The organism is Acaryochloris thomasi RCC1774 (genome assembly GCF_003231495.1).
Lineage (GTDB): Bacteria > Cyanobacteriota > Cyanobacteriia > Thermosynechococcales > Thermosynechococcaceae > RCC1774.
This window is the reverse complement of the sequence record NZ_PQWO01000001.1, coordinates 1-54,693: the sequence shown is the minus strand read 5'-3', so window position 1 is coordinate 54,693 and position 54,693 is coordinate 1. Positions and strand designations below refer to the sequence as shown.

The following is a 54,693-nucleotide window of genomic DNA, read 5'->3' as shown; positions in this document are numbered from 1 at the left end:
CTTTGGAATGCGGGGTCAGAAATCTAGATCAGGCCGCCCCACTCGCCCTGGTTTTGAGGGTGGTCAAAATCCTCTCTATCGTCGCGTACCCAAGCTTAAGCATTTTACGTTAGTTAACCGTAAAGAGTATACGGTCGTTAACGTTGGTAAGCTTTGTGATCTCAAAAAAGGCTCTGACGTCACTCTGGAGTCTTTGATGGAAGCAGGGATTGTGACCTCAAATGATGGTCCGCTCAAGCTTTTAGGTGATGGTGAACTTTCTGTAGCACTCAGCGTTAAGGCGGCAGCGGCTACAAAAGGTGCGATCGCAAAAATTGAGTCCGCAGGCGGGAGTTTTGAGGCCATCTAGACGCATGTTTTTCCGTTTATCATCAGTCGTCAGATTAGCGAGATTTTTCGATCATGGTTGTTAGTCGCGGGAAAGCCCCCACTGCTCAAGAAACCTTTATGCAAATGGCCCAGGCCGCAGGTCTGCGGGGCCGAGTCTTTATTACATTGGGCCTTTTGATTTTGGTCCGCATGGGCATCTATTTGCCTGTTCCTGGTATCAACCGAGAGGTTTTTAAGACAGCCTTTGCAGGTAATCCAATCTTGGGGTTTCTTGACTATTTCTCTGGCGGTGGTCTTTCTGCTGTCGGTATTTTTGCATTGGGCATTATTCCTTTTATTAATGCTTCGATCATCTTGCAGCTTTTAACCGCAGCTTTACCTTCTCTTGAGCGACTGCAGAAAGACGAGGGAGAAGCTGGGCGACGCAAAATTTCTCAAATTACCCGCTATGTTGCCTTAGGGTGGGCTGTTGCGCAAAGTATTGGATTTTCTCTTTTAGTGAACAATACTGAGGGTGTTGTGATTAACCCAGGCCCTGCTTTCATCGTTCAGATGGTGTTGGCATTGACTGCCGGTTCAATGTTTGTAATGTGGGCCGGTGAGATTATCACAGAGAAAGGGATTGGTAACGGTGCTTCACTCTTGATCTTCTTGAGTATTGTCTCGGTGCTACCCCGCTCCATCAGTCAGACGATTGATTTTGCTCAAGGCGGCGGCAGCGTGGGTGGTGTGATCGCCCTGATCGTTGTATTTCTGGTCATGATCATTGGCATCGTTTTTGTTCAAGAAGGCACCCGCAGAATTCCAATTGTCTACGCCCGAAGGCAGGTAGGACGCCGCCTCTATCGTGAACAAAAGAGTTATCTGCCCCTACGACTCAATTCAGGGGGTGTGATGCCGATTATTTTTGCATCGGCCATGCTGGTCTTACCCAGTACTTTAGCTCAGTTTTCAGGCAATACAACCATTCAGACCTTCGCAAGTTATTTATCTCCAAGCAGCTCCCTACCTTGGGTTTACGTCATCTTCTATATGTCGATGATTATTTTCTTTAGCTATTTTTATGCCTCTTTGATCATCAACCCCGTTGATTTGTCGCAGAATTTAAAGAAGATGGGAGCGAGCATTCCTGGAATCCGCCCAGGTCGAGCTACTACTGAGTATATCGAGCGGGTTCTGAATCGCTTGACTCTCTTGGGAGCGCTCTTCCTAGGGGCCGTTGCTATTGTTCCCTTGGCAGTTGAAAATGCAACTAAGGTAACCACTTTTCAAGGGCTAGGGGCTACGTCACTATTGATTTTGGTGGGTGTTGCGATCGATACCGCAAAGCAAATTCAGACCTACGTAATCTCCCAACGTTATGAAGGCATGGTGAAAGACTAGTGGCTCGTCTGATTCTATTTGGCCCTCCTGGTGCAGGTAAGGGAACACAAGCAGCTGCTTTATCAAGACAGTTGAAGGTTCCTCATATTTCGACGGGTGACATCTTCCGTTCTGCTATTGCCGCTCGGTCAGACTTAGGACTCAAGGTCCAGAATTATTTAGACGAGGGCAAGTTAGTCCCAGATGTTGTTGTAATTGACATGGTTAGGGACCGGCTGTCTCAACCTGACATTGCTGAAGGATGGATATTGGACGGGTTCCCTAGGACTGTACCTCAAGCTCAGGCTCTCGATCAGCTTCTCTCAGAGATAAACCAAGACTATAGCCGAGTTCTCAATCTTCAGGTTTCTGAAGCGCTTCTAATTGAACGTTTACTGGGTCGTCAGCGCAAGGATGACACTGAAGATGTTATTCAAGAGCGGCTGAGGGTCTATCGGAACGATACTGCTCCTGTGCTGGCGTTTTATGAGCAGGGAACGCGCTTAGTCAATATTGACGGTGCGGCAGACGTTGAGATTGTTACCTCGAGAATCCAGAGCGCGGTCTCAGGAGTGGAATAAATTTTAGATACAAGACTTTAACTTTCCTTGCTAGTCGATAGGAAGGTAATTGGAACAGTAGAAACGGAGGAATTAGCCATTGGCTAAGCAAGATGCAATTGAAATGGAGGGCACTGTTACGGAGTCATTGCCGAACGCAATGTTTCGAGTTGATCTCGATAATGGGATGAATGTGCTAACCCATATCTCTGGCAAGATCCGGCGTAACTATATCAAGATTTTGCCCGGTGATCGCGTGAAAGTAGAACTAAGTCCATACGATCTGACTAAGGGGCGTATTACCTATCGGTTACGAAAAAAATAAAATGGTAACTGGCCCATAAAAATGTTTATAAGTATACACAAAAACGCTATAATTACTGTTTTGTAGAAATAAGAGTCAAATATGAAAGTTCGTTCATCGGTGCGCAAAATGTGTGACAAGTGCCGAGTTATTCGTCGCCGAGGGCGGGTAATGGTTATTTGTTCCAATCCGAAGCACAAGCAGCGCCAGGGTTGATTCTGAGTCGTTAGCCAGTAAAAGAGAGAAGAGCGTTCTTTTGGTTGGTTGTTAGTTAAATTGACGCTCACCCCAGGGAGATAGAGAAGAGTGGCTAGAATTTCCGGTGTTGACCTTCCTCGCGACAAGCGTATTGAGATCGGTCTGACCTATATTTATGGAATTGGTCTTAAGCGAGCACAAGATATTTTGGCAGCGACAGGTGTCAATCCAGATACGCGAGTTAAAGACCTTGCTGATACGGACGTAACAGTTCTGCGAAATGCGATTTCAACCTATCAGGTTGAAGGAGATTTGCGGCGATGGGAATCTATGAATGTCAAGCGATTAATGGATATTGGTGCCTATCGGGGTCGAAGACATCGCTTAGGTTTGCCTGTTCGAGGGCAGAGGACCCGAACCAATAGTCGCACTCGACGCGGTGGTCGTCGTACCGTTGCTGGCAAGAAGAAAGCACCTGCTAAGAAGTAGTGTTTATTGCTGGTCTGAGTCGCTAAGCTTTGATGTCTGCGCTCCCAATCTGTTTAATTATTTCAATTATTTGTAATCAACATGGCAAAGCAACCAACAAAACGAGCAGGGGGACGTAAGCAAAAGCGTCACGTTCCTAATGGCGTTGCTCATATTCAGTCAACCTTCAACAATACTATTGTCACGATTAGTGACGTGGGCGGAGAGGTCGTTTCTTGGGCTTCGGCCGGCTCTAGTGGCTTCAAGGGGGCCAAGAAAGGCACCCCCTTTGCGGCTCAGACTGCTTCTGAAAGCGCAGCTCGTAGGGCTATTGACCAGGGGATGCGGCAGATTGAAGTGATGGTTAGTGGCCCAGGCGCAGGTCGAGAAACTGCGATTCGTGCTCTTCAAGGTGCCGGTTTAGAAATCACTCTGATTCGGGATGTCACGCCCATTCCACATAATGGCTGTCGCCCCCCGAAGCGTCGGCGCGTTTAGTGATGGGGTTGACCCACTATTAGCGGAGTCAACCTTTTGCATTTATTCAGAGCATTAATGATTATTTTGCATCAGATGGGAAGTGAACCCATCTTGAGTTAAGCAGAGCAACAAGGGAGAATTCTTCGTGGCGCAATTTCAGGTTGAGTGTGTCGAATCAAGCACTGAAGCGGATTACAGTCAGTATAGCAGATTTATTCTAGAACCCCTCGACCGAGGGCAGGGAACCACTATTGGGAATGCTCTGAGACGAGTCTTGCTCTCAAATCTCCAGGGTGCAGCTGTGACAGCTGTACGTATTGCAGGCGTTAATCATGAGTTTGCAACTATTCCAGGGGTGCGTGAAGATGTTCTTGACATTCTTTTGAATATGAAGCAAATGGTGCTTCGCAGTTATAGCGGTGATCCTCAAATTGGCCGACTGTTTGTTCAAGGGCCTGCAACAGTGACGTCACAGAACTTTGAGCTGTCGACAGATGTTGAGGTAATTAACCCTGATCAATATGTCGCGACCCTATCGACGGATGCGACGCTAGAGATGGAGTTCAAGGTTGAGCTTGGCAAAGGCTACAAGTCGATTAGCAAGAGTCAGGATGATTCCGCTGCTCTTGACTTCCTGCAGCTTGACGCTATCTTCATGCCAGTGCGTAAAGTCAACTATACAGTTGAGGATGCTCGTGTTGGTGGTGCGCTTGAAAAGGATCGCTTAATCTTAGATGTTTGGACAAACGGTAGCCTTACGCCTCAGGAGTCGCTGAGCCAAGCTGCAACCATCTTAGTTGATTTATTCTCGCCTCTTAAAGACGCTAGCTTTAGGGCTGCAGAAGAGTCTGAGGTGGAAGAAGAGGATGAGACTAATCAGATTCCTATTGAAGGTTTGAATCTCTCTGTCCGTGCTTATAACTGTCTCAAGCGAGCCCAAATCAATAGCGTGGCTGATTTGCTTGATTATACCCAGGAGGATCTTCTGGAAATTAAAAACTTCGGTGCCAAGTCGGCAGAAGAGGTGATTGAAGCGCTCCAGGTTCATCTGGGAATTACGCTTCCCTACGAAAAGTCTTCGAAGAGTAGTTAAGGATTAAAATTATGCGTCACGGTTGTCGTATTCCAAAACTGGGTAAGCCTGCAGATCAGCGAAAAGCCTTGCTGCGTGCTTTGACTACCCAATTGATTCGTCATGGCCGAGTGACCACCACCAAGGCTCGTGCTAAAGCGGTTCGGTCTCAGGCTGATAAAATGATTACCCTTGCGAAGGATGGTTCTTTGGCCTCTCGTCGTAAGGTGTTGGGTTACGTCTATGACAAGCAGCTTGTCCATGCTTTATTTGATCAGGTAAAGGATCGGTATAGCGATCGCAACGGTGGCTATACTCGCATCATTCGCACGACTCGTCGTCGGGGCGATAATGCTGAATTAGCTATTATTGAGCTGACCTAGCGTATCTTATGACTGTTTGACTCAGACTTATGACGGCCTGCTCCACTGACACTTCAAAACGAATTGCCTTGGTCATTCAATACCTGGGCACTAATTTTCATGGCTGGCAGCGACAGCCAAATCATCGCAGCGTTCAGGCTGAAATTGAGCAGGCTTTGAAGGCGATTACAGGCTGTCGTATCAAATTGTATGGTGCTGGACGGACGGATTCGGGGGTTCATGCGGCGGCGCAGGTGGCCCATTTTGAGACAGAATCCCCCATCCCTGCCCATCGCTGGTCGAATGTGCTTAACAAGTATTTGCCGGTTGACATTGCGATTCGGGGTTCTGCAGAGGTTCCTAAGACCTGGCATGCTCGCTTCTCGGCGCAGTGGCGGCGCTATCGCTATTCTCTTTACACTGACCCAAGGCCTAACCTTTTCCTCCGCCCGTTTACTTGGCATTACTATTACAAGCCTTTAGATGTTGAACGTATGCAGGCGGCCTTGGCGCCGATGGTGGGACATCATCACCTAGCGGCGTTTCATCGTGCGGGCTCCAGTCGTCCTCACTCTTGGGTTGATGTTCAGGCTGCTGAATGTCGGCAAGCTGGACAAAAGGATGGTTACTCAGATGCTTTAGTTGAGATTGAGCTACAGGCCAGCGGCTTCTTATACGGGATGATGCGGCTGCTGGTGGGTATGCTGGTGCAGGTGGGGCGAGGAGTGCGTTCTCCTGAAAGTTTTACGCAGATCTGGCAAACTGAGCAGCGAGAGCAGGTGAGGTATGCCGCACCACCTCAAGGCCTGTGTCTTTTGAGGGTGGGATATCCCCTCTTTCCTTTCCCGCCGGAGGTTTGGTTCGATACCTTTCCTCAGTTTCATCTACCTGCCGCTGCCTCCGTTTAGTTTTTGTCCCGCTAGCTTTGCCAAGTTGAGAAATTCCATGCAAAAAACCTATCTCCCCTCTCCTGCCACTCTCGAAAAGAAATGGTACGTTGTGGATGCTGAGAACCAGCGTTTAGGACGCCTTGCCACTCAAATCGCCATGATTTTGCGGGGGAAGACGAAGCCTGATTACACTCCATTTATGGATACCGGCGATTTCGTAGTTGTTATCAACGCTGAGAAAGTTGATGTCACGGGCCGTAAGCGTGAACAGAAGCTGTACCGTCGCCACTCAGGGCGACCGGGTGGGATGAAGACTGAAACCTTTGATCATCTCCAAAATCGGATTCCTGAGAGGATTGTGGAGAAAGCCGTCAAGGGGATGCTGCCTAAAAATGCTTTGGGGCGTCAGCTATTTACGAAGCTGAAGGTCTATGCTGGCCCTGATCATCCCCACCAATCTCAGCAGCCCGAAACCTTAACGATTCAGACCATTCCAGGAGCGAATAGCTAATGCAAGCCACTGAACAAAAATCTAACCGTGTCAGCTATGCTGGTACGGGTCGCCGCAAATCTTCTGTGGTGCGGGTTCGGCTAGTCCCAGGTTCGGGGCAGCTAACGATTAATCGTAAGGCAGGAGACCTATACCTGCAGTTTAATCCTACCTATTTAGCGCTGGTTAAAGCTCCGTTGGAGGCGCTGGGGCTAGAGGGAGATTACGATATTATTGCCAACGCCCGTGGTGGTGGTTTGACGGGGCAGGCTGATGCCATCCGTTTAGGGGTTGCCCGTGCGCTTTGTCAGCTTGATCCTGATAACCGCAAGCCATTGAAGCTTGAAGGATATCTCACCCGCGATCCGCGCGCGAAGGAGCGAAAGAAGTATGGCTTACGCAAGGCTCGTAAAGCGCCTCAGTACTCCAAACGATAATTTTTCACTCATTATTCTCCATCTTTAGCACACCTTTTTACTCATAGACCCATGCCTAAATCAGAGATTCATCCCGAGTGGTACCCCGAGGCCAAAGTGTACTGCGATGGCGAGGTTGTAATGACCGTTGGCTCTACTAAGCCTGAGCTGAACGTCGATATTTGGTCGGGTAATCATCCTTTTTACACTGGAACTCAGAAAATTATTGATACTGAGGGACGAGTGGAGCGCTTTATGCGGAAGTACGGTATGGCTGAGGATCAGCAGGCTGGTGCTTCAGATAAGAAGGCGAAAGAGGAACCTGTATCTGAAGAAAAAGATACGTAGGGAACTCAGCTAAACTGCTGTACAGTTTTAGAACCTTTTTTGTTTCCTTGATGTCGGTGGCATCAAGGAAACTTGCTTTAAGATTTTAAAGAGTCATGCCCGTATGGGCAGCTGCTGTTGTAGCCTTTGCCTCATCCTTAATTTTTTTAGCTGTTATGAGTCTTAGAGGCTGCTCTAAGATCAAACGCGTAAGCGTTTAGGGCCTTATTAATGGAGAGAATAGCTCATGTTGCCGAAGGCGGATCTGCTGAAGCGGGTCGAGGCCAAAGAACAAATTTCACACGTCATCGATCAAGCTGAGCAAGCCCTTAAAAACTGGGAGGTGGTGTTGACTGACTTCCTCTCTCCGCCGGAGCTGGCTGAGGCACAGGAGGTTTTTGGTTTGCTGGCTGAGGTCCAAACGATGAGCTGGGGGGGGTATCCGCAGGCGGAACGGCAGCGGCTGGCTTTGGCACGCCCAGAGTTGCCCCTTGAAATTGCTCAGGTAGAGTTGGTTGCTCTGAATGTTGCAGGCAATTTTCTATTTGACCCGGCAACCCATCGTGATTTTTTGGGTGCCCTTCTCGGTACGGGGATTGTTCGAGAGAAGGTCGGTGATATTCTTGTCTTAGGGGAGCGGGGTGCCCAAGCCATCGTGGTACCTGAGATGGCAGTGTTTCTTTCTGATTCTTTGACGCAGGTGCGGACTGTTTCGGTAAAGACTGAGACGATTCCGCTAGAGGAACTCAGAGTGCGCGAACCGCGCAAGAGGGAGATGACGACGGTGGAGGCTTCGCTGCGATTAGATGCGATCGCATCTGCAGGCTTTGGTCTTTCTCGCAGTAAGATGGTGGGCTTTATCTCTGCTGGAGACGTGCGCGTCAACTGGAAAGCCGTTACCCAGGCAAGTCATGCGTTGCAAGCCGGAGATTTGGTCACCATTCGGGGCAAAGGCCGTCTCGAAATTGGAGACATTAGCATCACTAAAAAGCAGCGTTATCGAGTGGAACTGAAGCGCTACAGCTAACCTTGAGGAAATGGGCTAAAGCTATGAAACTCGATCAGTTCTTGAAGTTTAAGTGTCTCGTGGCCACAGGTGGACAAGCCAAATACTTCATCCAAAATGGCGAGGTAGAAGTTAACGGCCATCCTGAAACCCGCCGTGGAAGACAGCTTAGTGACGGAGACATTGTTACCTTTCAGGGCCAGTCTTTTGACGTTGGGGGAACTGACGGTTGACAGCTCTCAACTGGCTCGGTAAGGGGCAACCTGCTGGAACCACGGTACGAGTGGTGTTTCCTGGGCAGAGTAATAGGCTGTGACATAGAGGGGGGTCACTAGCGTCAGAGATGCAATCACTGTGCCGAGCACATTGGCAACACTGACATTACTCGGTTGAGGAGGGTCCTCAAACTGACTATTCGCTTGCATGGATTTGGTTGATAAACCGTAAGATTTTTCTAGAGTATAAGTCTAGCATTCCCACCTCTACGATTGCTGTGAACTTGGCAATTTTAAGGTTTTTAAATACTCCATGGTGACGGGGTATTCAAGCTCAATTGGCCTTCACTATGGACAAGCCATACAATGGAGGAGTCGAGACGCTGACGCGGCCAGAGGGGTTAGGGTCGCACTCGTAGTCGATATAGCCTGAGGATCAGCGGCATCAACCGCATGAGTAAAGACCTTTCACCCAGTCCAGCTATCCCCCCCCACCTCGCCTCGCTCTCTCGGACTCATTTAATTGAGATTATTCTGCAGCAGCAGCAAAGAATTGATCAACTAACCTCTAGCGTTCAGTCTGCGACTGATGCGGCGGTCTCGTCCCCATTGACTTCTCCCTTTGCTCAAGAGTCTCTGCAGCAGCCAAATCTAAGGCTTCAAACAAAGACGGGGGAATCCTTTCTGCCGCTGGAAGGGAGTAGCTTCTGGACAATTGGTCGGGGGAGCGACAATTCTATCGTGCTCAATGATCAGTGGATGTCTCGTAACCATGCCATGCTGCAGCAAATGGGAATGGGAGAGACCTATTTAATTGATCTGGGCAGCCATAATGGTTCCTTCGTGAATGGACGGCGTGTCAGCGTTCCGATTGCTTTGCAGCACCAAGATCTGCTGACCTTTGGTCAAACTAATGTTGAGTTTTTAGCCCCTGTTAACCTGAGCGAGGTTTCCGGTTATGAGACGCTAACGGCAGAAGAACCCGCTACGGCTTTGCTGCATCTACGGCGGTTGATTTCGGTCTTGGTTGTTGATATTCGCAATTTTACGGGCCTTACCCACAGCCTAGATGAGCGTCTGCTCTCTGAAGTTGTGGGCACTTGGTTTCGGTGCGCGGGAGAAATTATCCGTGATCACGGCAGCTGGGTCGATAAATATATTGGTGATGCGGTGATGGCGGTCTGGATTCACGGGGCGCAGGAAGTTGGCATTGAAGAAATTCAGCGGCCTTTCTTGGCGCTCCAGGCGCTGCATAAAATGACCAGCGAACTCCACCATACATATCCTCTCCCCTTCCCCTTGCGGATTGGAGCGGGGGTCAATACAGGGCACGCGATGGTGGGCAACACGGGCAGTAGCGAACGCCCAGACTATACGGCGTTAGGAGACACCGTCAATGCGGCGTTCCGGCTGGAGACCAGTACGAAGCAGTTGGGGTTAGATATTGCTGTGGGGCTGGAGACCTATCAGGGGCTAAAGCAGTGGCAAGGAGACTGTCTACCCTTTCGCCGCTATTCTGTACGCTGGAAGGGCTATGAAGAGACAACCCCTGCCTACGGCTGTTCCTTTGCAGACTTGACTCTATTTTTGCAGATGCCCTCCTGAAGAACGGGCAGAGATCTAGAAGTTTTGTCCTGGAAGTCGGTCGTAAATGATACGCTCTATTAAGTGCTGTGTTGAAATTTCATACTGATAGGGAGGTCCTTAGGGATATGCAATCGTTCTTCCGACGCCTTGGTTTATTGAGTCTCGTATTCGCTAGCTGCCTGACTTTTTTCGGCTGGTCACACCCCGTTAATGCAGTGGGGCTGAACTTGCAGTCTGTTCCTGCTCTGGCCGTTACCTACCGAAATCCTGTTGATGCCAAGCTGGGCACTGACTATGGACAGAAATTAGATCTAAACAATGCCAGCGTGAGAGTCTTTACTCAATACAAGGGAATGTATCCCACGTTAGCGGGCAAAATTGTTCAGAATGCGCCCTATTCCAATGTTAAGGATATTCTAGATATTCCGGGTTTATCTGAAGCTGAAAAGAATGCTATTAACAGCAATATCAATAGCTTTACCGTCACTGAGCCTGATGTGGCGCTGACTAGCGGTGGCGATCGCTACAACGACGGTAGCTATAATGCCGCTAACAACAAGACTACTTCAGATCCCAATGTGGGGATTAATAAGGATGCCTATACTGGCGGCAGCTAGAACGCTACTGGCGATTAAAAATTAGCTGCGCCACCGCATTGGTGCAGCATTACTTCTTTAGCTTTCTACGCTAGTTTCAAGCTACTGCTCTCTGTCAATTTTCGAGGTGAACGTTCGTTCATTTTGGGCAGGGGGCATTACTTTTGCCTTCTTGTGATTGACTGGGTTGAACCTTGGCCTATTCTTGTGACCATCGCTCTCATTCGCGCTACGACGTCTTGATCATTGGCGGTGGAGCGGCGGGCTTGTACACGGCACTGTCGCTACCGCCGTCGCTTCGGGTTGCTTTGGTAACGAAAGATAATTTAACCTTCTCTGCGAGTGACTGGGCGCAGGGGGGAATTGCAGCGGCGTTCCAATCTGATGATTCTCCGCAGCTTCATGCGCAGGATACGTTGCTGGCGGGGGCGGGACTGTGTGATCGAGCGGCGGTGGACTTCTTGGTGGAGGAGGCTCCGGCACAGGTAGAGGCGCTGCTGGAGATGGGGATTGCCTTTGATCGTCGTCAGGATAATCAATTGGCGGCGACGCTGGAGGCGGCGCATTCTCGGGCTCGGGTTCTTCATGCGGCGGATACAACGGGACGAGCTCTGATTAAAACGCTGACGGCTCAGGTGTGGGCACGGGACAATATTCGGGTGCTGACGGAGACGTTTACGCTCAGCCTGTGGCTTCATCCTCTGACTCAGGTTTGCCAGGGGTGCTGTTTGCTGGCCCAGGGACGGATTGACTGGGTGAGGGCCGATGCGGTGGTGTTGGCAACCGGTGGCGGCGGTCAGGTGTTTTCCCAAACGACAAATCCGGTGCTGAGTACAGGGGATGGACTTGCGATCGCATCTCGCTCCGGCGCTCAGATAAGAGACCTAGAGTTTTTTCAATTCCATCCCACTGCGTTGACGGTGCCCGGAGCCCCTCGATTTTTGATTAGCGAAGCGGTACGGGGAGAGGGTGCCTACCTAACGGATGCTGAGAATCGGCGGTTTATGTTTGATTATGATCCGCGCGGAGAGCTGGCTCCCCGTGACATTGTCAGCCGCTCCATCTTCATGCATCTCAAGGAACGGCCCGAAGAATCGGTCTCGTTGGATCTGAGAGACATTCCCTCGGAAAAAATTCAACGGCGATTTCCTAAAATCATTGAGGTTTGCCAGCAGTGGGGCATTAATGTTTTTGAGCAGCCGATTCCGGTGTCTCCGGCAGCCCACTATTGGATGGGGGGCATCACGACCAAGCTGGATGCACAAACGACGATTCCGGGGCTTTATTCTGTGGGTGAAGTAGCCAGTACGGGGGTGCATGGTGCAAACCGCCTAGCGAGTAATTCCCTATTGGAATGTTTGGTCTTTGGCGCGCAATTCTCTTGCCTAAATGTTTCCCCAACAGGATCAGAGAGTCCTTTGCCCCAGGTGACCGAAAGCTTGGAGACCGATTGGGAGGCTCAGGCCCCCTTGATCATGGACTTACGGCAGCAGCTCCCGACGCTGGTGTGGGATAGCGCTGGGATTTGTCGGACTGAAGCGGTGATGAAAGATGCGATCGCAAAGATCAAAACCTGGCGACAGCCGTTTGAGCGGCTTCCCCTGAGTCAAGCCATCCATGATCTGCCGCCAGGACAATCAGTTTCAGTTTCTTTGGCAGACGCCGAGCTACGTCTCTGGGCTGAAACAGAGAACCTGTTAGATATTGCCGATCTGATTCTCAGAAGTGCCCTATTCCGCACCGAAAGTCGAGGGGGACACTATCGGCTGGACTACCCGGAGACGGTAGATAAATGGCAGGTCCATACTCTCGTACAAAATGGCGATTGGAAACACTCTGAGAAAATCAAAATCTGACGGCTGAATCCTGAACCATGACAGCCAGCGCGGCTAAGGCTAGGCTAGGAGCTGGGGAATCTTAGTCTATCGACTTCAACTAGGGGCATCATGATTTTGAAATCGAGGGGGAACCGCCACCTCAGAACTCTGATGGGTTCTGTTCTAGGGGCGTCATTGCTGTTAACCAGTGGCTTAAGTCTTCCAGTCTTAGCCCAGCCCACTTTGATCGCACGCGGCTCGAAAGGCTCTATCCGCAAGGCTGAGCGATCCTATCGCCGAGGCGAATACTCTACGGCTCTGATGGCTCTGACGCAGATAATTCAGCAAGATCCTCAGGACGCTGACGCCTATTTTTTGCGGGGCATTGTTCATGTGACCCAGCGTCAGACTGAAGCTGGATTTGCTGACTTTGCTCAAGCGATTCAGTTACGACCGAGGCTGGTGTCACGCTACTATCTCAGTGGGTTAGACTGCGTTGGCTTTGAGCCTCAAAAGTCAGTCTGGGCCTACACTCAGGATCTAAAACAGAACCCAAAAGATGCTGCGGCATATGCCGGTCGAGGACGTTTCTACGTTGCGTTAGACAAATCTGCGGATGCCATTGAAGATCTTTTGCAGGCAACGACGCTGAATGTGAAAGATCATGAAAGCTATTGGTTATTGGGGCAAATGTATCGATCGCAAGGAGACTATTCGGCTGCGATCTCAAACTATACAAAAGCCCTAGAACTCGATCCTCAGAATGTATCTGTGTATATTGAACGCGGCACGGCCCACGACTATGCGGGGAATTCGCGACTTTCTCTGGCTGACTATACAAAGGCCCTAGATTTAGATTCAACCCAAGCGCGTGCTTACTATAACCGAGGTGTTACGCAGGACGATCCGGCAAAGAAAATTGCGGACTATACCTATGCGATTGAGCGCAGCACAGAGAGAAACTTGTTCACTCACTTGGCCTACAACAATCGTGGCGGTGTCCTCAGGCGGCTAGGGAAAGAACAGGATGCAATTGCAAGCTTTACCCAGGCCATTGCTCTCAGCCCTAACTATGCGGCTGCCTACCGCAGTCGCGGGCTAGTCCACAGCACCTTAGGTCAATATCAAAAGGCGATTGAAGACTACACGCAGGCTATTGCTCTCAACTCCAATGATGCCCTGGCTCATGCGGCTCGTGGCTTAGCCTACGCTAACTTAGATAAGGCAACGCAGGCCCGCCGAGATTATGATCGGGCCGTCAAGCTTTATCCTCAAGCCTCCCGTGAATCTGACTATGCACTGGTTTACTACAATCGGGCTTTGCTTAGGGCTGCAGAAAATCCTAAGGGTGCGCTGAGAGACTATAGCCGCGCCATTCAAGTTTCTGCTGAAGACGCAGACTTCTTCATCGATCGGGGGGATGTGCTTGACCGGCTGGGCAAACATCAGCAGGCCATTGAGGACTATACCCAGGCTATTAAGCTAGATGCGAATCAGTCTCGGGCTTACAACAATCGTGGGGTCGCTCGGGAACAACAAGAAGATCTTGAAGGAGCACTGAGGGATTATGGAGATGCGATCGCAACGGCCCCGAATGATGCCCTTGCCTACCGAAACCGAGGGTCGCTGCGCCTGCGGCAAAGCAATTATGAGGGAGCAGCCCAAGACTATACTCGCGTGATTCAGCTTTCTCCCGAAGACGCAGAGGCCTACTATCAGCGTGGGTTGGCCCATACAGCGCTAAAGGAAAAACAGGCTGCGCTTGACGACCTTCAGGAGGCGGCAATGTTGGCACAACAGCAGAAAGATCCGGAACTCTATCAGCAGATCCGTGATCAAATGACCAAAGTGAAGATGCTAACCCCCTGATCTCTCCGTGGTCCTGCCTGAAACTATTTTTAACGAGATCGCGTCCTCGTCTACGTGGATATCTTTTGACCAAGGGGAATCGCAATGACACTTCATACCAGCGCTCCTTAACCCCAACAATCCCAATCATGGTCATACTGGGATAGGGTCTTGGGATTAAATCATGCGCACCGTCTTATTTCTCTGCACTGGAAACTATTATCGCAGCCGCTTCTCAGAATACCTGTTCAATCACTGGGCTGAGAAGCGGTCGAGTGACTGGCGGGCTGATTCTCGAGGCCTAGCCGTCAGGCCCGACAGCAATAATGTAGGACCGATTTCCAAATATGCGAGGGCGAGGCTACTCAAATACGGAATCTCTTTACCCACCGATCTCCGCTATCCCCAGTCTGTGAATGAGGCTGATTTTGTTGCTGCGCAAAAGGTGATTGCGATTGATGCCTCTGAGCATCGTCCTTTGATGCAGCAACAGTTCCCAGCTTGGGAAACAAGTATTGAGTACTGGATGATTCACGATATTGACCGAGTTGTGCCAGATGCTGCTCTAGATCAATTAGAACAGCATCTTCAGAAACTCCTGACTCAGCTTGTCTAGAAATAGTCGATGAGCTGCTTAGCTCTCTCGTCTGATGGAGCGATTCAAAACTAATTGACAAGGGTGGCTAGGACTTGATCAAGACTGGTGGTTGAAAGCAGGGAAACTGGATAATGTCGGCTGGGACCTGTTCTGCAGCATTGATGTGTGATTCCACAACGCCTGCAATTTGGAGTGCGCGGGTCACTAATTCCGAGCAAAATAGAGCCTTGTCATCCGGGGTGTTTTCTAAACCCATTGTGTCCCCCATATCTAGAGCTGCTCCAGCCACCTGACCAAAGTCATAGGGAACCTGCTGAGCCTCGATCTCCTGGAGCCAATGTTGCAGCCGCAGTCGCTGATCATTGACCAAGGGTACCTTGAGCGGTAGCCACCAAACCTTCCCTTTAGCCTTCAGCCGATGTTCAAGCCATTGGTGTTGGGCACCCATAATTTTTTCCCCGGTGCCCAGACTAGGGCGATTGGCATCAACATGGGATTCAGCAATGACGACGGAACCCGCTGAGGTTTGCTCTTGATGGGTGAACAGAACAATTGCAGTATGAACGTATTCTGAACGGGTGGCGACTTTAACCACCGTTGAGGGCAAATCATCGGTAGAGAAAACGATAACGTCACCCGTTTTCATCCTGTGATGGCAGGTGTGGTAGGGAACAACGGATTCAAGCTTCACGAAATATTTAAACGTCAGTATTGTCTCTAGCTTATAGCAGTACCCGGCTGAGTTAGGGCAGCCCTTCTCTGGCACAGATGGATTCCAGTCATTTTAATGTTCTAATCAATACGTATACCGCCATACCGTCAGATTTTGTCCTACGCTGTATCGAGAACGCCAAGGGATCTATGCTGCATGTCTAATCGAGGAGCGGGGGGGACAAGGGGAGGAGTGGGGCGCTTCTTTCTCGGACTGGCAATGATGATTGCCGGTGGCTACCTATTCCTTAGCTCAATTAAAATTGTGAATAATTTTTCGATGGGCTATAGCCTCTATCGGATTGGGGATTTGAGTCTAACCAGTGGCATGGTTTTGGTCCCATTTATTTTTGGCATTGGTTTGATTTTCTACAACTCGAAAAATTTTTTGGGCTGGTTATTGGCAACGGCTTCTCTGTTGATGTTGTTGTTTGGGGTGATTGCTAGCATTAATTTTCGATTGGCTCCCATGTCTGCCTTCGAGCTGATCACTATTTTGGTTCTTGCTGTTGGGGGGGGAGGGATCTTCCTGAGTTCCTTGCAGGATCTTCAGTAAGGCTTTCTGTTTGAGGGGCTACAGTGAATTTGCTCCCCACTGTAGACTTGCCCAACCATTCTCCCTATGTCTTAGATGAGTCAAGGTGATTTGAAAAATCTTCTTCCACAGTAGAGGCAGCGATAGGGTTTTAAGCCAAAGCGTGAAAGGATCCAACGCAGGATTCCTCTGGTTCGTGACGGTCGGACCATCCTACTCTTACAGCCCGTGCAGCGGATGAGTGGCTTAGTGGTCGTACGGATCTGGGTTTTAATCATGACTCAGTGCAGGGATGCCCAGCCGCTTACGCTTCTTTTCCTAAGGGCGTCAAGAGCCGTGAAGTACTGCGACTAACTTGTTTCAAAGCTGATCAGGAAGAACATCAATCAAAAAAGTGATGCTTCATTGCTCCATAAGCTCTAATTATAGAGCGAGGATCGTTAAAGCCTTGTATCAACAAGATAGTTTTTAGCCATATCTTGTGCACGAGTATCAGAATATAACTCTCACTAGCTCATATTCTTTGCTTGTAAATAATAACGAGCATCTTTGATGGGAAACAGTTCAAAAGGCGCAACAGCCTAGAGGTTGAATTGAGAGATTCGGCTAACCGTATACGGTCTATTCGGTGTATTACTACGACTAAAGGATAGGGGATCAACACCTGACGATTTCAGATAAAACTGAGATTATGAGGTTGTTGATGAGCTGGAACTGAGATGAAGAACCAATCCCTTTGGCAGAGTTTTCAAGAAGGTTATCGGAATGCAATTCGGCATACGAAGTACCGCTGGGTAGTTATTCTAGGGACGCTATTTTATCTCGTCAGTCCCCTTGATATTTCGCCTGACTTCTTGCCGGGTCTAGGATGGATTGATGATGGTTTACTAGCTTCACTTCTGATTGCAGAGGTCTCTCAAATGATGATGGAGAGGGTGAAAGATAAGAAGGGAAGCAAGACGAGCGTGGCCGCGACCGAAAGCGTTATAGACGTTGAAGCTGTATCCGTTGGCTAGAAAAAATTTGAGTGACGAGTGTTCAGGAGAATGGTTATGTAGTGTGTGCAAATTATATCGTCTGGCATTAAGGACAAAGTAAAATTCGACTCTTTCTTTGGAGAACTAATCTAATGATGGCTACTGATAGCACCCCACAAATGACTGATTCTCAAGCTCAAGCTCAAACTCAAACCATGAATAATACTGTCCCGACAACTGATAATTGGACCCAGTTCAGAACAGAAGGCAGCACGAGATTAAACCGTATTGGCACCATTTTTAAAACAGCTTTTGTTGAAACTAAAACAGAGCTTCAGTCTGGCACGGAAGTGATGAAGCCTCTCGCACAGGAGCTGTCGTCAACGGTGGTTGATAACCTTAAAGATACCGGGACCAAAATTAACGATGCCTGGACGGATAAGCCTGGTAGCCCTGACTTACCCACGACGCTACGGTCTTTGCTCCTCTCCTTTGCCGGCACCGTTAAAGCTAGGTTATTCCCTTGGCTCAAGTCTGAGGCGGCGACGATAGATGCCACTTTGACGAAGAACTATGGCGATCGCTACGGTGCGGCAAAACATAAGGTGAAGGTTGCTAAAGCTTGGTATGCCCAAGCGACTGCCCCCGTCGAAGTGCCGATGGAGCCTTCCGTCACGGTTGAGGTTGTCGCGACTGAAGCCGAGTCATCTCAATCAGTTGCTCACTAGTAGCCATAATGCAGACTAGATTGAGGGCCGGGGGGTAAATCTTCCGGCCTTTTTGCAGGTTCCTTTCTGCATGATTGCTATTCTGTCTCCCGCTTACCCTCTATAAGGAGCGGTAATAGATAAGATGGGAACTATGATGACATCTACAGAAAGCACAAGCCACACATCTACTCCAGAGCATCTACCTTTTTTGGAAGCTATCTGCTGGCAAACCGGCAATGTGTATCGGCTGACGCCTGAGCAAATGTTGAGTCGCTATGAAAGAGGTTGGCGATACCGAACCCTCTTCAACAATTTGGAGGGTGATGAGCTAGCGTTTTTGAAAAGACTTGCTCAGCAGTATAAATCTTGGCTGCAGCCTGAGCTATGACTTTCAAACTGGATCATCATAATAAGATCCTGACAATTCTTGACAGCTTAGATGCTGATGTACTGAGAGACAATACAGCTTATTTTGGGGGCGGGACGCTTTTAACTCTTGATCTGGGAGAATATCGCTGGAGTAAAGATGTTGATTTTCTCTGCCCAATCTCTTCTGTCGGCTATAAGTACCTTCGCAGCCTTATCTTTGAGAGTGGTTATCGGGCGCTATTTCGAGACCAGAATCGAGTGCAGATTGGACGCGGAACCGCCGATCAGTACGGGATTCGCATGGTCATTAACGTCGATAGTGAGTCAATCAGAACTGAAATTATTGTAGAAGGCCGCTTTGAGCTTGATCCGCCTAGATATCTAGATTGGTCCCCTGTTGCTTGTTTGAGTTTGAGCGATTGTTTCACCTCTAAATTACTGGCGAATTCTGATCGTTATCTGGACAGTAGTGTTGAATCTAGAGATCTCATTGACCTAGCTATTTTGAGGCTACAGTCTTCAATCCCAGCCGCTGCGATTAATAAAGCGGAGAATGCCTATGAGGTTATACGTCCTCTAAAAGCATCAATTCAACATTTCCAAGAAAGAGAGACTTACCGAGAGCGGTGTTTTAAAGGGCTTCAGGTCGAGGCTGATCAAATTCCTGAGATTATTGATGGCATTGATCTGCTGGCTGGGGATCTAAGTCTCGGACAGACGAAAAGAACCTATCGGGAAAGGTACGATGATGTTTACTGATATGACGCTGCATTCTGTTCAATCGTGATGGGTTGGACGACTCTCAATCGAAAAATCTTGTTCTCAAATTCTTGGAAGATCTCAACCTAAAACTAGAACATCTGAAAAACTCGCTGCGGCCTGGTCAGAGATCGCTCGCAGACTGGCAAAGCGGTCCTCTTGCTGTGTCCGCCGTACCGGGTGCAGGGAAATCTTATGGAATGGCGGCGGCGGCGGCTATTGCACTGTCTCAAAATCGCCTCAATCGCTCTCGTCAACTGGTGTTAGTTACCTTTACGCGTTCTGCTGCTGCGAACCTCAAGCACCAAATTCGTAGGCATCTGCGCGATCTAAACCAGCCGCTAGGTGGGTTCATTGTTCACACTCTGCACGGGCTAGCCCTCAACATTGCTAGCCGTCATCCTCAGCTTTCGGGGCTGCGTTTGGACCAAATTACGCTGGTTTCCCCCAGCCGTCGCCATGAGCTGATTCGCCGCTGTGTGGATCAGTGGGTGATCGATCATCGGCCCCTCTACCAGCTTTTGATGGAGCAAGGTTCCTTTGATGGTGAAGAAACTGAGCGTTTACGCCGTCAGTCTGTTTTACGTACCGACGTGCTGCCTGCTTTAGCCGAGATTGCCGTGCGTGAGGCCAAAAGCTCCGGACTTTCGCCTCAGGCTCTTTATGCTGTGGCTCAGGATATTCGAGATGATTTGCCGGTGGTTGCTATAGCATCCGGTCTCTACGAACGCTACCAAGATCTGCTCCAGGCTCAGCAGCGGATTGACTACGACGACATGATTTTAGCGGCGCTGCGGGTGCTTAACGATCCGCAGGCCAAAGCCTTTTGGCATCAACAGGTCTTTGCTGTCTTTGAAGATGAAGCTCAAGACTCTACCCCGCTCCAAACTCAACTGCTAGAAATCCTTTCAGAAACGCCGAATGGCCTGAACCTCGTCCGCGTTGGCGATCCAAATCAGGCGATTAACTCCACCTTTACGCCTGCTGATCCGATCTTTTTCCGGGAGTTCTGCCGCCATAACCCTCAACACACGATGGATCAGGCGGGCCGGAGTGCCCCGATCATTATGGAAGCGGCAAATCATATGCTGCGGTGGGTGAATGAGTCGGGGCTAGCGGGGACTGAGCTTCCCTTCACAGAGCAGGCTATTCATCCGGTTCCTCTTGATGATCCACAGCCGAATGCTAATCCTGAGCCTGAGGGGCAAGGTTTAGAAATTGTGCGCCCTAACGATGTATATAAAACGGTGGATTTGCTCGGTCAGCGGGTGATCGAGTTGTTTATACAAGGTTCAGATCGCAATGCGGCAGTCTTAGTACGAGAGAACAAGCAAGGGCGCTTTATTGCAGAGCTTTTGAGCGATCCAGAACGGTATGGGCTGTCCTGTGATTTAGCCGCCCACGAGATTGAAGTGTTTGATGTAGGGAGTCGCGATCGCAGATCCCATATCCCAGCTGAGATGTTAACGCTGCTGAAGTTTTTAGCTCGCCCCCATTCACCGGCCTATCTCAAAGCAGCCCTAACGCTATTTCTCGATCGCCAACTGATTCCAGCCCAAGAAATCAACCGCCTTGCCAGCCGACCCGAGCAGTTTCTCTATCCCGGCCCCCTCGAACCAGCCCAGGCTGAAACCGTGCGGCAGGCTCGCAACCTGTGTGCGAAATTACTCCGCGCTCGCTGGGAACTGCCCCACTATCAACTGATCTCGTTTTCGGCCTTGGCCCTGCACTATGATCCCGCAGAATTAGCAACCGCTGATAAGCTATCGAGCCGACTGTTTTCGCTGACGGAGGGTGCAGCCACGATGGCAACCACGCTGCCTGCCCTTCAGGAACTTGTGAGTACCGAACGCTTTGAACCGGTGGAGGTTGAAGAGACCTCTGAGAGCGGCAAGACTCGAGAGGAGACCAACCCCTACCTTAAAAAAGGTCGGCTGACCATCATCACCATGCATAAAGCCAAGGGCTTAGATTGGGATTACGTTTTCCTGCCGTTTCTTCATGAGCGGGTGATTCCGGGGGAGCTGTGGGTGCCGGAAACCAGCAAGTTTTTGGGGGGCTTTACGTTGGCAGAGGTCGCGCGGGCTCAGATTCGAGCGCTGGTTCATGGGCAGCCCATCCCTGACATTGATCAGGCTTGGCAGCAGGCCAGTGACCTCAAGATTGCCGAGGAGTTCCGGCTCCTTTATGTGGCCATGACCCGAGCCAAACGGCTGCTGTGGATGTCAGCTGCTCAGAAGGCCCCCTTTATATGGCATACCTTTGATTGGCAGCGTCAGGATTCGCTCCAAGTCCTTCCACCTTGTCCCGTCATCAAGCCTCTTCAAGAGGCTTTGACCAATGACTCAATGCAACAGCTTCCGCAACTTTGATGCCGTCTATTCCCGCAGACAAAATCCCTCCTGCATATCCGGCTCCTTCTCCGGCAGGATAGAGTCCCACTGTATTGAGGCTCTGATAGTTCTGATTGCGCTTAATGCGGATAGGGGATGAGGTCCGGGTTTCGATGCCGGTCAAAACAGCGTCGTTCATGGCGAACCCGTGGATCTTTTTGTCGAAGGCCAAGATGGCCTCTTTGAGGGATGCGATCGCAAACCTAGGCAAACTCCCCTCTAAATCTCCCAGCTTCACCCCCGGCTTATAGGACGGGTACACCGCACCAAAATCAGCAGAAGGCCGACCGGCCAGAAAATCGCCCACTAACTGTCCTGGTGCTTCGTAGGTGCCGCCACCCAATTCAAAGGCCCGCTTTTCTAAAGATCGCTGCAGCTCAATACCCGCTAGCGGTCCATCAGGATAATCTTCGGGAGTAATGCCTACCACAATGGCGCTGTTGGCGTTGGATTCATCCCGAGCATATTCGCTCATGCCGTTGGTCACCAACCGTCCCGGTTCAGAGGCCGCTGCCACGACTTTCCCGCCGGGACACATGCAAAAGCTATAGACCGACCGCCCATTTTGACAGTGATGGACTAGCTTATAATCCGCAGAGCCAAGCCGCTCATGTCCGGCCTGTTCACCAAAGCGACAGCGATCGATTAACGATTGCGGATGCTCAATCCGAAAGCCAATCGAGAAGGGCTTCGCTTCGATGTATACGCCCCGTTTGTGCAGCATCTCAAAGGTATCTCGGGCACTGTGGCCAACCGCGAGGACAACATGGCGGCAAGCAATAACCTCCCCATTCTCTAGCATCACTCCCCGCACCTGCCCCTGTTCGATCTCAATATCTTTGACCCGACACTGGAAGCGAATCTCACCCCCCAACGCCTCAATTTTGGCGCGCAGATTTTGCACAATCTTGACCAGACGATAGGTACCGATATGGGGCTTGTTAATGTATAAAATTTCTGGCGAAGCGCCTGCCTTGACCAGCTCGGTTAGTACCTTGCGCCCGTAGTGCTTCCGGTCTCTGACCTGACTGTAGAGTTTGCCATCGGAGAACGTGCCTGCGCCGCCTTCGCCAAACTGCGCGTTTGATTCAGGGTTGAGGCGTTTTTTGAGCCAAAACCCAAACGTATCAACACTGCGTTCGCGCACCGATTTACCGCGCTCCAGCAAAATCGGACGGAAGCCCATTTGGGCTAGCAGCAACCCTGCAAACATGCCACACGGCCCGGTGCCGATCACGACTGGCCGCAAATCCTGGTCATCGGGTGCCGCCGTCACCATTCGATAGGCCATATCTGGCGTCAGGGTGACATGAGGATCTTTCTTAAACTGCTTGAGTAAAGCTTTTTCCTTAGGCGTCTCAACATCAACGATGTACACCAGTAGAATTTTGCTCTTCTTGCGGGCATCATAGCTGCGCTTGAAGATGGTGTACCGGCTCAAGTCCGCCTCAGGAATAGACAGCTTTTTGAGGATGGCTTTTTGCAGCGCTGCTTCAGAATGATCCAGCGGCAGTTTGATTTCGTTGAGGCGTAGCATACTGAGCAGGAGAATCGATGTCTGAACGGTCCTAATAAAATAACCCTTCAAGAATCGCTTTGACGACTTGAGAATCAGGATCCTGCCTTAATTCTCCTAAAGCTTTCTCTGCCCGTGGACCGCCAAGGTGTCTTAGCAGCCGAGCGGCCTGTGCCCGAATGGATGCATCCGTATCTTGGGCAAGCTGGCAGGCGAGATCCAGGGCTTCTGCCATTTGGGGCGTTTCCTTGAGCCGACCTAAATTGGCCATTGCAGCCAGCTTCACTGTGGGATCATTTCCATCGAGACCCAAACGGCACAAATGCAGGAGGGTTTCAGGGTCGTCAAGATCTTCCATACCCGCCAAAATACTAATTCGCACCAGCCAGTGCGTTTGCTGTTCAAAGAGTTTCACTAAATGAGGAAGGGCTTGAAGACCAAATTTAGATAGTGAACTGGCGGCTTCAGCGATCACGTTGTGGTCTGTTTCTTTGTCAATCATCGTGAGCAGCAGCTCGAAACCTTCGCTATTTCGTTTTGTGCCCAATCCTGCTGCCACGAAGGAGCGAATCATAAACCTGTCATCATCTATCCGTCGCTTAAGCAGTGGAACAGCCTGAGCTGGCTCGTATTCACGTAGCTCAGTAATCGCCTTCATGCGAGCTTTCGGATCGGGACTATCGAGGCAGGTTTCCAGTTCTGGTAAATCCATACTGTTTTCCCCAGCGATCAAGTCAATGTCCCATTGTACGTTGTCACCCATTGATGACGTGTGCAGGGGCCGCCGCTGAACGCTGCGGAGTGGCTTCAGGAGGTGCTTTGAGAGGACGTAGACGTATCAGAGCGTTGATATCGATCTTTAGGAATTTGCTTCAAACCTTTGTTGCGATGGTCGACCACCGACATTACGTCAACGCATTATTGAGCGTAGCGCTCGGACGCATGGCCTGACTGGTTCTTTCCGCATCAGGATGGTAGTATCCCCCAATTTCTACGGGATTGCCCTGAGCGGCATTCAGTTCGTCTACAATCGTTGCTTCTTGTTCGCTGAGATGCTGAGCCAGCTTGCTAAATTTATCCTTTAGTTCGGCATTGTTATCCTGCTGAGCCAGCGCCTGTGCCCAATAGAGGGCCAGATAAAAATGGCTACCGCGATTGTCTCGTTCATTGACCTTGCGTGACGGTGATTTACCGTTTTCTAAATACTGACCGTTAGCCTGATTCAGTGCTTCAGCCAAAACCAAAGCGCCCTCATTATTCGTCTTGCGTCCCACGTCTTCTAACGTCACCGCCAGTGCCAAAAACTCACCCAAAGAATCCCAGCGTAGATGTCCTTCATCAAGGAACTGCTGCACATGCTTGGGCGCGGAGCCGCCAGCCCCCGTTTCAAATAGACCCCCGCCCGCCAGCAACGGCACAATCGAGAGCATCTTGGCGCTGGTTCCCAACTCCAAAATTGGGAATAGATCCGTTAGGTAGTCACGCAAGACATTGCCGGTCACAGAGATCACATCTTGCCCCGCCTTGATCTGTTCACAGGTCAGGCGCATCGCCTGCACGGGCGGCAGAATCTTGATGTCCAATCCCTCTGTGTCATGGTCAGACAGATATCGATTGACCTTTTCGATTAAATTGGCGTCGTGGGCACGTTTCTCATCCAGCCAGAAAATTGTGGGGCAGTCCGTTGCTCGGGCACGATTCACCGCTAATTTTACCCAGTCCTGAATCGGCAGATCTTTGGTTTGGCACATGCGCCAGATATCCCCTTTTTCAACGGGATGCTTCATCAGAACTTGCCCTGCAGCGTCAACCACCTGGACCGTTCCGTGTGCCGAAATTTCAAAGGTTTTATCGTGAGAACCATACTCTTCAGCTTTTTGAGCCATTAAGCCCACGTTGGCGACGTTCCCCATTGTCGTGACATCAAACGCGCCATTCTCTTGGCAAAATTTGATGCATTCTTGGTACATCGTCGCGTAACAGCGATCGGGAATCATCGCTTTGGTGTCATGGGCTTTGCCGTCCGGTCCCCACATTTTGCCGGAGGTGCGAATGGAGGCCGCCATTGAGGCGTCAATAATGACGTCGCTGGGGACGTGTAGGTTGGTAATCCCTTGATCTGAGTTGACCATTGCCAGCCTGGGCCGGTGTTCATAGGTGGCTTTTAGATCGGTTGCGATCGCATCTCTCAGCTCATCGGGCAGCGTCTGAATTTTGGCATACACATCACCCAGACCGTTATTGGGGTTGACGCCCAGTTCAGTGAAGGTATCAGCGTACTTCGTAAAGACATCTTGGTAATAGAGGGTCACCGCATGTCCGAACAAAATTGGGTCAGAGACCTTCATCATCGTCGCCTTGACGTGCAGCGACAGCAGAATATCCTCTTCCTTCGCTGCATTGATTTCTTTTTCGTAAAAGGCCCGCAGTGCTTTGACGCTCATCACCGCAGCATCAATCACTTCGCCTTCTAGAACAGCCGTTTTTTCTTTCAGAACCGTCGTCGAGCCATCCTCCGTCACCAGCTCAATGCGGACATGACTGGGTTTTTCAATGACGACCGATTGCTCCGTACCGTAGAAGTCTCCGCTTTCCATGTGGGCCACATGGGATCTCGAATCAGCTGTCCATTCCCCTACCGAGTGAGGGTTCTTTTGCGCATCCTGCTTCACTGCCGCAGCCACTCGCCGGTCGGAATTCCCTTCTCGCAGAACGGGATTGACGGCGCTCCCAAGCACCTTGGCATACCGGATCTTGATGGATGCTTCTTCCTCATTTTTAGGATCCGCCGGATAATCTGGAATATCGTACCCTTGCCCCTGCAGCTCCTTAATCGCCGCCGTTAGCTGTGGAACTGAAGCGCTGATATTGGGCAGTTTAATAATGTTTGCGTCCGGTGTCTTTGCCAGATTGCCCAACTGCGTCAAAGTATCGGGCTGCTGCTGCGCCTCAGCAAGTCTCTCCGGGAAATTTGCAATGATCCGCCCCGCCAGCGAGATATCGCTTGTTTCTATCGCAACATTAGTGGCCTCTGTAAATACCTTAATAATGGGAAGTAAGGAGTAGGTGGCTAAAGCCGGCGCTTCATCAGTCAGCGTGTAGATAATCTTAGAGATGGGTTCGGTCATGTATTTCCCTACGTGTCTACGGAGTAAAACTGAGGCAAGTTGAGAGCGCCGCAAGCACTTCAAATTCTACTCGCTCGTTTTCAGTATCGGAACCACCTTGTTCGATTGATGTATCAGTAGTCACTGTCTGCGATACAAATCCCCTGACACTTGATGCCATTGGTCGCCGTGCGTCGGCAGTGGGGACAGAGGACTTTTTCACTCTGATCACCGTTCTCAGTGCTGGCTTGAGACTGTTCTTCTTCAGCTTGGAGATTCAACGTCATTTATCGATCGTTCAAGACTTTACGACTGCGACCCACGCGGATCTAAAACGTCACGTAGCGCATCGCCTAACAGATTAAAGGACAGCACCGTAATCACAAGCAGGCCCGCCGGGGGCCAAACCAACCAGGGTTGCAGCACCAGAATAGAAGCGTTGGTAGCCAGTGACAGCATATTCCCCCAGGAAGGGTCCGGCTGCTGAATCCCCAAGCCAATCAGGCTCAAGACCGCCTCAGCACCGATAAAGCCGGGAATGCTCAGGGTTGCTGAAATAATCACATAGGTCGCCGTCTGCGGCAATACATGACGAAGGATAATGTAAAGAGGCCGCCCGCCCATTGCTTTTGAAGCCTGGACATATTCCTGTTCTTTAATTGACAGCACTTGGTTGCGAATCACCCGTGCGAGGCCTGCCCAACCAATGAACGAGGTAATCAAGATAATCAGCGTAAACCGATCGCTACTGGACAGGCTCGGCGGCAGCACCGACGCCAAAGCCACCAGCAAATAAATACTAGGGATGGTCATCAGGACTTCCACTAGGCGCATTGTGATCGTATCGGTCCAGCCGCCGAAATAACCAGAGATGCCGCCCACCAGCATCCCTAGCGGGAAAGAAATAAGCACGCCGACAATGCCAATACTGAGACTGATGCGACCGCCGTAGAGCAGACGGCTGAACTGATCGCGGGCCTGCTGATCGGTGCCGAGGAGATTGATCTTGCCTTCCCCCACGGCTCCAAACAGATGGCGATCGCTCCTAAATCCAGGGAATAGCGTCACCGGCTCAACCTTGGGGTCTGACAGTGAGAACCGGGTTGGCAGCGGTAGCCTAATTTGAGCGACGTTATAGGCAAAACCTTTGACAAAGGGTCGAATGGGAGACGGATTTTGAGTGTCGACCAGCAGTTCTCGGTCGCCCGTTTCCAGATCAATCGGCCCCAAGGTCGTGGGGTAAACGTGGGGGCCAATCCAGTCACCGGTCTGCTGATTTTTCCAGTAAATTGGCGTGGGGGGCAGCAGCGCCCCATCTGTTTGCGGCTCACAGATGCCTCGATTGATGGCGGCGGTATCGCAGGCAGAATAGGGGGCAATAAAATCAGCCCCAATCACGGCGAGATAAAGCACTAAAAGAACGCTAACCCCGAATCGAGCCAGTCCATTTCTGCTGAGCTGTCGCCACCACTTCATCGCTGCTTGGTCCTATCCGTTTGAGAACAGTCCACATTTTAACCCGTGCTTAAGAATGCTCTGGATGCCCATGCATGGGACCTAAATATTTCTGTAGGTGGGGTGAAAAGACTTCATGAATCAGCGTCAGGGGTTGGCCATTGTGCCAGAACAAATAATATCGTCCCCAAAAAGGCCCCTGTTCACCGAAGGCAGCCGCTAGCTCTGGGGAGCTGCCCAGGCAAACGGTTCGAATATCTCGGTACAGCTCTGTCCGAAGCTGCCCCAAGCTGGCCCAGATCGGCAGCGAGCGATTCTGGAGGTATTCATCAACGTGGCTGGCTTCCCACCAAGAGGTAGCGTAGGCGAGGCGCTGACCGGAGACCGTTCGCAACCAAACCTGACGACGCAGGCGTGGCCCCGGAATCGCCTGAATCAAGTCAGGGGCATGGTCAAGGTTGGACCCAATCAGAGACATATCAATGACGTCCACCTCCGTCGGTTCGCCGGTGAGCAGTTGGAGGTGACGGGTTGGTGAGCCATCCCCCAGGACCAGCATCTGCCAAGCCGGAGACAGCCGGTTATGCCCAAACCCCTTTTGTACCAGAGATTGTTCCGCCTGCCAGAGGACATCAAGCTGAGTCCAGGCTGTCTCAATCGGTCGGGAAGGATTGGAGGGGATGTCAATAGCCAAAGCTTGTAATAAAACTTTTCAAAACTTCTTAATCTTCGTTCATGATAGACATGGATTGTCATCCCATGCAAAAACTAAGCCCCTATGGATGCCGCATTACTTCGTGTTGACAACCTTCGGGTTGCCTATCCCTCGCCTCGCTCTCGTCCTTTAAATTGGGCCGTGGATGGATTGTCGTTGACGATCTGCGCGGGCGATCGCGTTGGCCTTGTGGGCGAGTCTGGCTGCGGCAAGTCTACGATTGGGCGGGCCGTCATGCGCCTGCTGCCCAGTCGTAGCCAGATTGAGGGCAGCATTCAATTTCAGGATCGGTCGGTTTTAGGGCTTTCTCCTCAAGAGATGCGTCACTTCCGAGGGGAGGGGGTCGGGCTAATCTTTCAGGATCCGATGACGCGGCTGAATCCGCTGATGACGATTAAGGCCCACTGTCTAGAGACGCTCAAGGCCCACCAGCCTCATCTCTCGAAAGCAGAGGCTCAAGCAAAGATTTTAGACACTCTAGCCGCCGTCAATATCCCCGCAGAGCGGTGGCGTCAGTATCCCCATGAGTTTAGTGGCGGCATGCGGCAGCGGGTGGCCATTGCCCTGGCCTTGCTGCTAGATCCAAAGTTAATTGTGGCGGATGAGCCGACAACGAGCTTAGACGTGACGGTGGCGGCTCAGATTTTGCGGGAGTTGACCCGTCTATGCGCCGAGCGGGAGATGGGGCTATTGCTGATTTCCCATGATTTGGCGTTGGTGAGTGAATATTGCGATCGCATCGCGGTCATGTATCAGGGCAAGATGGTGGAAACGGGGCCATCCCAAAGGATTTTGACGCAGCCGCAGCATGACTATACAAAGGCTCTGCTGCAGGCTGCCCTCGATCTGCAGGCTGGGGATGCGGGTAAAGCGCAGACAGAAGAGGTTCCTCTGCTGCAAGTGCAGGCCCTTAAGCAGTATTTCACGCTGTCCCCGAGTTTAGTTGGGCGGTTCCTCTCTGGCCCTCCACCTGAGATTAGGGCCGTTGACGATATTAGTCTCGACGTTTATGACGGGGAAGTTCTAGGACTGGTGGGTGAGTCAGGCTGCGGCAAAAGTACGCTGTCGCGCACGATTCTGCAGCTCATCAGACCGACGTCAGGGACCGTTACCTTTGACAATACGAATTTGACGGCTCTTTCTAACGAGCAAATGCGGGGCTACCGGCGTGAGATCCAGATGATCTTCCAAGATCCGCTGGCCTGCCTTAATCCGCTGATGACGGTGGGCCAGAGTATTGCCGAACCACTGTTGATTCACCAGCTCGCAACACGCGCATCGGCTCCAGTGGAGGTTCGTTCCATGCTAGAGCGGGTGGGACTGACGCCGCCTGAAGACTATGAGCAGAGATATCCGGGCGATCTGTCGGGGGGACAGCAGCAGAGAGTTGCGATCGCAAGGGCCTTAATCACCCATCCCAAACTAGTGATCTGTGATGAGCCGGTCAGTATGCTCGACGCCAGCATTCAAACTCAGGTGCTAGAGCTGATGAAAGACCTAAAAGCCGAGTTTCAGCTCACTTATTTATTTATTACCCATGATCTATGGGTGGCGCAGTATTTTTGCGATCGGATCGCGGTCATGAACCAAGGCAAAATCGTTGAGATCGGACCCACCGCCCAAATTTTCACCCAGCCCCAGAATCCCTATACCCAAACATTATTGGGCGCTGCCCCCCTACTGTCTAAACTGAGATAAGGACTCAGGAACTTTTTGTCCTCAGCACCGTCCATAAAGCTTGGGGTAACTACAAAAACTTTATTATTCGGCCAACAAAAAATATTGACCGAGGCAGTCGGTTCCTCTAGGGTGAAAGGAATGGGCGAAGCAAGCATGGTTCTGGTTCTTGACCCATTCTCCTCTCGGCGGGACTCTAGCGCAGCCTCCGCGAGTCTTTAGTTGGGATCCTTTTTCTAGGCTTAATGCGTTTCTATCTTCTTCTGGCTCTCGTCCCTGCGATCGCGGCTTTTGCTTCGGCCAACGCCATGATTTTTGCGTGGCAGCGCCGTGAGATTCCGGGGGCGAGGGCTTTTAGCTTGTTCGCCGGTAGCGTCTTTATCTGGTGTTTCTTCACCGTTTTTGAATACCTTAGCCCTGCTGAAGCGGCCCGCATCACCTTTGGAAAACTTCAGTATTTAGGCATTACCCTGCTCCCTGTGGCTTGGCTGATTTTCACACTTCGGTACACCCACAATGACGCTTGGCTGCGGCGCAAGAATGTGGTGCCCCTCTTCATTATTCCGGCTCTCAATCTGTTATTGGCCGCAACGGATCCGCTACACGGCCTCATTTGGTCTTCCACATCATTCGTCACAGAGCCGATCCCAGCCCTGAGTATTGAGCATGGTCTGTGGTTCAATTACGTGATGATTCCCTATCAGTACAGCATATTGCTGACTGGGGTGGGGGTGCTGCTTTATGCCTATGCTGCGAGTTCTGCCATCTATAGACGCCAGACGCTGATCCTGTTGCTGGCAACGTTTATCACTTTTGTCTTTAACGCGCTTTATATTGTTGCTGGTGTCACTCCATATGGCCTCGACCTAACGCCTGTGGGCTTTGCCATCAGCAGCATCATGATTCAGTTTGGTCTTTTCAAAGCCCGTTTTTTAGGGTTGGCGCCTGTTTCCTACCGTACCGTTTTTCTGAATACGGCAGAGGCCGTGATTTTGCTCGATACCCGCAACAACATTGTGGATCTTAATCCACCTGCCTATCGAGAGTGCGACGAGACGAAAGTTCTCGGACGGGCTTTCCATGATGTTTTCCCCGTCTACAACCCTGTTCTTTCAAGCCGTTCGGCGTCTGAAGTTACCCAAACCATCAAGCTGACGCGCCGCCAACGATCGGTACTCAAGGAAGTGAAGGTAAGATCGCTGCGCAGTCCAGGGGGGCAGCAGGTTGGCTCTGTGATTATTATTCGAGACGTCACCTTTGAAAAGACGCAGCAGGAGCAGCTCAAGCGGTTTGCCTATCTCGATAGCCTCACGGGACTCTTCAATCGGCGTCAGCTAGAGATGAGCGCAGAGCAGGCGCTCCGGTCATCTGATCAGTGGCCTGTCACCCTGCTCTATATCGATCTCAATCAGTTTAAGGCCATCAATGACACCTACGGGCACGCCATCGGTGATGCGGTACTAGTCTATGTTGCCCAATGCCTCAAGGCCTGTATTCGAGACGGTGACATTGTGGCCCGCTTGGGCGGTGATGAATTTGTGGCACTGCTCTCGCGGGCGAACCAAAGCGTTGCATGGGCAACCCGTCACCGTTTGATTGAGAAGTTTTCTCAACCGGCTCATATTGAGGGCTATCATTTGCAGATCACGGCTAGCATTGGCATTGCCTGCCATCCCAGTGATGGCAACGACCTAGGTGAACTGCTTAGCTATGCTGACCAGCGCATGTACCAGGACAAGAAAGCTCAGCGGTAGGTGAACTATAGCGGCTACTGACGGGCTTCTCTAGCATGATAGCCAGCTCTTGCAGCTGCGCTTCAATATCCATCGAGAGCTTGGCGAGAAATTCTTCACCTAGGTAGCAGTTATGTTCTAGGGCTGCCGATAGGCGAGTCTGGAGCTGTTGGATCGAGTCTAGTTTGGCCTTCGTTGAAGGAGGGTTCATGGCGGGTCGCAAATAAATGGCGGTTGGGCGTTATCTTTTTATAGAGTTCCCAACTTTGCCTCAGACTGTATAAATTAACACAGATTTTAGGACGCAGGTGGTTGTCCTAATGTGGTGATGTACAGAACGGCTTCATCGGTGGGAATACCCAAGACTTCGTTGACGTGATCGTCGAAAAAGCCCGCAATGCCGCTCACCCCTAGCTGCAGTCGAATGGCTGCGAGATTGAGGCGCTGCCCTAGATAGCCCGCATCCATGTGTAGGTAGCGATAGGCCCGGTCGCCGTAGGTTGCGATCGCAACCCCTAAATCTGCCGTATGGAAAACCACCGCCGCCGCATCTCTGCCCAGATCCTGTTGCAGACAGAGGTAGTGCAGCTCTCGCCGGAAGTTTTTAAACCGAATCTGACGCAGCTCCTTGGCCTGGGCCGCGTAGTAGTAGCAGCCCGCCTCTAGACCTGTCACATCAGAAACCGCCACAAAGGTTTGAATCAAGCTCAGATCAAACGTATCCGGCTGTGGATCGAGCCCCTGGTCTTGGTAATGCTCAGGGTGGTAGGTGAAATCAAGTAGGGCAGACAGATCCGGCAGGGTAATCGCATCCCCTGTAAAGCGACGGGTTGAGCGTCGCCCTCGAATGGTCGTCGCCAATTCTGTCAAAGAGTCTCCCCACTGGATCGGCTCGCTGGTGGTCGGCACCTTGAGACAAAACGGAAAATTATACTTATCCTCAGCACACAAGATCAGACGATCTTTCGGATAGGCCGCATCTAGGGCATACACCTCGCTCGCTTCGTGGCAGTAGTGAAGCAGCTCCCCATCTAAAATTTCAGGGTAGGACGTATCCGTCTCTGACGGCAGCGCGGTGGGCGTCGGCTGCAAATTCTGATTAATCTCTAGCAGGTCAGCTAGGGCAATTGCCGCAATTGCCCCTTCCTGATCTTCATCAAGATACAGGAGCTGATTGAGCGCTTCATCGACAAAGCCGCCCATCAAATGTGGCCGGTAATCATTCATGGCTGCAGCCAGCTCTATATTCCCGAGCAGATGGCCGCTATCAAGAAAAATACGGCGATAGGCTCGATCTTCATAGCGCCAAGCCGATCGCCAAAACACCGCTGTGATTACTAACACTACCTGCGTCGAAGCCAAGGCCGGATGCCAGAGACAGGCTTCTTCTAAAGCCGACCACACCTGATTGTCCCAAAATCGCCACAGGGAATGGGTCTGCACCTGATAGTTATAGAGGCCCGTGGGCAGGACTGCATCTTCACGGGCAATCAAATAGATCTCTGCTGGATACAGTCCGCCTGCTGAGGGGGCTGCTCGCATATAAAACGGGTTGTTAGGGTAGGGTACTACGGCAGTAACGCCATAGCTGTGATAGAGCAGATGCGACAGACGCTGTCGCTGCCGCATCTGCGGATCGGTGACCGGCTCACCTTCTAGGTAAGGCTTCAGGTCAATCTCTGTCCCCACCTTGTAGGTCTTAAAGGGCACCGGCTGCTGAGAAAAATCCAGGGCGCGACCGCGCTGGTTAATGGTCTCTGGATCGTATTTTGTTCGCTGATGATAGTGCTGAGCAATCGAAGGATGTACGTCAGACATAGGATCAGGTTGAGATTGAGTATTCTTTCCTATCCTGTCATAGTCTGTACCCCGAAACGGATGCCCGGCGCGGGAAAAGCGCCTACCGCTGTTGGGAGAACTCGATCTGTCTGGCGCGAATCAAAACGTCATACTTCTGCAGAAAATCTTGGCCCAGTAGGCCCAGTTTCATGTCAGGACCTGCGATCGCAACCGGAATCTGCGTGCTCCTCAAGCCCCCAACATCAACAGAGCTGACGTATACAATCGGAAACTGGGTTGTGCCGTTGGCCGTAGAAACCCGCACTGTATCAACAATATGAGCACCCGTAATCCCCAGCGCCTTTGCCATCGGTCGGGTAATGACCGTGAAGCTTGCCCCTGAGTCCACCAACATTTCAAAGGACTGCCGCCCATTGAAGGTGACATCGACCACCGGTACACCCGCACTGCGGCGCTTAATCGGAATCTGTCCAACAACGCCCGCTTTGGCTGCGGTGGGGGCGCTATAGGTTTGAGCGGGTTGAGACTGCTGCAGCCGCTGAAGCTCAGAGCGGTACTGGTTGAGGCTGGCCGCCTGTCCGGGCGAGACCTTCACCATTTGATCAATGATTTGGATGGCCTGAGACCAGTTTTGACTGCCCACAGACTGCTGCAGTTGCTGGTTGAGGCTGGTAATAGATTGTCCCCAAGATTTGATTGGCGTTAGGGTGAGAAGCACACCCGCCAAAAGCAGAGAAAAGCGAAATTTCATAAAAACGGCGTCACGCGACAGATAGTAAGGAGGCGTAAATGCAAACTCGGCAGTTGGGGACCACTACTATTCAGGTTACCCCGATCTTGATGGGAACCTGGCAAGCCGGGAAAAGCCGCTGGGTTGGTATTGAAGATCAGGACTCCATTGCCGCGATTCGAGCAGCGGTCGATGCAGGTATCACCACCATTGACACGGCAGAGATCTACGGTGAAGGGCACTCTGAAAAAATTGTGGCAGAAGCGGTCTCAGATATCCGTGATCGGCTTGTTTATGTGACTAAGGTGTTCCCAACCCATTTGCAACACGGTCAGGTGCTCACAGCCTGCGAAAACTCTCTCAGGAACCTGCAGACAGACCATATTGACCTCTATTTTATCCACTGGCCTTCAGGGGCTTTTGACAGTAAAGTCGTGCCGATTGAAGAAACGATGACGGCTCTCTTAAAACTCAAAGAGCAGGGCAAAATCCGTGCCATTGGCGTTTCTAACTTTTCTCAGGCGCAGCTTGCCGAAGCGGCGAACTATGGCCGCATTGACAGCCTTCAGGTTCCCTATTCTCTCTTCTGGCGCTATGTAGAACAGGAGGCTCAGGCCTATTGCATTGAGCATCAGATTACGATCTTTGCCTATTCGCCACTGGCGCAGGGGCTACTTACAGGGAAATTTGGTCCTCAGCATCAGTTTGATTCTGCAGATAATCGAGCCAGCAATAAGCTCTTTCAGGGTGAGAATTATGAGCGTGCCCAGGCGGCACTCTCTCAGCTACGGCCCATTGCCGAACGTAAGGGGATTACGCTCGCGCAGTTGGCTCTTGCTTGGATAACGGCTCAGCCTCAGACGGTTGCGATCGCAGGTGCTAGAAATGCTGTGCAGGTGCAAGATAATGCTCAGGCAGCGCAAGTCACTTTATCTGAATCTGAACGATCAGCTATTGATGAAATCGGTCGCGGCGTTACCGATCATTTAGATGATAATCCTCTGCTGTGGAATTTTTAGAGGCCGGCCTTCGCCATTGCCAAAGTGCGATCGCAATCACCACCACGCAGGCTCCCAGAATATCAATCCCCACATCCTGGGGCGTAGACGTGCGGCCCGGAACAAAGCGTTGGTGCCATTCATCTGAAATAGCAAACAGAATGGCGCAGGTTAAAGCTATCTGAAGCGACCGGGTTCTGGGTCGCTGAAACCCGAGTGCCGCCGCTCCATAGGCAACCCCCGCTAGCACCGCATACTCCGTAAAGTGAGCCGCCTTCCGCACGCCAAAATTGAGGGCATCAAGCGAGGCCACAACATCGGGCACAAAAGGCGCAGACAGAACCCTCTCCAGGATGGCCTTTGTATGGGTGCTGTTCCAAAGCTGAGTTGAAAACTGGAACATTACAGCCATCCAAGCCAGCACCATAAAAATCGCTAGCCGCCGCCCGACGGTCTGCTTTTCCATGCCTGTCTTCCTTACTGCGCTACCGGGATTGATTCTAGCCCGCCACCAGCAATATTGCCCCTTAAACGCGACGCTATAATGAAACGTTGCCTCAGCAGCCTTCAGTCCTTTTCATCAACGTGATCAGCGTGCCTGACCTGAACCATTCTGACCGACCCGTCATTTTAGGGGTGAGCGGTGCATCGGGCCTTATCTATGCCGTTCGAGCGCTCAAATTTTTATTAAAGGCCCATTACACCGTCGAGCTGGTCGCCTCTAAAGCCACTTACCAAGTCTGGAAAGCGGAGCAAGATATTCAGATGCCCGCAGACCTAGATAAGCAAGAGCTGTTCTGGCGCGAACAGGCCAACGAGCTGGGCGGCAAACTGATCTGCCACTCTGCCACCAATGTAGGGGCAGGCATTGCCAGTGGTTCCTGCCGCGCTTTGGGCATGGTGGTGATGCCCTGCAGCATGAGTACTGTGGCCAAAATTGCAGCGGGTCTCAGCTCCGACTTGCTCGAACGATCTGCCGACGTTCAGCTCAAAGAAGGCCGCAAGCTTATCCTTGTGCCGCGAGAAACGCCGTTTAGCCTCATTCACCTGCGGAATCTGACCGCTCTAGCCGAAGCGGGTGCGCGCATCGTACCCGCGATTCCTGCCTGGTACCATCAGCCTCAAACCATTGAAGATTTGGCTGACTTTGTTGTCGCCCGTGCCCTCGACCAGCTCGACATTGATTGCGTCCCTCTCAATCGCTGGCAGGGGGGAAGCGTCAACGAATCCCGATAACGCAGGAATACACAGTCGCAACAGCTTAAAATAAATGCAATTAGGTGAACCGGAAGTAAAGAAGCAAATTATGGGATTACGTCGTCACGTTCTCGCTACCGCTATCGGCATTGGAATCGTCAGCCTAGGCTGCCAGAGCTTGGCTCAGCAGCAGGACTTCAGCAAAACAGAGATTGAAACGATTCCTGTCGCGGAAGGGATCTACATGCTCGTTGGTGAAGGCGGCAATATTGGCGTCTCTGCTGGTGAAGACGGCGTTTTTATGGTGGATGACCAGTTTGCGCCCCTGACCGAGAAGATTAAAGCGGCTATTGCAGAAATTACTGATAAGCCGATTCGATTTTTACTCAACACCCACTGGCACGGCGATCATACGGGCGGCAACGAGAATCTGGGCAATGCGGGCGTTGTCATTGTGGCCCATGATCAGGTGCGTGAACGGATGAGCCGCGAACAGTTTATGGAAGCGTTCCAGCGCACAGTACCCGCGTCACCAAAAGCCGCGCTACCGGTGGTCACGTTCAACGACACCACTACCTTTCATCTCAACGGCCAAACGATCCATACCTTTCATGTGGAACCAGCGCACACCGACGGTGATTCCGTTCTCCATTTCAAAGAAGCTGACGTGATTCACACAGGTGACGTTTACTTCAATGGACGCTATCCCTTCATCGATACCTCCAGCGGCGGTTCTGTTGAGGGTATGTTAGCCGCCGCAGATAAGGTTCTGGCCTTGGCAACTGAGACCACCAAGATTATTCCGGGGCACGGATCGCTGTCGAACCGCGCTGAGCTAGAGGTCTATCGAAAGATGCTAGTAGATGTGCGAGATCGCACCCAAGCCGCCATCGACAAAGGCACCTCTCTAGAAGACTTCATCGCCTCTAAACCTACGGCAGACTATGACGAAAAGTGGGGGCAGGATTTTATGAGTCCAGAGAAATTCCTAACGATTGTGTATAAAGATCTGGCCAAACAGCCCTAGCTTTTTTATACATCGATCGTCTTTAGCTCGAGATCGGCACGCCTTTGAATACTGGGGTTTTGTCGAGCACGACATCGACTGTGTCGATCTCTTTAGGTACCTGCAACCATACGAAAGCATCGGCCCAGGCATCAGTCGGCAGCGTTTTAGCGAAAAAAGGGGCGGTTTTCTTGTCGTTGGCGATCGGGCGATAGATTTCTCTCGTGTCAGGATTGCGTGCCTGGGCCTTACCCAAATGAATATAGCCATTGCCGACGACGGTATCGACAAGACGACGATACCGCAGCTCTAGCACTATCATATTGTCGGCCGAGCCTTCCGCGGTTTCAAGCCGCTTTGCCGCCGTGATCTCAACCCTGGCTTGACCATCAAGAGCCACCTGAGAAAACTGTCCTAACTGAATGCTTTGCCCGTTTCTAGAAGATTCGTCGGGGTCAGTCTCTTGCGCAGTTGGAGAGTCCTCTGGGGGAGAGTCTGGCACAACTGAGCTGGAAACCGATGCACTCGGTAGCGATAACTCAAGTTGGCTCACGCGAGATACAGCAAATCCACTGCCAGCTAAGGCAATAAAAGAGAATATCACTGCGATCTTGGATAAAAGGTTATTCATAGAGAATAGATTTAGCTGGGACAATGACGCTACTTTATATAGCTTGTATTAGACTCTGTTCAGTCGATTTAAGCTTTCTCTATTTTAATTCCTTCGGATTTTTATGCCCAGAGCGAAGGTCCAGAAGCTTCGCGATTTAATGACGGGATAAAAACACTGGTTTTGAGAGATCAAGTGAGTGGATAGTCCTGATGCAATGACCTGCGCAATAACAGGTTTTAGTACTAATGTTAGAGATAGAATAAGCCTCAAGACTCTGTCAAAATAAATGTTTTCAGTGATGAAATCTTCCCGCTTTCTGCTTCTCTTTATCTTGCCCCTGTCCACCTGGACCATGCCCTTGAAAGCGGCCTGGGCGAGTCACCCTAGTCTTGAGACTGTTGACAAAGCATCAGGCTCGGCTATGCCAGCTACCGGTTATTGGCTCAGTCAAGCCTCAACAACCGGTGATTTGCATCAGCAAGCTCTCGAAAAGTACAAGCAAGGGGATTATCAAGGCGCGATCTCAACCTACAGCAAAGCCATCGCCCTCAACCCCAAAGATGTCTATGCCTACACCGTTCGCGGCAATACCTACAAAGCCATCAATGCCGACTCAAAGGCAATTGCAGACTATGACAAAGCCATTGCCCTTGATCCCAAGTACGTCTACGCCTACCTTGCTCGAGGGATTGCCCACAAAGAGATCCAAAAGAATTCCCAAGCACTGGCTGATTTCGACAAAGCCATTGCCCTTAACCCTGAAGATGCCTACGCCTATAAAGCCCGAGGCAGCATCCATCGAGACCTAAAGGATACTGTCAAAGCGTTGGCCGACTTTGATAAAGCGATCGCACTCGATCCGAAAGATGCCTATGCATACAATATCCGGGGCAGTTTATACAAGGACTCAAAAGACTATCCCAAGGCCATCTCAGACTTTGATCAAGCCATTGCGCTCGATTCAGAAGATGTCTATGCCTTGCTGCTCCGAGCAGAGATATACAAAGACCTCAAGGACTACCCCAAGGCCATCGCTGACTATGACAAAGTGGTTGCCCTTGCCCCCCGCGATCCGTTGCCCTATGCCAGTCGAGGGCTAATCCATGACACTTTGAAGGACGACCCCAAGGCTATCGCAGACTACGACAAAGCTATCGCCCTCAATCCTGGTTTTTCTGATGTTTACCTATTGCGGGGTCTCGTCCATGCGAGAGCCGACAACGAGACGCAGGCCATCCGCGATCTACAAACGGCAGCAGAGTTCTTTCAGAAACAAAATAGAACGGCTGCCTATGATAAAACGGCAGAACTGCTGAAAAAACTATCATCGGCCCCTCGAGAACTGGTTCCAGAACCGTAATGCCCTGGTGCTGTTGGCGACATTTTGCTAAAGGATTCGATAGAGTTATGCCCAAAATAATGGCGCTAGCCATCACAGCGTTAGCGCTCACTGCAGGACCGGCTCTCGCGCAGTCCGCAGCCCTTGAGCAGGCGAACGCCACCAACAATCCTGAGACGCTCTATCTTTTAGGTCAGAAAGAACTGGCGCGGTTTCAATTTGATCATGCGATCGCAATTTTCAAAAGGGCAATCAGATATAGCCCCCGCCCCCGCTATACCAGCCTCGTAAAGCTCTCTCTATTCACAACCTACAAAGTTGCAGGGGTGAGTAAGCTTGAGGCCTTCCCGCATCAGGCGATTCCTATGCTGAAGGCGGCCATTGAGCTAGAGCCTACAGACGCTTTTTTGTATTCACGGCTAGGCGATGCTTACTGCCACGACAAAGTCCGGGACTATACAACCTGTCTCCATTTCTATAGCGAGCGGATTAGGGTTCATCCTGACAAAGGCTTAGGTTATTTCAGCCGCGGTGTTGTCCGCCTCAATCGCATTGAGGATAAATCCTCGGCCTATACCGATTTTCGACGCGCCATTAAGGCCGCACTCACTGCTGGCGATAAAGCAAGTGCTCGACGTTATCTGAACTACGCCGTACAGGCAGGAATGCCTGTACCCAAGGCGTTCCGCTAAAGGTGCTTTTCACGAGGTTATCCAGAAGCCGATGCTTCTGCGGGGAACCAATTTGACTCTGCCTATCGGATTGCTCTCAGGGGCGCGAGAATTACTTTAAAGTGTTGACCAAGAGTGTGTTTTGAGCGCTGATTGACTGACAAAAGTGCTGTAAACCCGATGGATGCGTTGATGAGGCTGGCGAATAGAATTTGTGCCGACAAGAACGAAGTCTGCCTCCGCAGACTATAGACATCAATACTTCTGGCAATCCGCGCAGGCGGATTTTGTTCTTGTAGCTGCGGGTTTAACCGCCAAGCCAGAAAGTTCTGTCAGTCAAACAGGTTTTGAGCGTCTCCTGCAGACCCTTGTCAGGTAGTAGATCTACTCGGGTCAATACGCCAATTAGCCTCATTATTCGACTGAAAACAAGGGATCAAGATTGGAATTCTTTCTTTATCCGTGCCTTCTAGCCACCAATCAGAAGATTGAATTAGATTTCCAAACTTCTGCTCCTCGATCTCTGCATCATCTGCTGTGTATGTATCGCTTTCAATCTTTGGCCAAGTTGTTATTGACCACTCAATGTATTCGCGGACAATAACAGGTGTTTCTGGATCCATAGCCGAGAGATTGATTGTTCCCCAAAATGTGGGGAAGTCTGCATCCTGCTCATTAAGTGTCGCAATTATATGGTCTCTGTAGAGCAGTGTTTGGTTCATTTTTGCGAAGCCTAACTACTTTATTAAGGTCATCTACTCTCATCGCTTCTCTCCATGAGAGCCAGTGATGTTTCATTCGATGTATCTAGGCACCTTCGCCTTCAAAACTCGCACTAGCTCTGGATCCATAAACTCGTAGTGGTCCGGAATAGCTAAACTAGCTAGCTTCTTATCTTTCAGCAGAGGTTGATATTTCTTGGCCACCTTCTGTCGATGAGAGGACTCCATCACCAAAATGACATCGGCCCACTCAATCAAATCCCCTGTTAGCGGAGTCTCAGCATCCTTATTCGTTCCAGCAGACAGTGCCTCAATTCCCTCCATCTCAGAAAAAATAGCTTCTGCTGTTGGGCTGCGAAGACGGTTCTCACTACATATGAATAGAATTCTCCTCAATTGTGCTGCTCCTTTAACACCCGCTAAAGTTTTGTGATGGACCTTGGTAAAGCCCTGCGTCCAGCCCGCAGACTACCATAAAGACAACGTATCTCTCTGGACCGATCGCGGATGGCCCAATCCGATCCCAACAAGATTATCCGACGCCTTCCTATTGTTGTGGGAGCCTTGGGCGAATGTCTCTTTTTTCTCAACCGAGTCTTCACCCCTGAACTCCTCAGCTCCCAGTCTCGTTCAGATGCCCTTGGCGTGATCGTCTGTGCCGTGCTCATCTTGGTGGGTCTGCTCTGGCGACAGCTCCAACCCACGGCCCCTGAAGCTGTTGAACTCGAAGGTGAGTCTGGATTTGAGTTAGATCCCGATCTGCCAGAGTCTGTCAAAACTGAGTTGGCTTGGGCCTCCCATATTTTGCTCACAAATACAGTGACGCGATCGCTAGCCATCTATTACCAAGGCAAAACCATTCTGCGCCGGGGTGTTTTGGGGCCAGAGCGAGAGGTCAAGCCGGGTGCTATTGCCGAGCGTGTTTTAACGCAGCAAAAGCCGGTGTATCTGGTGGCGCTGAAGCTCTATCCTGGCAAGGTGGAGTTTAACTATTTACCTGACAATACCCAAGGTGTGATCTGCCAGCCCATCGGCTCAGAAGGGGTTTTAGTTTTAGGAGCCAATGCCCCACGTAGCTATACCCGTCAAGATGAAGCTTGGGTGGATGCTATCGCAAATAAACTTGACTACACCCTCAGCCAAGCCAGTTCAACCCTCGAAATTTCAGGATAACCTCAGTGGACTTAACCTTTGCCCTCAAAACGCCAACCTGGATCACAGATCTGCGGATAAATTTCGTGAGTTGGCTGGTCGCCCTTCAGGCCAAAATTATTCATTGGGTGACGGCCCTCCAAGCCCAGAGCATTGCTTGGGTGGCGTCGCTACAGAACGACACCATTATTATTTACTGGCTGCTGGTGGCGGTGATGATTGCCGGAGTTATTGGTTCCGTTGTTCCGGCTGTGCCCGGTGTGGGTTTGATTTTGGTGGCGATTATCGTTTGGGGCGTGATTAAGGGCTTTGGAGCGGTGGCGGTTGCGTTGGGAGTTGCGATCGCAGTTCTCCTACTCGGCATCGGCGTCGATTTCCTGGCTACCTTTTGGGGGGCAAAAAAGGCTGGAGCCAGCCGCTGGGGTCAAATTGGAGCCATTGTGGGTTTAGTGGCTGGCGTCTTAGGTCTATTGCCAGCTTTACCCGTAGGTGGCCCGATTCTCGGTCTCATCATTGGTCCCTTTCTCGGGGCATTTGTGGGTGAACTCCTGCACCAACGCAAACCGAAGCAGGCTCTGAAAGCTGCGCTAGGCGTTGTGGTTAGTTCTTTGATCGGAAATCTTGTTCAAGGTTTACTGGCACTGGCTACGCTAGGCGTGTTTTTAGTCACAACTTGGCCTCTATAGATTTTCCAAACAAAAAAATTGCCGCTGCAGCTTACTGTGCGGCGGTAATGGATGACTAGGAGGCCATGTTGAGATAGGTGTAAAAAGGCACAAAATGGTTCTAGGATCTATACATAGCAAAGCTTTCAGGAATCTAGATTTTCACTCTTTCCAGCCATTTAAATCACACTGAGATCCTTCTCAAATCCTTTCTCTCATTTGATCTTATCTAGATCAAGGGGAAGCTGAATCGCTTCTTTTTCTATGCCGCAGGCGTTTCGCCGTTTCGCTTGGGGAATAGGTTTCTTTCTAGCTCTCGGTAGCTTTGTTTTCGGTTTGATTACGGGCTAAACATCGAATAGCGATTCATGCGGAGGTCTGGTGAAACAAAGGCTGGATCTTGGTCGCTTGTTGAATGTCAATAACCATTCGTGTCAGCTGCTGATGTCATATCTACTTTTGGGCTGCTGGGCCAGCAGCGCGAATACTGTGTGAGTAAGAAAGTGTAGAACGCAGAAGTCGAAACAGCCGTACTGTGACGCTTATCAGCATATTTAACACTCATACAGGTCAATATTTATCTTCTGCTCATTTTGGCTCATAAAAGTGAAGCTAGCTTTCAATAATGCCTAATTAAGCACGACTGGGAGAAAACTAGAGCTGTATCAAGTGACTAAATTCTCAGTCTTCGATCGTGCAACCCCTCTTTTTGAAAGCGGTTCAAGTTGTTCAGACAAGAGTCACGATGCAGCGATAGCTGAAGAAGGCATATCTAAATTAGGTGTTCTGCATAAGCCCAAGTGATTTTCTAGAACGTTCCCTGAGTACACTCTAATTTTGAAGTCCCAGCATCTTAGAGATGCCATGCAAAATATATTGAGGATGTATTAATGAAGAAGCTATTTATGAATGGCCTGGTCACAGTTGCAATGGTCAGCGGTATATGTGCAATTCCTGTTGAAACACGGGCTTCTTCTGCAACGGTAGTCTCTGAAGCGGGTGTGCTTCGTAACGGACAAGATCACTTTTTCGAGGTTTCTGTGCAGGCAGATCCGTTGCAACGTCTCCGTGTCCAGTGCGTGACCTTCCATGAGCTTGATGGTTTATCTGTCTTCGTTGATGGTGTACAAGTTGAACCTAAAGAGGACTTTGGTTTTGAAGAGTTTGCGCTCACTTTTGCAGAGCCAATCCCTTCCGGCAAGACGCTCCGAGTGGTGATGTTGAACTCTCGGGTTCAAGGGCAAGTTCTTAAAGGTCTCGCCGTACCCTACCGCATCTTTGCGAACTATCCCAATTTCAGTAACGACGAATTTCCACTCGGAACAGCCGTTGTTAGATCACCTGCTAAACGATAGTAGGCGATCTAACGTTTCATCCACTCAATAGATGCTTGCGAGCAAATATCTAAAATACTGAACTTAATCAGTTGCGATCGCATTTCGTATCACACGGGGGCTACATTTCTTTTTCCATGCCGCAGGCATCACACCATTTCGCAATTCTGCCTGGGGGATTGGTTTCTTTCTAGCGCTCGGTAGCTTTGTTTTCGGCCTGATTACGGGCTAGACATCGAATAAAAACTCATGAGGCAGAGTTAGTCTAGGGCAGCATAGGTTTCGTTATAGATTTCCTGTAGATTCTTACCGCTGAACGACCAGTGCGGTGTCGGTTTCACACTATAGTCAAGACCAAGCATTTCCTTGGTTGCGGCTGAAAGCGATGTTAATGCAGAATTGCGAAAGCGGATCTTTTTGGTCTCAACAACGATTGCGACATCGTCGGTAGGTACAGAATCCAGTTGCGAACCAATTGGAATGCCCATTTCTTCGAAGTTCAAGCTCGGTCTCCGGGCAAGCAATCGCGTTGCGGCGTTCTGATCCTGTGAACCAATTCCATCCAAGTCAGATTTAACTTCATCCGTGACATCCTCGACGTTGAGCAAGCGAAGAATTGCAATTGCTTGATCTGGTTCAATCTCAAAGAATTCGCGGCGCGGGTTGATCCGTTGTGGTGCAAAAGCGGTGTGTAATGCAGCCTCAACCTCGGTAGGATTAGGAACGCGGCAAGCATATTCGATATCGAATGGAACCGGTACTCCCGTTGTATAAAGCTGTGATACTCGGGTATTGTGATCGTCCTGTGATGTCTTGCCGATTTTAACCAAACCTGGCATCGCGGAATTCGTTAGTACGTAAACGACACTAAGTGTGGTTTCAATCATATTGTTGGAAAAGCCGGATAACTATAAACGTATGGATAACGGCGGACAACTTTGCCAGAAAGAGGATGCCAAACCAATGGACCGAGAAGTCCGCGACAATGACTTTATCAAGTCAGAGTTGGATAATGCCGACTCCAATATTATTCCCAAACAAATCACGAAAAGTGGCCAAACCTCCTAAAAATGAGTATGGGAATTAATTACTTTGCACGCTGTGAACGATCGAGCCAAGCGAATATTTCCTCACCAATCACCTGAGGATTATCCTCCTGAATGAAATGAAGACCAGGACCAATGGAAACCGTCTCCATATTTTTCACGTTGGTTTTTAGAAACTCAACAGCCTGGACCGGAAGAATGGCACCCGGTTCCGCATAGAAGAATAGTTTTGGCAGGTCTGTAGACATTAACCATTTCCCATTAGCCGCAACTTCAGCAGTTGTTGCAGAAGGTTCTCCGCCGATGGGGATTTCACGAGGCCATTGGAGGGTGGGCTTACGGCTCGCTCGTGTGAGATAAGGGGCACGATAGGCCGCCATTTCCTGTGGCGTTAGGGTTCGCATCACGCCCAACTTGGGCAGAATCGTTTCGACAAAGAAGTTATTATCCAGCACTAACTGCTCTCCCACGCCCGGTGTGCGAAGATTCCGAAATATTTCACCGAGCTGCGGTCCTAAGGCTTCGTAGTTGGGGGCCGGGAAGGCGGGCGGTATCACGGCTTCCATAAAGACCAATCCACTCACGTTGTCTTCGTTTAGGCGGGCATAGCGCATTCCCAGGGCAGATCCCCAATCGTGGACGACCAGTGTGATGTCGGTGAGATTTAGTGCTTTGATGAAGCCATCGAGATAGGCTGTATGATCGCTGAAGGTGTAGTCGATATCTGGCTTATCGCTGTCGCCCATGCCGATCAGATCAATTGCGATCGCACGATGGTTGTCCGAAACATATGGAATAATATTGCGCCACAGATAAGACGATGTTGGATTGCCGTGTAAGAAAAGCACTACCGGGCCTTCGCCTTCATCGACGTAGGCCATTTTTGAGCCATTAACCTCAACAAACTTCTTCTCAAAGGGAAACTCTGCCGAGATGATTTGCTTCATGGACACTTGCTCAGTTTGGGTTGCTGGGGATAACGGATCGGGTGCTGAAAACCCTGCTTCCTGAACAGCAGTCAGCGTCAGCACAGATATGGCAATGGGCCAGATAGATACCTTTTTGATCATGATATTTCACTGTTGATAACGTTTTGCTTTACTAATGGGCAGCCTCAAATATCCTGGCTACACCAGCATTTGGATTTGCACAATGGACGTCACGAAGTCGTTCCCAACATGCCGACTACTTCGCAAGAAATTCGAGGAGTTTCGGAATCACCTTCTCGTGCGCATCCTCCTGGATGTAGTGGCCCGAATCCTCTATCCGCAGAACATCAGCGTTCGGGAAGTCGTGGAGCCATAGATCCTCTAGAATCTCGGGTCCGAAGGCAATATCTTTCATGGGCCAGGCGATAAAAATGGGCTTGTTATAGAAAGCAGCCACGAGCTGGTCATGCACCACAGCCACAAAATCGCTCACCCGCCCCTCCGGTCCTGCCGGAATTTCTCGCGGAAAAACGAGAATAGGAGTGCGCGACGACCACGTTGGATGGGGAGCCAGATAGGCAGCTTTTTCCTGCTCACTGAGCCGTTGAGGATAAACCAGTCCTGCTTTGAACAGAAAGATCTTCACGAAGGCATGTAGCCCCTTGACCATCAGTTCACCGATCACTGGGGTGCGAAACAGTCGCAAGGGAATCGGAAGAGCAACTTTAGCAGGTGGACGATGGGCATAGGTATTTAAGATGGCAAGACTGCGGACTCTTTCGGGATGACGAGCGGCCCAAGTCAACCCAATCGGTCCACCCCAATCTTGAACAAGGATCGTGGCATCTTGTAAATCAAGCGACTCAAGCAGGGCCTCACACCGATCGCCGTGATGTGGAATTCTGTACAGCTTTGGATTGTCCGGTTTCTGAGAACGGCCAAAACCAAGATGATCTAAGACAATTGCCCGATATCCCGCCTCAGTCACAGCCTCAATGAAGCGACGGTACAGGTATCCCCAGGTCGGGTTCCCGTGGACCATTACAATCGGTCGGCCCTTGCGCGGTCCTTCATCGACGTAGTGCATTCGACCGTCAGTGCTGTGGAACCAGCGCGGCTTATACGGCCAGGTTCCACCAAAGGTCCAGTCTTGAGTTGCCATACTGGCTCGGGGCATAGATTATTCCTCCTTGGTGTGAGTCAAGGGCTGTTCTTCTGACAATGGACGATCAGCCGCAGCGGTGAGCGGTTTTCTGTGGACTGCTCATGCTGTAACCTCGATAACCACTTTGCCGAACTGCTGGTTTGAGGCTAGGCGCTGGTATGCTTCTTGAAACTTTTCTAGTGGGTAGATCTGGTCGATGACGGGTGCATAGGTGCCGTCTTCCAGTCGAGGTAGTAGGTGTTCGATCGCGATCTTGAGTCGGTCTGGGTGCTGTAGCAAATCGAAAACCAGGTGAAAGGCTTTGATTGAGAGACCCTTCCCAACCATTGTGAAAAACGGCAATGGTGCCTGTTCGCCAGAAAGAAGACCGTATTCAACGATGATGGCTTCCCGGCCAGCGGCGGTTGCGAGTGCTTCGACAAAGGGACCACCCACGGGATCGAAGGCAATATCGAAGCCCTCGCTGTTTGTAATCGCTTGTACACGTTCCACAAGATCTTCTTCATCGGTAACGACGATGTGATCAGGGCCAACTGAACGAATTGCATCGACTTTTGCTGCCGTGCGAGTTGTTGCAATCACATTCGCTCCGTAGGCTTTAGCAATCTGAATTGCTGCGATACCGACACTGGAGCTTGCTGCTGAGATCAGAACGTTTTGTCCAACGTTTGCCGTGAGCCCCCCTGTCTGGACGAGGCCACCCCAAGCGGTCGGGTAAGCCATCCAAAACGCGGCGGCATTAATGAAGCTAGCGCTCTCAGGTTTAAGTTGTAGTGCAGCAACCGGGACGTTAACAACTTCTCCCAAAACGCCGTATTGAGTTGGATCAAGGTTGGGGGTAATCGAGGCGGCTTGACCGACTGAAAATTGATCCACGTTCTCTCCAACAGCCTTGATGACACCGGAGGCTTCTAAGCCAATCCGACTAGGTAGAGATGGCTGGACTAGATATTGGCCCGCTAGAAATAAAAGCTCCGCTCGATTGAGTCCGGCGGCTTTGATAGCGACCTGAACTTCATCAGGGGCTGGGGGTGTGATGGGACGCTCAATGATCTGAAGCTGCTCAGGTCCGCCGGTTTGTTTAAATTCAATGATGTTTGCCATAGTCATTCTCTGTGGGTGAGTCATGATGAAGGTGGGTCGGGGACCGTCGCAATCCCACACCAAACAAGAGTGGAATGGGTCGAGGTACCCAAGGTGGGAGGAGTTGCGATCGCAACAAACAATTTGCTGCCCCCATAACGCAGCTATCCTGGCAATCCACTGAAGCCAGGGAGAGCCAGCAGTGTGGATGACTCTGGATTAGAAAGTGCTTGCCGGATCGGAATGAAGGGCCGATAGTCGTCGGAATGGTAAAAGGTCTGAATTGCCTCCATTGACGGAAACCTGATGATCACAGTCCAGTTGGCGCTGTAGTTTCCTTCCAATACGTCAACCGTTGGTGTTGCCGCCAGAACTTCACCCCCTGCATCGACAATCGCGGGAAAAACGGGCTGACCATATTTCGTCATGTAAGCATCTATGTCGGACAATTCCAGCGTTGCCATCAAGTAGGCAGGCGCTCCTAAATCTTCTGTCTTTTCGCTCTCGACCGTATTTGAAGAGATTGCAGTCATGTAGCTTAGCTCCTTTACGGTTGGACTGGGCCTATCGATTCCCTTGACTACGCATTCTAGACTTGCAAAAATACATTGTCATTACAGATTTTTACAAGTATTATTTGCGTTTGTGCAACTCCAGCAAAGGATATCTCTTGAATTGGTCTGACCTCCAGGTTCTACTTACCTTTCAGCGCGAGGGAACGTTGCAGAAAGCTGCGACGCAGCTCGATCTGGATATCAGTACGGTGTCGCGCAGAATCCGTATGTTGGAGAAGGATCTAGGTTCAAAGGTGGTCGAGAATGTAAGTGGACGCCTAGTCCTCACGTCCTATGGCGAACAGGTCGTCGAAGCGGCGGAAGCGATGGAAGTCGAGTCAGATGCATTGCAGCGGGGGGCGAAGGGAAAGGAAAGTGTGTTGTCTGGTGTTTTGCGAGTGGCGCTCTTGGATATGTTTGTGCTGTTTCACGCTGATCTCTTGAACAGCTTTACAGTCCAATATCCACAAATCACGCTGGAGCTGGTTTCGGGAACGACTCGCTTTCATAGCCTGACCCGCCGAGAGGCTGATGTTGCGATCCGGGTTTCGACACAGCCTGATGAGAATCTCGTGGGGATGCGCGCGCTACACACTGAGTATGCGGTTTATGCCCATGTTGCGATCGCAGAAGGCCAGTGGTCGGCCATCGCAAATCAGCCATCCACACCTTGGGATGTGCTGCCCTGGATTGGTTGGGATCCGGCTGTCAATGCTCGCATGATCGACGCTTGGATGGAGAGACATGTGCCGATTGAGCAAGTTCGCTTTCGTGTCGATTCCCCGGCGGCACTGTTCATGATGGCTGAAGCTGGAGGCGGTGCCTGCATCCTTCCAGTTATTTATGCCGATCTCAGTGATAATTTGGTGCGATTGAGCGATGTATTGAAAGGGTTTGGCACCGATGTTTGGCTACTGACCCATCGTGACCTGAAGCGCAATGGAAGAGTTCAGGCATTTCTCAACCACTGTTATCAAGGACTAGAACCGCTCCGTCGCCGCAGCTTGGTGAGTGAAAGCGTTATCAGTGCTAAAATCCATCCATGAAAGGCAGTTCACTACCGAAGACAAATCGCCAAATTGTCCGAAAGACGACACTAGTCGATGCGGAAGCACTAAGCGACTATGCTGACCTTTCGCCAGAGGAACGATTGCTAATGGTCTGGCCGCTTACTGTGACCGCATGGAAATTTAAGGATCCAAGAAGATTATCCCAGTACGAATCTTCTCAACATACGCAGAATCAACTTTGGGCCTGGGAAAAAGATAATTCCTAGCTGCTTCATCATTGTAAGGGTATCGCCTTGTCCCCAATGCTCTACCACTTTCCCATCAACAATACGGTCAATGTGAACAACAGAAAAGTTGACGGATTTACCTGATGCAGGCATACCCATTAGCTCTCCTTGATGAGTACCACTGAAAGTACCACGGGTGAAAACTTTATCACCTTCGGCAATGACCTCACCTAGCACGTGGCGTCCATCTGGGAATGCAGAAAACATCATTGCCCCATACGCCATAACTGCATCGATGCCTTCTACTGGGACAACATCTAAACCCTGAGCAATAATATCAGCGGAGATTAGTTCTCGTCCCTTCTCAGTATCTTGTTGATCAAAAATCTCATAGAATTTTAGGGCGATTGCTTTGTTCTGTTCGGGTGACATAGCGATTCTTAGTAAAAACAGTAATTTGAGCAAGCTTACTGTCTTCCTTAATTGTGTGCATTGATCTCGGTTAAGAGATTTGCCTACTTTGAATTCTTCGCTTCAATCGACTCAGAGACTCGGGTTCAATACCGAGATAGGAAGCAATATAGTGCTGTGGAATTCGTTGCAACAGCTTGGGTTCAGTTTCGATAAAGCTTAGGTAACGCTGTTCAGGCGGATCTCGATAGAGAGAGAGCAAGCGGTCGCGTAGTTGAAATGCTAAGTCTTCTACTACCAGCCGTAGTAGTTTCTGCCCATTTGGCAAAGCTTCCAAAACTTCGATGGCTTGAGTATTCATCATAAGCACCACTGAATTTTCAACAGCTTGGCATGAGAAATAGGCAGGTCGTTGTCGTCGCAGACTTTCGTAGTCTCCTAGCGTGTATTGTTCAGGGTGAAAAAACAAGGTGAGTTCTTTACCATCTTTGAGAAAGAAACTTCTTAAACAGCCCTTGTGTGTTATTCCAACGGCGTCACAGATATCACCTTCTCGAAATATAAATTCTCCTTTCTCCACTTGCCTCAATTCGAGTAAAGGTTCGATGAGCATCAAGTTGATAGGGCATTGTGGATAAACTTTTTGAATAAACGATTCGAGAAGTTCATACATTCAGATTGGCACATCTAATGAATCAGGGCTGAGCATAGTATTCTAAATGCATTCAAGCCAGCCTTAGTGAATAATTGTGTCAGATCAAACCCTGAGGGCAAGATCTTGGAACTCATGTTTTTCATGGCTTCTAGAAGCATCTTGCTCTTTTTTAGGCCGATTTTGGTTTTACTCTCTCAAAAGGTAGGAGAGGCATTATTCTCACTCATTTACTTCTCGTCCCTCTAGCAGAGGCAGTTTTTTGTGAAAAGCATCTGCCATAAAGTTCATAAAGGTCTGGATGCGGACTGTCGATATTAAATCTTTATGCGTCAACAGCCACACGTCTTGGCAGGGCGCACTTTCTCCTGGAGGAACTCTTTGCAAAGCGGGTTCTGGATCGCCTAAAAAGCAAGGTATGCGGGCCACACCAAACCCCGCCTTCGCTGCAGCCAATTGCGCCACAGGATGATTCACACGACCTCGAATCGGGATGTCAGGAAATTCACTTTTGCGCACCCAATCAGGATAAGGCGTCGGAGAATCCCAGCCAATCCAGTGTGCGTTAGTAGTCTCAGCAGGTAAATTATGGGTTTCCAGATAGCCTTGGGATGCATAGGTCGCGCAGTGATAGCAGGCGACTTTGCGACCCACTAAATGTTCGGGTGGGTTCTCGGTAATCCGAATGGCGACATCGGCTTCTCGCTTGGTCAGGCTAAAGAGACCATAGGAAATCAAGATCTCTAGATTGACTTCAGGGTAGGCATCCATGAAGCGGACTAGATCCGGCATCAGCAGATCAGTTGCCATCGCATCGGGTAAAGTGACTCGAATATCCCCCTTTAGGTGAGCATCCTGGCCGAGAATATGTAGCTCAATGCCGTTGATTTCGTCTTCGATGCGAGTGACGGCCTGCAGGAGTTCTTCACCTGCGATCGCAAGTGCATATCCGCTAGGTAGGCGATCAAAAAGCCGCACATTTTGGGTTGATTCAAGCGCTTCAATGCGACGGGTCACGGTGGAATGGTGAACGCCGAGCTTATGAGCTGCAGCCCTTGCGGAGCCTTCTCGAGCGACGGCTAAAAATATTTTCAAATCATCCCAATTCACAAGGCATCACTCCGTAGCGGCGTTTTTTTGCACCAGTGAGGCGCTTTTTATGGGGTTCCTATTCCATAAATGCTTACATATTATCGAGTTAAGAGGTGTCGGTATCACCCGGAGATTTTTACTTGGAGCAATATCATGGCAAATGTAACGGTGTATAGAACGATTCATTCCCCCATCGAAAAGGTTTGGGAAAGCTGGGATGACTTTGGCGGTATCTACAAATTCAACCCCAACCTGAAACATTCACGGCTCATCGATGGCTCTCAAGCCACCGGGGCAGGGGCGAAACGCCAGTGCGATATCAGTGATGGCAAAAACTGGATTCGTGAAGAGGTACTGGAATATGTGCCCCACAAGAGCATGAAGATCAATATCTATGAGGGAACCATGCCGCTGAAAAGTGCGATCGCAACCCTCCGCTTCCGAAGAGTGACTGCTAACCGAACAGAAGTCAGCATGGCAATGGACTTTGAACCCAAAATGGGTCTGCTCGGCAAACTGATGCTCCCGATGATGAAGCCCAAATTCAGAGGGATGCTCAACTCACTACTTGAGGGTAACGATGCGTTTGTAACTCAAGGCCAGCTGGCCAACGCAGTTTAAGGAAACGTAGTCATCCGAAGGAACAACCTGTTATGACCCACAAGTAGGCTTTGCGGCCAAAGACAGTCTCAACAAACACCTGTGGACGACACGCGATGCATTCAACTCCGTCGCTCCTGAAGAAGTTGTCTAGATGATTGAGACTGGGGCAACAAAAATCGAGACGATGGATACTGTTTCTCAGGCATTGCAGGATCTCCCGTTCGATATTCTCTTTGACGAAGGGAATTATTTAGCGAGACAGTTGGGGATTGTTCTCACCTTGCCGGAGGAACACAAGCAAGCTCTGAAGGGGGTTAACGTCCCCGTAGAGGAGGCGAATGGAGACAGCTATGCCTCCCCCGATCCGGCGACCTATGTCCTGAATCAAGACGGCGTTATTAGCTGGGCCTTTCTGCCTAACAACTATCGAAAGCGGGCTGAGGTTGCTGATATCGCTGCGGCCTTAGACAGGCTGTAGCTTTTCATCATTACAGGTGATTGTGAGCTGGACCGCAACTTTTGATGCTGAACCTGACGTGCTAGAAGAAGTTCGTCCAATGATGATTCAGATGTATCAGATGGGTTTACAGGGGCTAGAAGCGTACGCAGCAGCCCCCTTGCAAATCGCATAGTTAGATATCTACGATCTGCAGGGCAGAGTCATTGTAATCTTGTCCTGCAGACAGCCTGCAACATCAATAAGGGCGTATGACCAAAATCGTAGAATTCAATGTCTTCAACATCCAAGATCGCAGTCAACGCGTGGGAATTCCCTGGCATCGTTCTCGAACATTATGCCTACTCAGCAGGAACCGTTGCCCCTCTACCGCCCCATGCTCATCCTGAGTATCAGTTTGGGCTGAGCTTTAACTGCCAAGGCGAGTACACCTATCGGGGCGCTGTTCACCCTATTCCCACTGGGACATTGAGCCTCATTCATACAGGTGAGGCCCACGCCCCTAGTCAACGTACGAGCTTGCCAGCCCCTGCGACTTTTTGGATGATGCAGATCGATCCGTCTGTCATGGAAAGGGCTGCATTAGAAGTGACAGGGATGCCAACAACACCTTTTGTCCCTGCACTATTTTTATCCGACCATGATTTGGTACAGCGGCTCCTTGTTTTTTGTCGTCGCGTTGCATCTGACGCCTCCCGACTAGAGCAAGATGTGGCTCTAATTCATTTTTTAGCGCCTTTGCTCACTCGCCATGCAGAAGGTTGTCTTGATGCAGTAAAAGCGCCAGTCCATCGCCCATCCGTGGCTAAAGTGCGAGATTTTTTGCAGACCCACTACAGCAAAAACACCTCTCTGACAGACTTGGCGACCTTAAGTGGAATGAGTCGGTTCCATCTCAGTCGGATCTTTCGCCAGGAAACAGGACTTTCGTTAAGTGCTTATCAACAGCAGTTGCGTGTTAATCAAGCTAAAAAGTTACTGGTTCGGGGCTTGTCTATTTCTGAAGCCGCAGCGGCAGTGGGTTTCTACGATCAAAGTCATTTGGGTCGGCACTTCAAGCGTCTGATTGGTGTTACACCTGGTGCATACACCCGTTACCACACTGCCTAAAGCTTCTGACAGCCACACGCTCGGAGTTTGCATTGTAAAACCAGCTTTCTCATGGGCTCGGGCCGGTACATGCCTCGGGTCGCCGCCGGTTGTAACCTGCATGCCTGCTATTTTAATTTTTGCGATGGTCTCCGACCGGCCTTCGGCCATCCCAAACTGATACATAATTGAATTGTGCCAACGCCTTTCTCGGCATAGTTGGGGTGAACCGTGTTTAATCCGATCTCACCGACGTGCCTGTCATGGTTGAGCTAGAACGAGACAAAACCAACGGTTGAGCTGAATGAGGCAAAGATCGGTACAAATGTAGTCTGTCGTATATTTTCTAGATGAGAGAGAGCAGTTGCGATCGCAGGTCGCATTACAACATTTGGTTCTGAGGTATTTGTTATATTCATCTCTAAGGTAGTCCTAAACGGGTAAGGATATTCTATCGATAAGGGGATGTATGTTCTCCTATGCTTATGCGAGTGTTGACTCGTCGTCATCCATCGTTTTCCGTGTCTTCTGCTCTACCAGCGTGTCCCAACTGTGCCTCTGAGAA

At 50.5% G+C, this 54,693-nt stretch carries 65 protein-coding genes (1 of these 65 only partly in view); 42 read left to right on the top strand and 23 right to left on the bottom strand.

The features are described from left to right. The 15 genes from rplO to C1752_RS00240 all read left to right on the top strand — a co-directional run. Positions 1–349, top strand: the 3' portion of a protein-coding gene (gene rplO, locus C1752_RS00310) for a 50S ribosomal protein L15 (protein ID WP_110984056.1). Its footprint begins 95 nt before the window's first position; the window shows 349 of its 444 coding nt (coding positions 96–444); the start codon falls outside the window, past its left edge; its stop codon occupies positions 347–349. Between the two features lie 53 nt (positions 350–402). Beyond that, on the top strand, positions 403–1,713 hold the full coding sequence (secY, locus tag C1752_RS00305) for a preprotein translocase subunit SecY (protein WP_110984055.1): 1,311 nt from the start codon (positions 403–405) through the stop codon (positions 1,711–1,713). After that, positions 1,713–2,273: an adenylate kinase gene (locus tag C1752_RS00300; RefSeq protein WP_110984054.1), complete on the top strand. Its 561-nt coding sequence runs from the start codon at positions 1,713–1,715 to the stop codon at positions 2,271–2,273. Before secY ends, C1752_RS00300 begins: the two co-directional genes overlap by 1 nt. 79 nt (positions 2,274–2,352) lie before the next feature. Next, positions 2,353–2,577 (top strand): translation initiation factor IF-1, encoded by a 225-nt coding sequence (infA, locus tag C1752_RS00295; RefSeq protein ID WP_110984053.1) that lies wholly within the window; start codon positions 2,353–2,355, stop codon positions 2,575–2,577. Between the two features lie 81 nt (positions 2,578–2,658). Then, on the top strand, positions 2,659–2,772 hold the full coding sequence (gene rpmJ, locus C1752_RS00290; protein WP_110984052.1) for a 50S ribosomal protein L36: 114 nt from the start codon (positions 2,659–2,661) through the stop codon (positions 2,770–2,772). Positions 2,773–2,862: 90 nt separating this feature from the next. Beyond that, entirely contained in the window at positions 2,863–3,243 is a 381-nt protein-coding gene (gene rpsM / locus C1752_RS00285) for a 30S ribosomal protein S13 (protein ID WP_110984051.1), read from the top strand. 81 nt (positions 3,244–3,324) lie between these two features. Continuing rightward, positions 3,325–3,720: a 30S ribosomal protein S11 gene (rpsK, locus tag C1752_RS00280; protein ID WP_110984050.1), complete on the top strand. Its 396-nt coding sequence runs from the start codon at positions 3,325–3,327 to the stop codon at positions 3,718–3,720. Positions 3,721–3,847: 127 nt separating this feature from the next. Then, positions 3,848–4,795: a DNA-directed RNA polymerase subunit alpha gene (locus C1752_RS00275; RefSeq protein WP_110984049.1), complete on the top strand. Its 948-nt coding sequence runs from the start codon at positions 3,848–3,850 to the stop codon at positions 4,793–4,795. Positions 4,796–4,806: 11 nt separating this feature from the next. Further along, a complete protein-coding gene (gene rplQ / locus C1752_RS00270) occupies positions 4,807–5,157 on the top strand; it encodes a 50S ribosomal protein L17 (protein ID WP_110984048.1) in 351 nt (116 codons plus the stop codon). 29 nt (positions 5,158–5,186) lie between these two features. Then, positions 5,187–6,044, top strand: coding sequence for a tRNA pseudouridine(38-40) synthase TruA (truA, locus tag C1752_RS00265; RefSeq protein ID WP_110984047.1), 858 nt, complete (start codon positions 5,187–5,189; stop codon positions 6,042–6,044). Positions 6,045–6,081: 37 nt separating this feature from the next. Beyond that, positions 6,082–6,537 (top strand): 50S ribosomal protein L13, encoded by a 456-nt coding sequence (gene rplM, locus C1752_RS00260; protein WP_110984046.1) that lies wholly within the window; start codon positions 6,082–6,084, stop codon positions 6,535–6,537. Further along, positions 6,537–6,953, top strand: coding sequence for a 30S ribosomal protein S9 (gene rpsI / locus C1752_RS00255; protein WP_110984045.1), 417 nt, complete (start codon positions 6,537–6,539; stop codon positions 6,951–6,953). The genes rplM and rpsI overlap by 1 nt, the downstream gene beginning before the upstream one ends. Before the next feature lie 51 nt (positions 6,954–7,004). Then, complete coding sequence (gene rpmE / locus C1752_RS00250) at positions 7,005–7,280, top strand: 50S ribosomal protein L31 (protein WP_110984044.1); 276 nt, start codon at positions 7,005–7,007, stop codon at positions 7,278–7,280. A 226-nt stretch (positions 7,281–7,506) separates the two neighbouring features. Then, a complete protein-coding gene (locus tag C1752_RS00245) occupies positions 7,507–8,286 on the top strand; it encodes a photosystem II electron transport protein, Sll1252 family (RefSeq protein ID WP_110984043.1) in 780 nt (259 codons plus the stop codon). Positions 8,287–8,309: 23 nt separating this feature from the next. Then, the gene (locus C1752_RS00240; RefSeq protein ID WP_110984042.1) at positions 8,310–8,498 is read left to right on the top strand and encodes an RNA-binding S4 domain-containing protein; all 189 of its coding nucleotides are present in this window, start codon (positions 8,310–8,312) and stop codon (positions 8,496–8,498) included. A gap of 6 nt (positions 8,499–8,504) precedes the next feature. Here the strand turns inward: C1752_RS00240 and C1752_RS00235 are convergent, their stop codons facing one another. Next, positions 8,505–8,690: a TLTLP motif-containing protein gene (locus tag C1752_RS00235; RefSeq protein ID WP_110984041.1), complete on the bottom strand. Its 186-nt coding sequence runs from the start codon at positions 8,688–8,690 to the stop codon at positions 8,505–8,507. Between the two features lie 243 nt (positions 8,691–8,933). Here C1752_RS00235 and C1752_RS00230 point away from each other — a divergent pair, with 243 nt between their 5' ends. From C1752_RS00230 to C1752_RS00210, 5 genes are all read left to right on the top strand, one after another. Then, on the top strand, positions 8,934–10,085 hold the full coding sequence (locus C1752_RS00230) for an adenylate/guanylate cyclase domain-containing protein (RefSeq protein ID WP_110984040.1): 1,152 nt from the start codon (positions 8,934–8,936) through the stop codon (positions 10,083–10,085). 107 nt (positions 10,086–10,192) lie between these two features. Next, complete coding sequence (psbU, locus tag C1752_RS00225; protein WP_110984039.1) at positions 10,193–10,684, top strand: photosystem II complex extrinsic protein PsbU; 492 nt, start codon at positions 10,193–10,195, stop codon at positions 10,682–10,684. A gap of 173 nt (positions 10,685–10,857) precedes the next feature. Beyond that, positions 10,858–12,519, top strand: coding sequence for an L-aspartate oxidase (gene nadB / locus C1752_RS00220; protein WP_110984038.1), 1,662 nt, complete (start codon positions 10,858–10,860; stop codon positions 12,517–12,519). A gap of 132 nt (positions 12,520–12,651) precedes the next feature. Next, positions 12,652–14,349 carry a tetratricopeptide repeat protein gene (locus tag C1752_RS00215; protein WP_158534973.1) on the top strand — a complete coding sequence of 566 codons (1,698 nt, stop codon included), beginning with the start codon at positions 12,652–12,654 and terminating at the stop codon, positions 14,347–14,349. Between the two features lie 163 nt (positions 14,350–14,512). Beyond that, positions 14,513–14,944 (top strand): arsenate-mycothiol transferase ArsC, encoded by a 432-nt coding sequence (locus C1752_RS00210; protein WP_110984036.1) that lies wholly within the window; start codon positions 14,513–14,515, stop codon positions 14,942–14,944. Positions 14,945–15,011: 67 nt separating this feature from the next. On the opposite strand, the gene C1752_RS00205 is transcribed toward C1752_RS00210, so the two are convergent. Then, positions 15,012–15,617 (bottom strand): hypothetical protein, encoded by a 606-nt coding sequence (locus C1752_RS00205; protein WP_146242249.1) that lies wholly within the window; start codon positions 15,615–15,617, stop codon positions 15,012–15,014. A 177-nt stretch (positions 15,618–15,794) separates the two neighbouring features. On the opposite strand from C1752_RS00205, the gene C1752_RS00200 reads away from it, so the two are divergent. The 6 genes from C1752_RS00200 (at position 15,795) to C1752_RS00175 (ending at position 21,359) form a co-directional block, all read left to right on the top strand. Next, positions 15,795–16,193, top strand: a complete 399-nt coding sequence (locus C1752_RS00200; RefSeq protein ID WP_110984034.1) for a hypothetical protein — start codon at positions 15,795–15,797, stop codon at positions 16,191–16,193. Positions 16,194–16,891: 698 nt separating this feature from the next. Next, positions 16,892–17,188: a YkvA family protein gene (locus C1752_RS00195; protein ID WP_110984033.1), complete on the top strand. Its 297-nt coding sequence runs from the start codon at positions 16,892–16,894 to the stop codon at positions 17,186–17,188. A 140-nt stretch (positions 17,189–17,328) separates the two neighbouring features. Then, complete coding sequence (locus C1752_RS00190; RefSeq protein WP_146242248.1) at positions 17,329–17,877, top strand: hypothetical protein; 549 nt, start codon at positions 17,329–17,331, stop codon at positions 17,875–17,877. A gap of 133 nt (positions 17,878–18,010) precedes the next feature. Continuing rightward, positions 18,011–18,247: a hypothetical protein gene (locus tag C1752_RS00185; RefSeq protein ID WP_110984031.1), complete on the top strand. Its 237-nt coding sequence runs from the start codon at positions 18,011–18,013 to the stop codon at positions 18,245–18,247. Then, positions 18,244–18,987: a nucleotidyl transferase AbiEii/AbiGii toxin family protein gene (locus tag C1752_RS00180; protein ID WP_110984030.1), complete on the top strand. Its 744-nt coding sequence runs from the start codon at positions 18,244–18,246 to the stop codon at positions 18,985–18,987. The genes C1752_RS00185 and C1752_RS00180 overlap by 4 nt, the downstream gene beginning before the upstream one ends. A 71-nt stretch (positions 18,988–19,058) precedes the next feature. Then, a complete protein-coding gene (locus C1752_RS00175) occupies positions 19,059–21,359 on the top strand; it encodes an ATP-dependent helicase (protein ID WP_199464234.1) in 2,301 nt (766 codons plus the stop codon). Here the strand turns inward: C1752_RS00175 and C1752_RS00170 are convergent. The 6 genes from C1752_RS00170 to C1752_RS00150 form a co-directional block, all read right to left on the bottom strand. Then, a complete protein-coding gene (locus tag C1752_RS00170; RefSeq protein WP_110984028.1) occupies positions 21,301–22,917 on the bottom strand; it encodes an NAD(P)/FAD-dependent oxidoreductase in 1,617 nt (538 codons plus the stop codon). The genes C1752_RS00175 and C1752_RS00170 overlap by 59 nt on opposite strands. Before the next feature lie 31 nt (positions 22,918–22,948). Continuing rightward, positions 22,949–23,659: a HEAT repeat domain-containing protein gene (locus C1752_RS00165; protein ID WP_233501237.1), complete on the bottom strand. Its 711-nt coding sequence runs from the start codon at positions 23,657–23,659 to the stop codon at positions 22,949–22,951. A 142-nt stretch (positions 23,660–23,801) separates the two neighbouring features. Next, positions 23,802–26,024 carry an NADP-dependent isocitrate dehydrogenase gene (locus C1752_RS00160; protein ID WP_110984027.1) on the bottom strand — a complete coding sequence of 741 codons (2,223 nt, stop codon included), beginning with the start codon at positions 26,022–26,024 and terminating at the stop codon, positions 23,802–23,804. Positions 26,025–26,137: 113 nt separating this feature from the next. After that, complete coding sequence (locus tag C1752_RS28830) at positions 26,138–26,290, bottom strand: DUF8639 family protein (protein ID WP_199464233.1); 153 nt, start codon at positions 26,288–26,290, stop codon at positions 26,138–26,140. Between the two features lie 19 nt (positions 26,291–26,309). Continuing rightward, a complete protein-coding gene (locus tag C1752_RS00155) occupies positions 26,310–27,479 on the bottom strand; it encodes an ABC transporter permease (RefSeq protein ID WP_110984026.1) in 1,170 nt (389 codons plus the stop codon). A gap of 49 nt (positions 27,480–27,528) precedes the next feature. After that, on the bottom strand, positions 27,529–28,152 hold the full coding sequence (locus tag C1752_RS00150) for a chorismate lyase (protein WP_110984025.1): 624 nt from the start codon (positions 28,150–28,152) through the stop codon (positions 27,529–27,531). 84 nt (positions 28,153–28,236) lie between these two features. Between C1752_RS00150 and C1752_RS00145 the strand changes: the two genes are divergently transcribed. Continuing rightward, a complete protein-coding gene (locus C1752_RS00145; protein ID WP_110984024.1) occupies positions 28,237–29,871 on the top strand; it encodes a dipeptide ABC transporter ATP-binding protein in 1,635 nt (544 codons plus the stop codon). Positions 29,872–30,095: 224 nt separating this feature from the next. Then, the gene (locus C1752_RS00140) at positions 30,096–31,604 is read left to right on the top strand and encodes a histidine kinase N-terminal 7TM domain-containing protein (RefSeq protein ID WP_110984023.1); all 1,509 of its coding nucleotides are present in this window, start codon (positions 30,096–30,098) and stop codon (positions 31,602–31,604) included. Here C1752_RS00140 and C1752_RS29160 read toward each other — a convergent pair. From C1752_RS29160 to C1752_RS00130, 3 genes are all read right to left on the bottom strand, one after another. Then, positions 31,555–31,794 (bottom strand): hypothetical protein, encoded by a 240-nt coding sequence (locus C1752_RS29160; RefSeq protein ID WP_233501236.1) that lies wholly within the window; start codon positions 31,792–31,794, stop codon positions 31,555–31,557. The two genes, C1752_RS00140 and C1752_RS29160, sit on opposite strands and share 50 nt — an antisense overlap. A gap of 86 nt (positions 31,795–31,880) precedes the next feature. Continuing rightward, positions 31,881–33,401, bottom strand: a complete 1,521-nt coding sequence (locus C1752_RS00135; RefSeq protein ID WP_110984022.1) for a SagB/ThcOx family dehydrogenase — start codon at positions 33,399–33,401, stop codon at positions 31,881–31,883. 82 nt (positions 33,402–33,483) lie between these two features. After that, positions 33,484–34,134 carry a retropepsin-like aspartic protease family protein gene (locus C1752_RS00130; RefSeq protein WP_110984021.1) on the bottom strand — a complete coding sequence of 217 codons (651 nt, stop codon included), beginning with the start codon at positions 34,132–34,134 and terminating at the stop codon, positions 33,484–33,486. Between the two features lie 38 nt (positions 34,135–34,172). Here C1752_RS00130 and C1752_RS00125 point away from each other — a divergent pair, with 38 nt between their 5' ends. Next, a complete protein-coding gene (locus C1752_RS00125) occupies positions 34,173–35,132 on the top strand; it encodes an aldo/keto reductase (protein ID WP_110984020.1) in 960 nt (319 codons plus the stop codon). Here C1752_RS00125 and C1752_RS00120 read toward each other — a convergent pair. Then, positions 35,089–35,577 carry a VanZ family protein gene (locus C1752_RS00120; RefSeq protein WP_110984019.1) on the bottom strand — a complete coding sequence of 163 codons (489 nt, stop codon included), beginning with the start codon at positions 35,575–35,577 and terminating at the stop codon, positions 35,089–35,091. The two genes, C1752_RS00125 and C1752_RS00120, sit on opposite strands and share 44 nt — an antisense overlap. 137 nt (positions 35,578–35,714) lie before the next feature. On the opposite strand from C1752_RS00120, the gene C1752_RS00115 reads away from it, so the two are divergent. Together C1752_RS00115 and C1752_RS00110 are read left to right on the top strand one after the other, a co-directional pair. Beyond that, on the top strand, positions 35,715–36,347 hold the full coding sequence (locus C1752_RS00115; RefSeq protein ID WP_233501283.1) for a flavin prenyltransferase UbiX: 633 nt from the start codon (positions 35,715–35,717) through the stop codon (positions 36,345–36,347). Between the two features lie 34 nt (positions 36,348–36,381). Then, the gene (locus C1752_RS00110) at positions 36,382–37,335 is read left to right on the top strand and encodes an MBL fold metallo-hydrolase (protein WP_233501235.1); all 954 of its coding nucleotides are present in this window, start codon (positions 36,382–36,384) and stop codon (positions 37,333–37,335) included. Positions 37,336–37,357: 22 nt separating this feature from the next. Here the strand turns inward: C1752_RS00110 and C1752_RS00105 are convergent, their stop codons facing one another. After that, positions 37,358–37,945, bottom strand: coding sequence for a hypothetical protein (locus C1752_RS00105; protein WP_110984018.1), 588 nt, complete (start codon positions 37,943–37,945; stop codon positions 37,358–37,360). 280 nt (positions 37,946–38,225) lie between these two features. Between C1752_RS00105 and C1752_RS00100 the strand changes: the two genes are divergently transcribed. Together C1752_RS00100 and C1752_RS00095 are read left to right on the top strand one after the other, a co-directional pair. After that, positions 38,226–39,287 carry a tetratricopeptide repeat protein gene (locus C1752_RS00100; RefSeq protein WP_158534972.1) on the top strand — a complete coding sequence of 354 codons (1,062 nt, stop codon included), beginning with the start codon at positions 38,226–38,228 and terminating at the stop codon, positions 39,285–39,287. A gap of 47 nt (positions 39,288–39,334) precedes the next feature. Then, the gene (locus C1752_RS00095; RefSeq protein WP_146242247.1) at positions 39,335–39,958 is read left to right on the top strand and encodes a tetratricopeptide repeat protein; all 624 of its coding nucleotides are present in this window, start codon (positions 39,335–39,337) and stop codon (positions 39,956–39,958) included. Positions 39,959–40,308: 350 nt separating this feature from the next. On the opposite strand, the gene C1752_RS00090 is transcribed toward C1752_RS00095, so the two are convergent. After that, positions 40,309–40,659 (bottom strand): hypothetical protein, encoded by a 351-nt coding sequence (locus C1752_RS00090; RefSeq protein ID WP_110984015.1) that lies wholly within the window; start codon positions 40,657–40,659, stop codon positions 40,309–40,311. Positions 40,660–40,731: 72 nt separating this feature from the next. Beyond that, the gene (locus tag C1752_RS00085) at positions 40,732–41,055 is read right to left on the bottom strand and encodes a low molecular weight protein tyrosine phosphatase family protein (RefSeq protein ID WP_110984014.1); all 324 of its coding nucleotides are present in this window, start codon (positions 41,053–41,055) and stop codon (positions 40,732–40,734) included. 111 nt (positions 41,056–41,166) lie between these two features. Between C1752_RS00085 and C1752_RS00080 the strand changes: the two genes are divergently transcribed. The 3 genes from C1752_RS00080 to C1752_RS00070 all read left to right on the top strand — a co-directional run bounded on the left by C1752_RS00080 (position 41,167) and on the right by C1752_RS00070 (position 43,831). Then, a complete protein-coding gene (locus tag C1752_RS00080) occupies positions 41,167–41,832 on the top strand; it encodes a cofactor assembly of complex C subunit B (protein ID WP_110984013.1) in 666 nt (221 codons plus the stop codon). A gap of 164 nt (positions 41,833–41,996) precedes the next feature. Next, positions 41,997–42,497, top strand: coding sequence for a DUF456 domain-containing protein (locus tag C1752_RS00075; protein ID WP_488656249.1), 501 nt, complete (start codon positions 41,997–41,999; stop codon positions 42,495–42,497). Positions 42,498–43,366: 869 nt separating this feature from the next. After that, on the top strand, positions 43,367–43,831 hold the full coding sequence (locus C1752_RS00070) for a hypothetical protein (RefSeq protein WP_110984012.1): 465 nt from the start codon (positions 43,367–43,369) through the stop codon (positions 43,829–43,831). 239 nt (positions 43,832–44,070) lie between these two features. On the opposite strand, the gene C1752_RS00065 is transcribed toward C1752_RS00070, so the two are convergent. Continuing rightward, positions 44,071–44,697: a GIY-YIG nuclease family protein gene (locus C1752_RS00065; protein ID WP_110984011.1), complete on the bottom strand. Its 627-nt coding sequence runs from the start codon at positions 44,695–44,697 to the stop codon at positions 44,071–44,073. Between the two features lie 31 nt (positions 44,698–44,728). Here C1752_RS00065 and C1752_RS28230 point away from each other — a divergent pair, with 31 nt between their 5' ends. Beyond that, entirely contained in the window at positions 44,729–44,878 is a 150-nt protein-coding gene (locus C1752_RS28230) for a hypothetical protein (RefSeq protein WP_158534971.1), read from the top strand. 19 nt (positions 44,879–44,897) lie between these two features. Here the strand turns inward: C1752_RS28230 and C1752_RS00060 are convergent, their stop codons facing one another. The 4 genes from C1752_RS00060 to C1752_RS00045 all read right to left on the bottom strand — a co-directional run bounded on the left by C1752_RS00060 (position 44,898) and on the right by C1752_RS00045 (position 48,566). Continuing rightward, a complete protein-coding gene (locus tag C1752_RS00060) occupies positions 44,898–45,926 on the bottom strand; it encodes a haloalkane dehalogenase (protein WP_199464232.1) in 1,029 nt (342 codons plus the stop codon). Between the two features lie 115 nt (positions 45,927–46,041). Further along, entirely contained in the window at positions 46,042–46,962 is a 921-nt protein-coding gene (locus C1752_RS00055; protein WP_110984010.1) for an alpha/beta fold hydrolase, read from the bottom strand. 87 nt (positions 46,963–47,049) lie between these two features. After that, positions 47,050–48,054, bottom strand: a complete 1,005-nt coding sequence (locus C1752_RS00050) for a zinc-dependent alcohol dehydrogenase family protein (RefSeq protein WP_158534970.1) — start codon at positions 48,052–48,054, stop codon at positions 47,050–47,052. 143 nt (positions 48,055–48,197) lie between these two features. After that, complete coding sequence (locus C1752_RS00045; protein ID WP_110984008.1) at positions 48,198–48,566, bottom strand: DUF1330 domain-containing protein; 369 nt, start codon at positions 48,564–48,566, stop codon at positions 48,198–48,200. A 137-nt stretch (positions 48,567–48,703) separates the two neighbouring features. Between C1752_RS00045 and C1752_RS00040 the strand changes: the two genes are divergently transcribed. After that, positions 48,704–49,633 carry a LysR family transcriptional regulator gene (locus C1752_RS00040; protein WP_146242246.1) on the top strand — a complete coding sequence of 310 codons (930 nt, stop codon included), beginning with the start codon at positions 48,704–48,706 and terminating at the stop codon, positions 49,631–49,633. 161 nt (positions 49,634–49,794) lie between these two features. Here the strand turns inward: C1752_RS00040 and C1752_RS00035 are convergent, their stop codons facing one another. From C1752_RS00035 to C1752_RS00025, 3 genes are all read right to left on the bottom strand, one after another. Then, positions 49,795–50,256: an ester cyclase gene (locus C1752_RS00035; protein WP_110984006.1), complete on the bottom strand. Its 462-nt coding sequence runs from the start codon at positions 50,254–50,256 to the stop codon at positions 49,795–49,797. Between the two features lie 70 nt (positions 50,257–50,326). Next, positions 50,327–50,848, bottom strand: a complete 522-nt coding sequence (locus C1752_RS00030) for a Crp/Fnr family transcriptional regulator (protein ID WP_233501232.1) — start codon at positions 50,846–50,848, stop codon at positions 50,327–50,329. A 261-nt stretch (positions 50,849–51,109) separates the two neighbouring features. After that, positions 51,110–51,997: a LysR family transcriptional regulator gene (locus C1752_RS00025; protein ID WP_110984004.1), complete on the bottom strand. Its 888-nt coding sequence runs from the start codon at positions 51,995–51,997 to the stop codon at positions 51,110–51,112. Between the two features lie 135 nt (positions 51,998–52,132). On the opposite strand from C1752_RS00025, the gene C1752_RS00020 reads away from it, so the two are divergent. From C1752_RS00020 to C1752_RS00010, 4 genes are all read left to right on the top strand, one after another. Next, positions 52,133–52,600, top strand: coding sequence for an SRPBCC family protein (locus C1752_RS00020; RefSeq protein ID WP_110984003.1), 468 nt, complete (start codon positions 52,133–52,135; stop codon positions 52,598–52,600). 166 nt (positions 52,601–52,766) lie between these two features. Beyond that, positions 52,767–53,060, top strand: a complete 294-nt coding sequence (locus C1752_RS00015) for a thioredoxin domain-containing protein (RefSeq protein WP_158534969.1) — start codon at positions 52,767–52,769, stop codon at positions 53,058–53,060. Between the two features lie 22 nt (positions 53,061–53,082). Next, complete coding sequence (locus tag C1752_RS29640) at positions 53,083–53,214, top strand: SRPBCC family protein (RefSeq protein ID WP_274704403.1); 132 nt, start codon at positions 53,083–53,085, stop codon at positions 53,212–53,214. Between the two features lie 98 nt (positions 53,215–53,312). Then, positions 53,313–54,149 (top strand): AraC family transcriptional regulator, encoded by an 837-nt coding sequence (locus tag C1752_RS00010; protein ID WP_110984001.1) that lies wholly within the window; start codon positions 53,313–53,315, stop codon positions 54,147–54,149. The last annotated feature ends 544 nt before the right edge of the window (positions 54,150–54,693 follow it).

What these genes read in the sequence shown, in the direction of transcription:
- C1752_RS28230 (WP_158534971.1), top strand. Translation starts at nt 44,729, where the DNA reads ATGGATAACGGCGGACAACTTTGCCAGAAAGAGGATGCCAAACCAATG.
- C1752_RS00020 (WP_110984003.1), top strand. Translation starts at nt 52,133, where the DNA reads ATGGCAAATGTAACGGTGTATAGAACGATTCATTCCCCCATCGAAAAG.
- secY (WP_110984055.1), top strand. Translation starts at nt 403, where the DNA reads ATGGTTGTTAGTCGCGGGAAAGCCCCCACTGCTCAAGAAACCTTTATG.
- C1752_RS00190 (WP_146242248.1), top strand. Translation starts at nt 17,329, where the DNA reads ATGACTGATTCTCAAGCTCAAGCTCAAACTCAAACCATGAATAATACT.
- C1752_RS00185 (WP_110984031.1), top strand. Translation starts at nt 18,011, where the DNA reads ATGATGACATCTACAGAAAGCACAAGCCACACATCTACTCCAGAGCAT.
- C1752_RS00135 (WP_110984022.1), bottom strand. Translation starts at nt 33,401, where the DNA reads ATGTCTGACGTACATCCTTCGATTGCTCAGCACTATCATCAGCGAACA.
- C1752_RS00230 (WP_110984040.1), top strand. Translation starts at nt 8,934, where the DNA reads ATGAGTAAAGACCTTTCACCCAGTCCAGCTATCCCCCCCCACCTCGCC.
- C1752_RS00090 (WP_110984015.1), bottom strand. Translation starts at nt 40,659, where the DNA reads ATGAACCAAACACTGCTCTACAGAGACCATATAATTGCGACACTTAAT.
- C1752_RS00235 (WP_110984041.1), bottom strand. Translation starts at nt 8,690, where the DNA reads ATGCAAGCGAATAGTCAGTTTGAGGACCCTCCTCAACCGAGTAATGTC.
- C1752_RS00110 (WP_233501235.1), top strand. Translation starts at nt 36,382, where the DNA reads ATGCAATTAGGTGAACCGGAAGTAAAGAAGCAAATTATGGGATTACGT.
- C1752_RS00165 (WP_233501237.1), bottom strand. Translation starts at nt 23,659, where the DNA reads ATGGGTGACAACGTACAATGGGACATTGACTTGATCGCTGGGGAAAAC.
- psbU (WP_110984039.1), top strand. Translation starts at nt 10,193, where the DNA reads ATGCAATCGTTCTTCCGACGCCTTGGTTTATTGAGTCTCGTATTCGCT.
- C1752_RS00210 (WP_110984036.1), top strand. Translation starts at nt 14,513, where the DNA reads ATGCGCACCGTCTTATTTCTCTGCACTGGAAACTATTATCGCAGCCGC.
- C1752_RS00200 (WP_110984034.1), top strand. Translation starts at nt 15,795, where the DNA reads ATGTCTAATCGAGGAGCGGGGGGGACAAGGGGAGGAGTGGGGCGCTTC.
- rpmE (WP_110984044.1), top strand. Translation starts at nt 7,005, where the DNA reads ATGCCTAAATCAGAGATTCATCCCGAGTGGTACCCCGAGGCCAAAGTG.
- C1752_RS00180 (WP_110984030.1), top strand. Translation starts at nt 18,244, where the DNA reads ATGACTTTCAAACTGGATCATCATAATAAGATCCTGACAATTCTTGAC.
- C1752_RS00030 (WP_233501232.1), bottom strand. Translation starts at nt 50,848, where the DNA reads ATGCTCATCGAACCTTTACTCGAATTGAGGCAAGTGGAGAAAGGAGAA.
- C1752_RS00080 (WP_110984013.1), top strand. Translation starts at nt 41,167, where the DNA reads ATGGCCCAATCCGATCCCAACAAGATTATCCGACGCCTTCCTATTGTT.
- rpsK (WP_110984050.1), top strand. Translation starts at nt 3,325, where the DNA reads ATGGCAAAGCAACCAACAAAACGAGCAGGGGGACGTAAGCAAAAGCGT.
- C1752_RS00045 (WP_110984008.1), bottom strand. Translation starts at nt 48,566, where the DNA reads ATGACTGCAATCTCTTCAAATACGGTCGAGAGCGAAAAGACAGAAGAT.
- C1752_RS00015 (WP_158534969.1), top strand. Translation starts at nt 52,767, where the DNA reads ATGGATACTGTTTCTCAGGCATTGCAGGATCTCCCGTTCGATATTCTC.
- C1752_RS28830 (WP_199464233.1), bottom strand. Translation starts at nt 26,290, where the DNA reads ATGACGTTGAATCTCCAAGCTGAAGAAGAACAGTCTCAAGCCAGCACT.
- C1752_RS00050 (WP_158534970.1), bottom strand. Translation starts at nt 48,054, where the DNA reads ATGGCAAACATCATTGAATTTAAACAAACCGGCGGACCTGAGCAGCTT.
- C1752_RS00195 (WP_110984033.1), top strand. Translation starts at nt 16,892, where the DNA reads ATGAAGAACCAATCCCTTTGGCAGAGTTTTCAAGAAGGTTATCGGAAT.
- C1752_RS00070 (WP_110984012.1), top strand. Translation starts at nt 43,367, where the DNA reads ATGAAGAAGCTATTTATGAATGGCCTGGTCACAGTTGCAATGGTCAGC.
- C1752_RS00155 (WP_110984026.1), bottom strand. Translation starts at nt 27,479, where the DNA reads ATGAAGTGGTGGCGACAGCTCAGCAGAAATGGACTGGCTCGATTCGGG.
- C1752_RS00055 (WP_110984010.1), bottom strand. Translation starts at nt 46,962, where the DNA reads ATGCCCCGAGCCAGTATGGCAACTCAAGACTGGACCTTTGGTGGAACC.
- rpmJ (WP_110984052.1), top strand. Translation starts at nt 2,659, where the DNA reads ATGAAAGTTCGTTCATCGGTGCGCAAAATGTGTGACAAGTGCCGAGTT.
- C1752_RS00060 (WP_199464232.1), bottom strand. Translation starts at nt 45,926, where the DNA reads ATGATCAAAAAGGTATCTATCTGGCCCATTGCCATATCTGTGCTGACG.
- C1752_RS00035 (WP_110984006.1), bottom strand. Translation starts at nt 50,256, where the DNA reads ATGTCACCCGAACAGAACAAAGCAATCGCCCTAAAATTCTATGAGATT.
- C1752_RS00100 (WP_158534972.1), top strand. Translation starts at nt 38,226, where the DNA reads ATGAAATCTTCCCGCTTTCTGCTTCTCTTTATCTTGCCCCTGTCCACC.
- C1752_RS00215 (WP_158534973.1), top strand. Translation starts at nt 12,652, where the DNA reads ATGGGTTCTGTTCTAGGGGCGTCATTGCTGTTAACCAGTGGCTTAAGT.
- C1752_RS00245 (WP_110984043.1), top strand. Translation starts at nt 7,507, where the DNA reads ATGTTGCCGAAGGCGGATCTGCTGAAGCGGGTCGAGGCCAAAGAACAA.
- rplM (WP_110984046.1), top strand. Translation starts at nt 6,082, where the DNA reads ATGCAAAAAACCTATCTCCCCTCTCCTGCCACTCTCGAAAAGAAATGG.
- truA (WP_110984047.1), top strand. Translation starts at nt 5,187, where the DNA reads ATGACGGCCTGCTCCACTGACACTTCAAAACGAATTGCCTTGGTCATT.
- rplQ (WP_110984048.1), top strand. Translation starts at nt 4,807, where the DNA reads ATGCGTCACGGTTGTCGTATTCCAAAACTGGGTAAGCCTGCAGATCAG.
- C1752_RS00240 (WP_110984042.1), top strand. Translation starts at nt 8,310, where the DNA reads ATGAAACTCGATCAGTTCTTGAAGTTTAAGTGTCTCGTGGCCACAGGT.
- C1752_RS00145 (WP_110984024.1), top strand. Translation starts at nt 28,237, where the DNA reads ATGGATGCCGCATTACTTCGTGTTGACAACCTTCGGGTTGCCTATCCC.
- C1752_RS29160 (WP_233501236.1), bottom strand. Translation starts at nt 31,794, where the DNA reads ATGAACCCTCCTTCAACGAAGGCCAAACTAGACTCGATCCAACAGCTC.
- C1752_RS00125 (WP_110984020.1), top strand. Translation starts at nt 34,173, where the DNA reads ATGCAAACTCGGCAGTTGGGGACCACTACTATTCAGGTTACCCCGATC.
- C1752_RS00160 (WP_110984027.1), bottom strand. Translation starts at nt 26,024, where the DNA reads ATGACCGAACCCATCTCTAAGATTATCTACACGCTGACTGATGAAGCG.
- C1752_RS00170 (WP_110984028.1), bottom strand. Translation starts at nt 22,917, where the DNA reads ATGCTACGCCTCAACGAAATCAAACTGCCGCTGGATCATTCTGAAGCA.
- C1752_RS00010 (WP_110984001.1), top strand. Translation starts at nt 53,313, where the DNA reads ATGTCTTCAACATCCAAGATCGCAGTCAACGCGTGGGAATTCCCTGGC.
- C1752_RS00095 (WP_146242247.1), top strand. Translation starts at nt 39,335, where the DNA reads ATGCCCAAAATAATGGCGCTAGCCATCACAGCGTTAGCGCTCACTGCA.
- C1752_RS00140 (WP_110984023.1), top strand. Translation starts at nt 30,096, where the DNA reads ATGCGTTTCTATCTTCTTCTGGCTCTCGTCCCTGCGATCGCGGCTTTT.
- C1752_RS00105 (WP_110984018.1), bottom strand. Translation starts at nt 37,945, where the DNA reads ATGAATAACCTTTTATCCAAGATCGCAGTGATATTCTCTTTTATTGCC.
- C1752_RS00130 (WP_110984021.1), bottom strand. Translation starts at nt 34,134, where the DNA reads ATGAAATTTCGCTTTTCTCTGCTTTTGGCGGGTGTGCTTCTCACCCTA.
- C1752_RS00120 (WP_110984019.1), bottom strand. Translation starts at nt 35,577, where the DNA reads ATGGAAAAGCAGACCGTCGGGCGGCGGCTAGCGATTTTTATGGTGCTG.
- rpsI (WP_110984045.1), top strand. Translation starts at nt 6,537, where the DNA reads ATGCAAGCCACTGAACAAAAATCTAACCGTGTCAGCTATGCTGGTACG.
- C1752_RS00065 (WP_110984011.1), bottom strand. Translation starts at nt 44,697, where the DNA reads ATGATTGAAACCACACTTAGTGTCGTTTACGTACTAACGAATTCCGCG.